This is a genomic window from Microbacterium sp. NPDC058389 (assembly GCF_042722305.1).
GTDB lineage: Bacteria > Actinomycetota > Actinomycetes > Actinomycetales > Microbacteriaceae > Microbacterium.
This window is the reverse complement of the sequence record NZ_JBHXJQ010000008.1, coordinates 126,499-184,169: the sequence shown is the minus strand read 5'-3', so window position 1 is coordinate 184,169 and position 57,671 is coordinate 126,499. Positions and strand designations below refer to the sequence as shown.

Below are 57,671 nucleotides of genomic sequence, written 5' to 3'. Positions count from 1 at the left end.
CGCCCTTCGCGGCCCACGCCCGCACGATGCCCGCCGAGAACACCGAGTCGGCGCCCAGCTGCACGACGGCTGCGTCGAATCCGCCGGGGACCGCCCCGACGTTGACGACGATGCACTCGCCGGCCGCCTGCGCGTCGGCGAGCACGCCGAGCTGCACGGCGCTGGGCCGATCGGCGACGACCGCGGTGAGGCCGTGGGCCGTGGCACTCCCGTTCCCGCCGCCGGCAAGGCCGCGCAGCGCATCGGCCACCGGCACGGCACGGGTCGCGGCGGCCTGCGTCGCCCCGCCGCGGGCGTCGACGACGCGCACGATGCGGGCGAGACCGGCGACGGCGGAGGGGTCGGATGCCGCGGCCAGAGCGATCTCGATCGCCCGGGCATCGGCGGGGTCGACCTCGACCGACACGTCGGCCGGCGCCGACGAACGGGCGGCTGAGGTCCCGGCGGCCAGGCGCGCGACGCGGTCGTGCGCCTCGCGCAGCCGCTCGGGCGCCAGATGTCCGTCATGCACGGCGGCGACGATCGCGTCGACGACCTCGGCGTACTGCGCGGCGGCGTCGATCCCGCCGAGCTCGGGGTTGCCGAGGCACACGAGGTCGGCGCCCGCGGCGAGCGCCCGGGCAGCACCCCCGCCGATGCCGTAGGTCGCGGCGATGGCGGCCATGTCGACGGCGTCCGTCACGACGACGCCGTCGAAGCCCGCTGCACGCAGCCGGGCGATCGCGTCGGGGTTGACGGTCACGGGCTCGGCACCCCATTCGGGCACCACGATGTGCGCCGTCATGACGGCGGGCACTCCGGCCGCGATCGCGGCCTCGAACGGCTCGGCGTGGCGCGCAGCCGTCGCCGCCGGGATCGTCGGCAGGCCGCGATGGGAGTCGACGTCGGTGTCGCCGTGCCCGGGCCAGTGCTTGACGCAGGCCGCGACGCCGCGACGGGAGCGGATGCCGCGCACGGTCGCCGCGACGCGGGTCGCGACCTCGTGCGGGTCCGCGCCGAACGAGCGCGCGCCGATGACGGGGTTGTCGGGGTTGTCGTTGACGTCGGCGCTCGGGGCGAGCACGAGGTCGATGCCGGCCCGGCGCACGCGCTCGGCGAGGACCACCCCGACGCGTTCGGCGACGTCGGGGGCGACGAGCCCGAGCTGTGCGGGCGACGGCAGCGTCGAGCCCTCGCGCCCCTCGAGCCGCGTCACCACACCGCCCTCCTCGTCGGCCGCCACGAGCGTGCTGGGGCGCACGGCCCTGATCGCCGCGGCCAGCACCGCCGTGCCGTCCGGATCGGCGGCATCCACGTTCCCGGCGAACAGGCAGACACCGCCGAGGCCGCGCTCCAGTTCTGCGCGCAGCCATTCCGGCACGACGGGGCCGGCGAACCCGGGCAGCAGCACCCCGGGCACGAGTTCTTCGAGATCCATGTCAGCCCTTCACAGCCCCCGCGACGATCCCGCTCGACAGGCGTCGCTGCACGATGATGAAGAAGATCATGACCGGGATCGTGATGATCGTCGACGCCGCCATGACCGAGCCCCAGTCGTTCGAGTGCACGCCGAAGAACTGGCGCAGGCCGATCGACACCGTGTAGTTCTCGGTTGCTCCGCCGAGGAGCGTCATGGCGAAGATGAACTCGTTCCACGCCGTGATGAACGCGAACACACTCGTCGCGACGAGCCCGGGCGCCACCAGCGGCAGCAGCACCGAGCGGAACATGCGCCACCACGAGGCGCCGTCGATGTAGGCGGCCTCTTCGAGCTCCACCGGCACGGCGGCGACGAAGCCGCGCAGCATCCAGATCCCGAACGGCAGCGCGAGCGCCGTGTAGACGATCATGAGGCCGAGGAGCGTCCCGAGCAGCTGCAGATCGCGCACCTGCACGAACAGCGGGATGACGAGGGCCTCCAGGGGCACCATCTGCACGACGAGGATCATCATGACGATCTGGGTGCGCAGCGTGAAGCGGAAGCGCGCGACAGCGACCGAGGCGAGCAGCCCCAGCAGCCCCGAGAACACCACGACGACGAGCGCCACGATGAGCGAGTTGCGCAGATAGGTCGCGAAGCCGCCGTCGGTCAGCACGAACACGAAGTGGTCGAGCGTGAACTGGCGGGGCACGAGCTCGGCGCCGCCCGACGGGTTCTCGTCGAAGGCGCTGACGAGCATCCAGTACGTCGGGAAGAGCGTGAAGACGAGCAGCAGGAAGACGAGGACGCCCTTGATGAGGCGGCGTCCGATCGAGGGCCGGGTCACAGCTGGTCCTCCTTGAGGAGCCGTCGCACGTACACGACGGTGATGGCGAGCAGCAGCAGGGTCAGCAGCACGGCGATCGCCGAGCCGAAGCCGTACCGGTTCTGCCCGAACGACTCGACGTACGACCAGACCCCGAGGTTCAGCACCTCGCGGTTGGAGCCCGCGCCGCCGGGCATGAGGTAGACCTGCGCGAAGACCTTGAAGTCCCAGATGGTCGACAGGATGATGACGACCGCGAACACCTGGTTGAGCTGCGGGAAGGTGATGCTCCAGAAGCGTCGCCACGCATTGGCGCCGTCGAGGGACGCCGCCTCCAGCGTCTCCTTCGGAACGCCGAGGAGCCCGGCGAGGATCGTGACCGCGACGAACGGGAAGCCGTGGTGGATCACGTTCAGCAGCACGATCGCGTAGAACGACCACCGGTTGGTGAACCAGTTGTAGGGCTGGTCCATGAGCCCCAGCTGCATCAGCAGCTGGTTGAAGATGCCGCGGTCGGCGTCGAAGATCCACACCCACACGTACGTGCCGGTGACCGCGGGCATCGCCCAGGCCGCCATGATGGCGCTCGCGACGACGGTGCGCCAGAAGGTGCCGAGCGACTGCAGCAGCAGGGCGACGAGCGTGCCGAAGGCGACGGTGCCGACGACGGAAAGGATCGCGAAGCCGACCGTGTTGGGCAGCACGACCGCCCATAGCGTCGGGCTCGTGAGGATCTCGACGAAGTTGTCGAGGCCGATGAAGTTGGGTTCGCCCGAGACGATCTCGCGCAGGCCGTAGTCCTGGAACGAGAACAGCACGACCCGGACGAGCGGCCACAGCAGGAGGCCTGCGAGGACGACGAGCGCGGGCGCGAGCAGCATCCACGGGCGCAGCCGGTCCATCGGGCGGCGGCGGGCTCCGGGGGCGACTGCCGCGCCGGCGGTGGAGGAGGCCTGCTCCTCCACCGCCGGCGCCTGGGGCATGAATGCCATGCGGGTCCTGCTTACTTGCCGTTGAGGGTCGCGGTCATCTCGGCCGCAGCGTCCTTGGCGGCCGTCTCGACGTCCTTCTGGCCCGACAGGATCGCCTGCATCATGGCGCTCGTCGTCTTCTTGGCCTGGACGGCGCCGAACGTCGGTGTCACGGGCACGGACGCCCCACCGTCGACCATCTGGGTCGCGAACGGCTGCACCAGCGGGTCGGCGTTCTCGATCGACTTCTCCAGCAGCGACTTCTGGCCCGGGAAGTACCCGCTCTGCTCGCCCCACTTCTCGGCGAACTCGCCCGTGGTCATCATCTTGATGAATGCGAACGCGAGGTCCTTGTCCTTGGCCGTCTCGAACATGCTCAGATGCGAGCCGCCGAGCACCGACGGCGCGATGCCGTCCTCCTCGCCGGGGATCGGCACGGCGGCGAACTTGCCCTCCATGTCGGGTCCCTTCTCGACGATCGCCGACGGCGTCCACGAGCCCATGACCGCCATGCCGACGGTGCCGGCGGCGAACGCGTCGAGCACGTCGGTCTCGCGCCACGTGGTGGCACCGGCCGACGACAGGTTGTCGTTCGTGGCGAGGCCCGTCCAGAACTCGAGGCCCTTCACCGACTCGGGCGAGTCGAGCTCGCTCGTCCAGGTGCCGTCCTTCTCGGTGGCGACCTCGCCGCCGGCGCCCCACACCCACGGGTAGACCGTGAACTCGGCGTCACCGGGGACGGCGACCGCCGTCATGTCGGGGTGGGCGGCCTTGATCGCCAGGGCGGCGTCGCGCAGCTCCTCCCAGTTGGTGGGGGCGTCCAGGCCCAGCTCCTCGAAGATGTCGGAGCGGTAGACGAGCGAGCGCACACCGGCGTACCAGGGCATGCCGTACTGCTCGCCGTCGTAGGTGCCCGACTTCACGAGGCCCTCGACCAGGTCGTCTTCGAGCCCGTCCTTCTTGATGTAGTCCGTGATGGGCGCGAGCGCGCCGGCGTCGGCGAACTCGGGCGTCCAGGTGGTGCCGGTCTCGGCGACGTCGGGGGTCGTGCCGCCGGCGATCGACGTGACGAACCGGTCGTGGGCGTCGGCCCACTGCACGAACTCGACGTTCAGCGTCGCGCCGGTCTCGTCCTTGAACGCGTCGGCCACCTCGTCGAAGAACGGCTCGGCGTCGGGGTTCGTGCCCTGCATGATCCAGACGTCGAGGGTCTTGCCCTCGCCCGAAGCCGAATCGTCTCCGTTGTCGCCACCGCCGCCGCTGCAGGCGGTGATGCCGAGTACTGCCACACCCAACACGGCGATGGGCAGGATGCGCTTCCTCATGTGAACTCCTCTTCTGCGACCACACTCTTGTGTCGACCTTCCGGCCGCGACTCACACTATGGAAGAAACCACCATGTGTCACGCATGTGTTGGAATTTTCTCCCAACCGTTATCGTCCGGAAACACGCGTCCGCCGTCCGCGAGGTCAGGTTCCGGCGTTCAGGAGCGGGGGGATGCCTCGGCCCGCCGTCGTCCCCACGGCAGCGCCAGCAGCACACCGGCGACGAGCAGCACGAGCGCGAAGGCGGCCGCGAACCACGGGGTCTCGGCGGGGATGTCGAGGTACGTCGTGATGCCCAGGATGCGGGCGAGCCCCCACGGCAGCAGGCCCATCTCGTCGTTCCAGACGGTGAGCGCGGCCTCCAGGCCGATGACGCCCACGACGACCGCCGGCACGAGCAGCCCGGCCCCGACCGCGGCCAGGACGTAGCCGGTGCCGCGGCGGGCGCCGACCTGGGCCGACAGCGCCCAGCCGGCCGCGACGAACACCCACACGAACAGCGCGAAGGCGACGGCGATGTACGCGGTGCGCAGCACCGGCTCAGTCCAGAACGCGTACCAGCAGCCGCCGGGCCCCGTGAACGACAGGGCGAAGAGGGTCAGGATGCAGCGCAGCACCACCACCCCGCCGACGGCCGCGATCACCGGCCACGGCGAGCGCCGACGCACGAACAGTCGCAGCACGAGCGCGAACACGACCCACGCGCCGATGACGATCGCCACGTGCGTCCACGACAGGAACGACGTCTGCACGGCGCGCGTCGCGACCAGCAGCGCCGCCGGGATGATGAGCAGCAGCCATCGGTCGAGCTCGAGCATGCCGAGCGTGGATTCCCGCGCCCGCCATGGCCGGGTCGAGGCGATCCACGTCGCGCGTGCGGCGGCGGCGCCGGGGCGGCGCACCAGGCGCGTGCGCGCCGCGATCATGCCGATCACGACCCATGCGGCGGCGAGCACGAGCAGCCCGCGCGCGAGCCACGCCATCGTGTCGTCGCGCTCCGAGCGCTCGATGCCGAGGCGCGCCGCGGTGAGGTTGAGAGCCGGGTGGTCGATGTTTCCGTCGTAGGCCTCGAGGTGCGCGGCGGCGAGCTTCTCGAACGTCGCGCGATCGGCATCCCATGCGGCGCGCGCGTCGGGCGACAGCGTGTCGTGCCACTCCCCCTGGTGGAGGATCAGCGACCGGTACGCCGAGAGCAGCCGCAGCGTGTCGACCTCGTAGTCCAGTGCCCCGGCGAACGCCTCGCGGATCTCGGGCGAGCGCCAGGTGGCGGCATCCGTCTCCGCGACCGTGTCGCGCATGGCCTCGGCGGTCTCGACGGCCTTCTCACCGTCGGCGATGGCGGCGTCGATGCCGCCGTCGGCATCCCGCACGATCGAGTACATGACGTCCAGCACGGCGGAGTCTCCGGTGAGGATGTCCCACTCGAAGATCCACATCATGGGCGGCGGTTCCAGCCCGATCGCGAACACCCGCTGCTGCGCGAACGGCGCGATGTAGAGGCCGTGCGCGATGGCGTCGCGCGAGCTCGTCATCGCCTTCGTGATGGCATCCACGGTGGCCGGGTCGTCCGAGAACCACTCACGTGCCCAGTCCTCCGTGACCGTCGCGACGTCGGTGTCCGGGTCGCGGGCGAGGGATGCCGCCACCTGCGTGTTCAGCTCGTACAGCTGCCAGAACCCGGCCTTGAGGTAGAGCGTCATGGGTCCGGCGCGCCACGGCCCGCCGTCCTGGGTCCACACCCAGATGCCCTCGATGTTCTCGTTCGCGGCGAGCAGCTGCTGCAGCGACCACTGGTACTCGGCCCCGAGGTCGTTCGCGAAGGCGCCGAAGTTCTCGAACTCCCGGCGGCTCTGGAACTCCACGATGCGCCGCTGCGAGCCCTGCTCGAGCGTGTCGTTGAGCGGCAGCCACGTGTAGAAGTCGCCGAGCGTGTACTTCGTCGACACGATGAGCGCGGGCGAGTCGATGCCGCCGAGCACCGCCTCATACGAGTCGCTGTCGGTGTGCATGTCGCCGACGGCGCCCACCCCGACGGACCACGTGCGGAAGATCACTTCGCGATCGGATGCCTCGGCCTGCCCCGTGAACGCTTCGAGCATCGCGCGCACGGCGTCGACGGTCGTGACCTTGAGGGCGGAGTAGTAGTCCCAGCCGCCCACGTCGTACACGGGCCCCGCCTCGCCGATGCGGATCAGCACACCGTCGAGCGCGGGCACGGCGTCGTAGAGCTCGTCGAGGCCGGCGGTGTAGACGTCCCACAGTTCGGGGTTCGCGGTGTCGAGCGTGCCGAACCGGTCCGTCAGGTACTGCTCGAGCGGCCCCGTGAGCGCCAGCATGTCGGTGCGGAGGAAGACCTTGACGCCGAGCTCGTCGGCGCGCTCCCAGAACGGCGCGAAGGCCTCGCGCAGCGCCAGGGCCTTGGCGCGGTGCTCGTCGCCCTCGGCGTAGACGGGACCGCCCGGTGCGTCGTCGAAGGTCACGAACTCCACGAACCCGGGGAACGCCACGGCGGTGAACCCGTTCGCAAGCGAGTGCCGCAGGAACGCGTCGAAATCGTCGTAGGCGGCAGCGAGCGCAGTCTGGTCGATGTACGGCGCATCGGACTGGAACACGTCGGCGAACGCCTTCGACGCGTGCGAGTAGTCGGTCCCCGACTCCCATTCGGCCGGGTCGGGCGTGACGCCGACCGCGCCGAGGTCGGTCATGCGCAGCGGAAGCCGCGATGCCTCGTGCGCGCCGATCAGGTCGGTCAGCGGCTTCGCGGCCCGTACGTGCGCCGCGAGGTCGTAGATCGCCCGGGTCGCGCCCGCCTCCGCGGTCGCCGTGACGGTGAGGGCGTGCGCGTCGCCGGCGAGCGTGTACGCGTCGTCGTCGCCCTCGGGTGCGTCCGCGACGGTGAGAGACAGCTGCGGTCGCTGAGCCTGTCGAAGCGTCTCGCCGGCGTCGGCGTCGGCGATCGCGTCACGCAGCTCGTCCATCGCGACGCCCACGCGCTCGGTGTCGGGCACGTCGACGGCGGTGAGCTCGGGCGGCGCGACGGCCTCCGTCGCGGCCGTCGCGACGGCCGGCTCGGGCTGCATCTGCGCGGCGGGCTCGGTGCGGATGCCGAGCGCATCGCCGACCGCGAGCGCGACGCCCGCGCCGAGCGCGACCAGCACGATGGCGGTGACGACGGCGAGGATGCCCCGCCGTCGCGCCGTCGTCATCCTCTGATCCTAGGACCGCCGTTCCGACGCACCCGTCCGTTCATCGAACCCGTTGCACACCTGTTGCCGAGCGAGCCGCTCCGTCACCGGGGGCAGAGGCTCCCGGTCGCTGAGCGAGCGAGGAACGAGCGAGACGAAGCGCACCCCGGGCCACCCCGTCGGCGCCGGCCGCCCTCGCCGTCGCACCCGGCCCGGCGGTCACCTCAGCTGGATCGCGCCGGCCACGGTGCCCGCGCTCGCGACCGCGTCGGCGGCCTGCTTGCGGCGCAGCTCGATGGAGGTGCTGATCTCGCCGGCCAGCCTCGGACGCGTGCGGACGAGCTCGTCGACGGTGTCGAGCGGCATCACGAGCACGGTCAGCACATCGGCGGCGACGACCGTGAGCGTCGCCTTCTCACGGGTGAGCGCGGTCTGCCCGACGTAGTCGCCGGGCTCGGCGGTGGCGACATCGAGGCGTCCGCCGCCGGCATCGGCCGTGAATCGAGCCCGGCCCTGCACGATGAACCGGATCTCGTCGGGCACGACGCCCGCGGGGATCACGATCTCGCCGATGCCGTACCGCTCCAGCCGGGAGGTGGACAGCACGCGCTCGCGGTCGTCCGGGCGCAGCTGCAGCGTCGGGCCGACGACGTCGAGCGCCTGTTCGAGCCGGCCGGGCTCGGCGATCGGGTCGGTCGCATCGCCGTCCAGCGCGAGACCGCGGCGCCGCGCGGCGTACCAGAGCCACGACAGGTAGAGGCTGAGCGCCCGCTGCTCGAGGTCGGGCCCCTGGATCGGCAGTGTCACGGTGTACGCGCCACCGCCCAGGTACTCGGCGCTCGCGGGTTGGTCGGCGATGCGCATCGGCAGCGACGTCGACACCTCGGCCAGCAGCGCCACGACTTCGTGCGGCGGGTCGTCGGTGGTGAACTTCACGGTCGTCGTCGCCGAGAACGGTCCCGCCGGCAGGCTCTTGTTCGTGAACGACGCGCCCGAGAGCGTCGAGTTCGGGACGATCTGGATGCCGGACCCGGTGTCGATGTGCACGGCGCGCCAGTTCACCTCGGTGACGCGTCCCTGGACACTGCCGGTGTCGAGCCAGTCGCCGATCTTGAACGGCTGCTCGAACAGCAGCAAGAGCCCCGAGATCACGCCGCCCACGGCGTTCTGCAGCGCGAGGCCGATCACGATGGAGGTGACGCCGAGGGCAGCGATGAGCCCGCCGACGTCGGCATCCCACACCCACTGGAACAGCAGGGCGACGCCCACGACGATGAGGATCAGCTGCGCGATCTGCACGAAGATCTGCGGGATGCGCTGCTGCCACGAGCCCTCGCGCGCGTTGCCGAAGACCCCGACGTTGAGCGCCGACAGCAGCAGCAGGATGAGGAGGAACCCGAAGACGGTGGCCACGATCCGCACCCAGACGTAGTCCGCGGGCGACAGCGACGCGAACGCGAGCACGGCCAGCAGCGCCCCGACCGGCACCACCCAGTTGCGCAGCAGCCGCACCGTCTTGGCTGCCGGGCTCCCCCGTCGTACGAGGGCACCGAGGATCTCGGTCAGCACCACCAGCAGGATCGGGACGCCCAGGCCGATCGCCAGCGCCCACCAGAGCCATCCGTCGCGCAGCGGGTCCATGACCTACTCCACCCGCCAGACCGTCTGCGTCTTGCCCTGCAGCTCGACCGTGCCCGCCTCCAGGAACGCGTAGGCCTCCCGCAGCCGGTCGCGCACGGCCTGGCTGACGAAGACGCCGGGCTGGTCGATCACCGCCCGCACGCGGTAGGCCAGGCTGACGGCATCCCCCCACAGGTCGTAGGCGAGGCTCGTCCGGGCGACCAGACCGCTCGTCACGGTGCCGGTGTCGACGCCCGCGCGCAGGTCGAGCTGGGTGTCGTTCTGCGCATTGAAGCGCTGCACGACCGCCCGCATCTCGCGGGCGAAATCGACGGCGCGTCGCACGTTGTCGACGCGCGGGACGATGAGTCCCGAGCTGGCCAGATAGCCGCCGCGGAGCGTGCGCACCTTCTCGACGCCCGCCCTTGTCGCGGCCTCGTCGAACCCGCGCATGAGCGCGTTCAGCTGCGTGATCTCTTCGGCGCCGGTGAGGTCGTTCGCGTAGTCGTCGAAGCCCACCAGCTCGGCGAAGACGACCGACACGTTGTCGTGCTCTTCGGCGATCGTCTCCTCGCCCTGCTTGTACCGTTCGGCGACCGTCTCGGGCATGAGGGTGTGCATCAGCTTGTCGTTCTCGACGCGCTGCTCGTCGATGAGGTCCTGCTTGATCCGCAGGCTGGCGGCCATGTCGTTGAACGCGTTGCCGAGGTCTCCGAACTCGTCGCGGGCGCCGGCGGGGACCTGCACCGCCAGATCGCCGCCCGCGAGCCGCCGCACCGCCTCGACGAGCCGGCGCACCGGCTTCGTGAACGCCTGGGCGAGCAGGAGCGACAGCAGCGACACGGCGACGATGATCGCCAGCAGCGACAGCACGAGATTGCGCGTGAAGTCGGCGACCGGGGCGAAGGCCTCGGCAGTCGTGATGTGCGCGACGGCGACCCAGTTGAGCCCGTTCACCTCGACCGGCGAGTAGGCGACGATGCTCTCCAATCCGAGGTACGAGTCGGCCACCGCTGTGCCGGTGCGTCCCATCAGCGCCTGGTTCACGGAGTAGGTGTCGACCGGCTGGATGAGGGTCGTGCCACCCACCTCCACCGCGCGGGCGGCGGTCGCCGGTGGAGTGCCCGCCGCGACGACGTCCTTCTCGTACTTCTCCGGGTCGTCGACGAGTTCGCGCGAGATGCTGCGCATGAGCTTGTCGTGGCCGGCGACGTACACCTCGCCGGTCTGCCCGAGGCCCTGCTCGGCCCATTGCTCGCCGCCGGTCAGGATGTCGTTGACGGTGTCGATCGACATCTGCACGGCCAGCACGCCGGTGATCTGCGAGTCGTTGCCGATCGGCGAGACCACCCAGTACGTCGGCACGTTGAGCGAGGGTATCCAGCGTTCGAAGTCGGTCGTGCGGACCGCGTTGACCGAGTTGCTCGCGACGACCTCGCGGTACGCGTCGGCCAGCATCGAGTCGCGGAACGGCCCGTCGTTGAGGTTGGTGCCGAGGTCGGTGCCCTTGTACGCCGAGTACACGACGTCGCCGTCGAGGTTGAGCATCAGCAGGTCTTCGTACCCCACCTGATCGACCAGACGCGACAGGTAGTCGCCGTACTGCGACGCCGCCGCAGAGAACGTCGTGCCGTCGTCGCCGTCATCATCGGCGAGCGCCTCGTCGAAGTCGTCGTGCTGCGCCGTGAAGTGGTACTGCACCCACTTGCCGGCATTGGACGACGGGATGAACGCGGTCTCGCTGTAGGTGTCATCCGAACGCTCCTGCAGTCGCGGGATGAAGGTGTCGGCGTAGTACGCCCGCAGTTCGTCGGCCTGCTCCGGCGTGAGCTCCTTGGACTGCAGTTCGTCCCACGCGGCGTTCAGCGCCTTCGACGCGGTCTGCGCGCTGAGGTTGCGCGAGTCCAGCTGCACGCCGCGCTGCAGTCCCGCCATCGACGTCTCGAGCTCGTGGACGCGCAGCTCGCGGATCGTGGTCAGCTGGTCGATCGCCGAGGCCCGCAGCGATTCCCGGCCGCTCACGTAGCCGATGATGCCGACGATCGTCGCCGACACGACGCTCACCGACAGCAGCATGATGAGCAGCTTCGACTGGATGCTCAGCCCGCCCCGTCGGCGCTTCTTCTCTCTCGGCGGGTCGGGCACCGCGGTCTGCCGCGGCGCGCGCGAGCGCGTCGAATCGGTCGCTGGAGCATCCGTCTCAGTGACAGTCACGGCCTTTTGTACCCCCCGGTAGGCTCGTGCGTCACTCTAGCCACACGCGTCTCGCGCGGGCAAGGATTTCGCTGATCGAGGCGGTAAACAGTGGATGCCGCGGCCCGGGGCCGCGGCATCCACTCGGTCCTCGTGCGAAGCTCAGCTGCTCTTGCGCATCGCCCGGATGCCGACGGCCAGCCCGATCACCGCGAGCACGACGGCGGCGATCCAGCCCCAGAGCACGGTGATGTCGCCGAGGTCGCCGGCGAACAGCGCGCGCTCGGCCTGCACGACCCAGTTGACGGGGTTCACGGTCGAGACGGCGCGCATCCACGCGGGCCCCTCGTCGAGCGGCAGCAGCATGCCCGACAGGATCAGGAGCGGGAAGATCAGCGTCTGCTGCACGCCCCAGAAGAGCCACTCGCGGTCCTTCGTCTTGAGCGCGAGAGTGTACGACAGCGCCCCGAGCCCGATGCCGAACACCGCGAGCAGCGCCAGTCCGATGACGAGCCCCGGCACGTGGATCGTGAACCCGAACGGCCACGCGATCAGCACGATGACGAGCGCCTGCACCACGATCGGCGCGATCTCCTTCAGCGCGCGGCCGACGAGCAGCGAGGACCGCCCGAGCGGCGCGACGAGCGTCCGCTCGTGCGAGCCCGTCATCATCTCGTACTGCAGATTCGACCCGGTCGCCCCGGTGCCGAACAGCACGATCATGACGAGCACGCCCGGCACGAACCACTGCAGCGTCTCCCCCACCGGCGCCCCCGACGAGCCGACCAGCAGCGGCGCGAACAGCCCCAGGAACACCAGCGGCTGCACCAGGCTGAAGATCAGCGTGAACGGGTCGCGCACCACGGGCTTCAGCTCCCGCGTGAGCACGTTCCAGGTGTCGCGCGCCGCGTTCGGGCGCACGGCGGTGTCGGTCTGCACGGTCATCGTTCCACTCCTGTCGTGAGCACTTCTTCGCTGGTGGATGCCGCGTCCCCGGCATCCTCGTCGCCCTCGCCCTCCTCGGACGCGCCTTCACCCGCCTCACGCAACGTCCGTCCGGTGAGTGCGAGGAACACGTCGTCGAGCGTCGGCGGCACACCCGTCGCGGTGCGCACCGTGAGCCCTTCGGCGTCGAGCGCCCGCACCGCTGCGGGCAGCAGGGTGTCTCCGTCGGACGCGGTGACGGTGAGGGATGCCGCCTCCCGGCCGACCTCGCGCGCCGCAAGCCGCTGCACCACGGGGACGGCGGCTGCGGCATCCGCCTCGCTCTCGAAGCCGAACGTGAGGACGTCGCCGGCGAGGTCGGCCTTGAGCCGTGCGGCGGTGTCGTCGGCGATCACGCGGCCTCGGTCCATGACCATGACCCGCTCCGCGTAGCGGTCGGCCTCCTCGAGGTAGTGCGTCGTGAGGAAGACCGTGGTGCCGTGGCTGCGGCGCAGTTCCAGGATGTGCTGCCACAGATTGGCGCGGCTCTGCGGGTCGAGACCCGTCGACGGCTCGTCGAGGAACAGCAGCGGCGGCGCGTGCATGAGGCCGAGCGCGATGTCGAGCCGGCGCTTCTGCCCGCCCGACAGCTGCTGCACCGTGCGGGTCGCGAAGCCCGAGAGGTCGAGCGACTCGATGAGCTCGTCGGCCCGCTGCTTCGCCGCGGACTTCGACATGCCGTAGAACGCGCCCTGGCTGAGCAGTTCGTCGTGGGCGCGCTGCGAGAAGCTGCCGCTCGTGAGCTGCCCGACGTAGCCGATGCGGGCGCGCACGTCGGCGGGCCGGTCCAGGATGTCGAATCCGACGACCTTCGCCGTGCCCGACGTCGGCGGGATGAGGGTGGTGAGCATGCGCAGGCTGGTGGACTTGCCCGCGCCGTTGGGTCCCAGGAATGCGACGAGCTCGCCGCGCGCCACCTGGAACGTGAGGTCTGTGACCGCCTCGACGGTCTTGCCCTTGACGGTGAAGCGCTTGGTGAGGCCCTGCGCTTCGATGATCGGTTCGTTCGCCATGCCGCCACGCTAGGAACCAATGCGGACGGATCCTGTCCTGGATGCATGAGATTCTTTTCGCATGTCCGACACGACCACCCGCGCCCTCTCGCTGCTGAATCTGCTGCAGACCCATCGGCATTGGCCGGGCACGGAGCTCGCCGGCCGGCTCGGCGTGACCGAGCGCACGGTGCGGCGCGACGTCGAGCGGCTTCGCGAGCTCGGCTACCGCATCGAGTCCACGCCGGGCGCCGCGGGCGGGTACAGACTCGAAGCCGGCAGCGCCGTGCCTCCGCTGCTGCTCACCGACGACGAGGCGGTCGCCATGGCGATCGGACTGCGGGTGGCGGCATCCGATCGGCTCTTGAGCGGCGCCGAGACCACCGTGACCGCGCTCGCGAAGCTGGAGCAGGTGCTGCCTGCGCCGCTGCGGCGTCGCGTCAACGCGCTGGCCGAGACCGTGCAGCCGACCGGGATCCGCGCGGGCGCCGCCGTGTCGAGCGAGCTGCTCGGCGAGCTGGCCCTGGCCACCCGCGACCACGAGCGCGTGCGCTTCACCTATACGAGCGCGTCGGGCGAGGTCATGAAGCGCCGCGTCGAGCCGCACGCCCTCGCGCCGGCCGAGCGGCACTGGTACCTGCTGTGTTGGGACCTCGAGCGCGACGACTGGCGCACCTTCCGCGTCGACCGCCTGTCGGAGGTCGAGCACACCCGCGTGCTGTTCACCCCGCGCGAGCTCACTCCCGCGCAGGTGGACGAGTTCATCGCGGTGGCCCGGTCGTGGAGCCCGCAGGCGATCGAGGGCGCCGCCGTCATGGACCTCGGCCTCGACGACATGCGCGCCTTCTTCGGCCAGTGGGGCCAGGGCGCGACCGCCATCGGCGAAGGCCGTACGCGCTGGCCGGTCGGCGGCAGCGACTTCCGCGAGGTCATGTACGCCCTCGCCTGGATCCCGCCGGAGGTGCCGTACACGGTGGAGCTGCCCGAGGAGGCGCGGGCCACGATGCGTGAGGCGCTGGAGCGGATGCTGGCGGCCCTGGACGCTCCCGCCGAGGATCCTCGCTGACGGAGGCGTTTCGCCCGCGCGCGCCAGAGCGCGCTCCGCTCAACGACCGAACCCCCGGCCGCGCCCCGGTCGTTGAGCGAGCGAGGAACGAGCGAGACGAAACGCCCCGGCCGCACGGTCGGCGGCCGCCCACCGGCATCCCATCCGATCCGGCGAGGGCGCCGAACCACTCTCACAGCCGCAGATCGCGGGCTGTCGAAAGAGAGGTCCCTCATGCGCACGTCACCGAACCGCCTCGTCGCCACGATCTTCGGCGCGGTGTATCTGCTCGTCGGCCTGCTCGGCTTCGCCGTGACGGGCGGCGTCGGCTTCCTGGCCACCGAAGGCGGTCTGCTGCTCGGGGTGTTCGCGGTGAACCCGCTCCACAACATCGCGCATCTGCTCATCGGCGGTTCTCTGCTGGCGGCAGGACTGGTCAGCGCGCGTGCCGCGAAGACGGTGAACATCGTCGTCGGGGCGGCCTACCTGCTGCTCGGCATCGCCGGCTTCTTCCTGGTGGGCACGGCCGCCAACATCCTCGCCCTGAACGTTCCGGACCACTTCCTGCACCTGGCCAGCGCGATCGTGCTGCTCGGTGTCGGACTGGCCGCCGAGCGGTCGCCGCAGCCGGCGACCGCGTGACGACGGCCATGGGGGCATCCCTGCCGGGGCGCGCGGTTCACCGCGCCCCGGCCTGGGTGGCGGTCGGCGCGTGGGGAGCCGGCCTCGTGGGTGCGGCGGTCGGCGCCGCGGCGATCGTGGGGGTGCAGGCCGATACGGTCTCGCGTTCGCTCGGCGCCGCCGCCGTGGCTCACGGACTGCTCGCCCTCGCGTGGGGCGCGGTGTGCCTCGCGCGGGGGCGCACGGTCGCTCCGCGCTCCGCGCTCGTGGGGGTGTTCGCAGGGATCACCCTGATCGTGGCGCTGCTCGCGACCGGGCCCGGCGCCACAAGCGTCGTGGCGGTCGGGGTGTTCGTGGCCCTGAGCGTGACAGTCGGGGCCGGCATCGGGTGGGGCATACGGCATCCCTCACGCGGCGGCGGAGTGGCCGGACTGATCGCGGCCGCGGCCGTCGTCGCAGTGCTGGTGACGCCGGCACTCGGATCTGCTCAGGATGCCGCCACCGCCGAGCCCGACGGCACGTTCGCGCCTGTCGTCGAGCACCACGGCCACTGACACGCGGCGCCGTGCGCGGCATCCGCTCCTCTTCGATTTGGTTGATCACGGTCCACAGTTGACGCAAGTCAACTATTTGTTATATAGTTGACCGTTATCAACTTTTCAATCGGAGGAACCACCTTGTCGACACTCTCCGACACGCATTCGCCGGCGACCGCCGAGCGCACCCCGCGCGAGGTGTTCGTCGCGCTCTCGGGACTCATCGTCACGATGTTCGTCGCCGTGCTCTCGGGCACCGTGATCTCGACCTCGATGCCGCTCATCGTCGCCGACCTCGGCGGCGACCAGTCGGCGTACACGTGGGTCATCACGTCGAGCCTGCTGGCCACAGCCGTCACCACCCCCATCTGGGGCAAGCTCGCCGACCTCGTCAACCGCAAGGTGCTGCTGCAGATCTCGATCGTGCTGTTCGTCCTGGGCAGCGCCATCTCGGGCTTCGCACAGGATGCCGGCACGCTGATCGCCGTCCGGGTGATCCAGGGCGTCGGCACGGGCGGCCTGATGTCGCTCGTCATGATCGTCGTGGCCCTCATCATCTCGCCGCGTGAGCGCGGCAAGTACATGGGCGTCGTCGGCGGCATCATGGCCGTCGCCACGATCGGCGGACCGCTCCTCGGCGGTGTCATCACCGACGCGTGGGGCTGGCGCGCCAACTTCTTCCTGCCCGTGCCGCTCGCGATCATCGCGCTCGTGCTGCTGCAGTTCACGCTGCACCTGCCCAAGATGCCCAAGCGTCCCGTGAAGATCGACTACATCGGCGCCATGCTCATGGCGGTCGGCGTCGCGCTGACCCTCGTGTGGATCACGCTGGGCGGCAAGCCCGACGCCGGCGGCTTCGAGTGGGACTCGGTCACGAGCTTCGTCATGATCGGCGTCGCCGCCGCGGCGATCGTCGCGTTCATCATCGTCGAGTTCTTCGTGCCCGAGCCCATCGTGCCGATGACGCTCTTCAAGAACCGCACGTTCACCCTCTCGGTGATCGCCTCGCTCGCCATCGGTGTCGCGATGTTCGCGACGAGTGTGTTCCTGGCGCAGTACTTCCAGCTCGCGCGTGGCGCCACACCGACCGAGTCGGGCCTCATGACGATCCCGATGATCATCGGCCAGATGGGCGCCTCGATCACCGTCGGTGCGCTGATCAGCAAGTTCGGCCGCTGGAAGGGCTTCATGCTCGTCGGCTCGGTGCTGACCATCGCCGGCACGTACCTGCTCACGACGCTGCACTACGACACCCCGTTCGTGTGGGTCGCCGTGTTCATCTTCGTGCTCGGCGCGGGTCTCGGCATGGTCATGCAGAACCTGACGCTCATCGTGCAGAACGACACCCCCGCCTCGCAGCTGGGCGCCGCGTCGTCGAACGTGAACTTCTTCCGTTCGATCGCCGGCACCATCGGCGTGACGATCATGGGTTCACTGCTGGCCACGCAGGTCACGACGAACATCACCGACGGCTTCAAGGGCTTCGTGCCCACGTCGCCTGACGAGGTCACGGCGCTGCAGACGCTGGCCGGCGGCACCGTGCCGAAGGTCGACGAGCTGCCCGAGACGATCCGCGTGATCATCGAGGCCGCCTACGCCGACGGCATCGCGCACGTGTTCTGGATCGCCGTGCCGCTGGCGGTGATGGCGCTCATCGCGATCGCCTTCCTTCCGAACAAGAAGTTGTCGACCAAGTCGGCGTCGCAGGAGCTGCAGGAGGAGGCCGAGAACGTCGCCATCGAGCTCGCCGAGGCCGAGGTGGGAGCCGCCCTGCCGATGGTCGCGGAGCAGATCGAGGAGGCCGATCGCGTGCTGACGGGTTCCGTTCCGGTCACGCGTGCGCAGGCCCGCCAGGATCGCTCGTAGCATGTCGGTCATGAGCCCGGACTCCGCCGTCGACGACGCGATCCTCGACGTGGAACAGCAGCTGTCGGTCCTCTTCAACCGGTCGCGTGCCGTGTGGAAAGAGGCGGCGGAGCAGGTGCACCCCGAGCTGCAGCCCGCGGGCTACAAGCTCTTCGGCACGATCGTCCGCCTCGGCGAGACGAACGCGCACGCCCTGGCCCTGCTGTTCGACATGGACAAGAGCGCCGTGAGCCGACAGGTGCGCACGCTCGAGGAGTTCGGGCTCGTGGAGAGCCTCCCGGATGCGTCGGACGGGCGGGCTCGGGTGCTCGTGCCCACCGCGGCCGGGCTGGAGCGGGCGCTGGCGGTTCGCGAGAACAACAAGTCCCGTCTGCGGGGCGCATTGAAGACCCGGTCGGCGGAGGACCTGCGTCTGTTCGCCGAGGTGCTGGCCGAGATCTCGGCCGCGTAGGACATCGGATGCCGGAAGGGCCGCCCTGAGGGGCGGCCCTTCTTGCGTCTCCCCCGCGCCGACCCCCGGCCGTTGAGCGAGCGAGGAACGAGCGAGACGAAACGCGCTGAGGGGACGGCCGGCGTGAGGTCCGGCATCCACTCCCCCGGTGGTAGCTTCGCGGCATGCCACGTGAGAACGCGCTGCCGGGCGACGACCCGCACCTCGGGCTGACGCTGAGCGGCGGCGGGGCGTTCGGCGCCGCGCACGTGGGGGTGCTGCAGGTGCTCGAGGAGCGCGGCATCCACCCAGGCATCGTGACGGGCACGAGCTCCGGAGCGCTCGTCGGGTGCGCGTACGCGGCCGGACTCGACGGCGAGGCGATCGAAGAGCTCGCACTGAGGTTCCGGTGGACACGGATCGGCAACTGGAGCTGGAAGCCGCGGTGGGGACTGCTCGACACGCATGTCGTCACCGACTCGATCCACCGTCTGCTGGGTGAGGACCCGCGCATCGAGGACCTGCCGCGGCGGTTCGGCGCCGTCGCGACCGATCTGCGCACGCGTCAGGCCGTGACGATCGACAAGGGCCCGCTGAGCGCTGCGCTGCGGGCGAGCATCGCCGTGCCGGGCATCCTCCCGCCCGTCCGCCTCGGCGGCAGGGTGCTCGCCGACGGAGGAATGGTCGACAACGTCCCGCACGCTGCGGCGCGCGAGCTCGGCGCCGAGCGCGTCATCGTCGTGCACCTGCACGCCAAGTGGGAGAACGTGCGCATGATGCGCTCGACCACCAAGATCGGTGCGCTGCTGGCCGACCCGACGGTGGTGCTGGTCCAGCCCGAGATGGAGCGCATGGCGCAGTGGACGATGCGGGATGTTCCCCGGCTGATCGCCGAGGGGCGCCGGGCTGCGGCGGAGGCGCTCGACGCCGCCGGTCAGTGAGCATCGCGGTACCGCGCGAAGTCTTCGACGGACGTGTGTTCGCCTCGCTGCACGCGTCGCCTCGCCGTCACACCGGGACGCACAGCGAAACCATGGTTCACGCTCATGGCGCAGACGGGCCGGCCGGGTTAGCGTATGTTCATCGCGGCGATCCGGGCGGTCCCGGGCACCGGCTCATACCCGGGAGCGTTGCAGGTTCGACTCCTGCCGTCGCGTCGACATTCGCCCGCTGCGGCTGCTGTCCCGACGCATGCCGGCACCGCGAAGCCCAGCTCGGAAGCTCGGCCGGCCACGGCGCGAAGGGATCCCCCTGCCGCAGCTGCCGCCTCCCCTGCTAGCATCGCCCTCGTCGCGCTCCCCAGGCCGTGTGAGTGCGGACGGGGAGCAACCGTGGCTGTGCTGCTGAGTTCCACTGTCGATGGCTGATCAGTCCATCGGCGTCGAAGGTGCGGTCGCCGCGCTGGTCGGGCGGGCGATCGACGCGATGACGCGCGCCCTGACTGATCGGGCGCGACTCGATCAGCTCGTGAGCACGGCGGGGTTGACGGGGGATGCGGCGTCCACCGCCATCGACGCGCTCGAGCAGGCCGCCGCCAGCGTGACCGATCTGCAGCAGGTCGTGGACCGTGTGATCGCGCTGCTCGCGTCGGGGCGTCCGGATCCCGTGCGACTGCTGGGCCCGGCGAAGGACGCGTGGGAGGGTTTCACCGACCTGCTCTCGACGCTGGGCGACATCGAGCTGCCGGACGTCCCCGCAGGAGCGCCGCCGGTCCCCGGCATCCCGAAGGTCGAGAGTGTCGGTGACGTGCTCGAACTCGCCCTCGCGCAAGCGCTCGACGATGTGGTGCGCGACCTCAACGGCGCATCGTGGGCGTTCCTGCGCACGCTCGGCGTGATCGATCCGCTGCGATCCCCGATCGCGACGCTCGAAGGTCTCGTCTCGAAGGGTCTGGGGTGGCTGCGGGAGCAATACGCGCAGGTGCGGCGCTCGACGGACATCCTCGTCGCAGGGGTGCTCACCGGCCCCCGTGTCACGAGCGTCGTGTCGGTGCCGCTCGACGACGCGGTCGTCGTTCCTGCGGACGTCCTCGCCAAGGTCGACGGGACGCCGATCGTCTGGCAGCGCTTCGTCGTGCGGATCGCCGCCGACACGTTCGACGACCCGCACCCGATCACGATCGACCTGCTCGGAACCCGGACCGCCCCGCCGACGTTCTCGGCCGTCGTCCTGCGCACGCCGGGCATCGCCGGCGGCCGGCTCGCGCTCGGGAGATCGGCAGGCATCCGCGTGACGGGCGCCGACGAGGTCGGCCTCGTGATCACGTCGAAGAGCGTCGAGCCGCTGTCGGGCGCTCCGACCGTGACCCTCGACGCGAAGCTGCCCGCGGGCTTCACGTTCGGAACCCAGGGATCGATGCGGCTGATCGTCGCCGACCCCGTGTTCGAGGTCGGTGTCGACGGGGCCAGCAGGACCTACTCGCTGCGTGCCGGGTATCGCACGTTCGAGGCATCCGTGCCGTCGACGGCCTTCGGCTCGGTGCTGGCCATGGTGCTGCCGTTGTCGGGCATCACGCTGCGCGGGTCGTTCGTGTTCGTCCTCGATGAGGGAGGCGTGCACCTGGAGGGCGGCGTGGGCCTCACCGTCACCTACCCCGACGTCGTGCGTCTCGCCGGTGCGGCGGTGCGGGATCTCACGACCGGCATCGAGATCGGAGGGACGGATGCCTCGTCCCTCGGGCTCTCAGCCTCGGGCACGGTGAGCGCGAAGCTGGGGCCACTGGCCGCGACCGTCGCCGGTCTCGGGGTCACCGTGCGGGCGAGGATCACCACCGACGGGTCCGGCAACCTCGGAGTGCTGAACCTCGAGCCCCTGGAGCTCGCGCCCATCACCGGGATCGGGCTGGCGATCGACACACCCCTGATCCGCGGCGGAGGGTTCCTCGAGCTGAAGGACGGCGAGGCGCGCGGCGCTCTCGAACTCGCACTGCGGCTCGGATCCGTCGAGCTGACCGTGCAGGCTTTCGGCGTGTTCACGACGGTCGACGGTGCGCTGTCGTTCGTCGTGGTCATCACGGCCCAGTTCACCCCCGCCATCGAACTGTTCCTCGGGCTGACGCTCAACGGCGTCGGCGGGGTGTTCGGCGTCAACCGCGGCATCGACCAGGAGCAGCTCAAGGAGCTGGTGCGCTCGGGCCGGATCGACGACATCCTGTTCCCGCGTGATCTGATCGCCCGCGCACCCGAGGTGATCCAGGCCGTGAAGGCCGTGTTCCCGGCACAGCGCGACCAGTTCGTGATCGGACCGATCCTCAAGCTCGGGTGGGGGCGGCCCGTCTCGTTCGTGACGGTCACAGTGGGGCTCGTCTTCTCGCTGCCACGACCGGCGGTCTTCGCCATCGTCGGCACGTTGCGCGTCTCGCTGCCGACGCCCGACGCGGCGGTCATCGACATCAACGCACAGTTCGCGGGCGCCATCGACTTCACCAACGGCGACGTGTTCTTCATGGCCTCGCTCGTGCGTTCGCGCATCGGATTCTTCGAGGTGAGCGGCGACCTCGCGCTGCAGGCCGGGTCGAAGGACTTCGTGTTCACGGCGGGCGGCTACCACCCCTCGTACACCGGTCCGAAGATCCCCGGCGAGATCCGCCGGCTCGCGATCCAGCTGTCCCCGTCACCGATCCTGACGATCCGCGCCGAGGCGTACTTCGCCCTCACCGCGTCGACGGTGCAGTTCGGCGGCGGTCTGTACGTGCGGGCGAAGCTCGGCCCTATCGGCGCGCGCGGGTCTCTCACCGCAGACGTGCTCATCCAGACGTCGCCGCGCTTCAGCTTCATCGCACAGCTGCACGGCTCCTTCGCGCTCACCTATTCGGGCGAAGACATCCTCACCGCCGAGCTCGACGTCCTGCTGGAGGGCCCCGACCGCTGGCACGCCCGAGCTCGGGCATCCATCACGTTCCTCTGCTTCTCGGTGTCGGGGACCCTCGAGCTCGAATGGGGATCGAAGGAGGCCGCACTCACCGCCGGGCCTCCCGTCGACGTCGCCGAAGCGGTGCGCACCGCGCTGCGCGGGCCCAAGCCGGAGGAGCCGAAGCCGTGGCCCATCGGCGCCCCGACCGTGACGTCAGGCGTTCTCATGCGTGACGGCGCACCCCAACTGCACCCGCTCGGCTTCGTGAGGATCAGTCAGACGGTCGCCCCGGTCAACACGGAGCTCGCCCGCTTCGGCACGAATCCCATCGCCGGGCCGACGAACATCTCGTTCGCGGCCGGCGCGACCCTCGCCCAGCGCCCGGTCGAGGAGCTGTTCGCCCCCGCCCAGTACTTCTCGCTGTCCGACGACGAGCGGCTGTCGCGGCCCGCGTTCGTTCCCATGAGCGCCGGAGTGATCGTCGAGGACCCCGCCTGGCGGGTGAAGGACGCCCGGCAGGTGACGGTGACGTACGAGGAGGACCTCGGCGCCGAGACCCCGGAGCCGGGTCGGCCGAAGCGCCTGTTCGAACTCGATGAGGAGATGCTGGTGTGGGCCAACGCCGGGTCCGTCGGCGCCGTGCACGAGGCGGCCGCGGCGGCCGCGGCATCCGTCGGCATCCACGTGCGGGAATCGGCATACACAGTCGCCACCGCCGATGCGGGGCCCGTCGGCGGTGCGCCCCTCGCGGCGGCGGACGTCGTCGGCGTCCGCTCGCTGCTCGGCGGCGGGCAGACGGTCTTCGCCGACTATGAGGCGGTTCTCATGGGACGGGCGGCCCCGGCATGACCTCCGCCCAGTACACCTTCGCCTCTCACGCCGTGCGGGGCTTCGCCCCCGTGGACGGCGCCCTGGCATCGATCGAGGTCGTCGTCGCGGGGCAGCCGCTCCAGCAGAAGGTCGAGATGCTCACCGCGGCCGAGGTCACCGGCATCGCCGAACGGGAGTTCATCCGCGACTGGCCGCGCGACGGCTCTCGCGACGCATCGCCGAACTATCTGGCGATCTCGGAACTCGACTCCCCCGAGATCCCGTGGCTGTTCAGCCCTCCCGCGATGGGCGACAGGATCGACCCCTGGATCATGCTCGTCGTGATCGACCTCGACGAGCACGGGACGACGCATCCGCTCGATCGCAGCACCCGCCCGCCCCGGCTGACCGTGCCGGCCTCCGAACTGCCGGATCCGACCACGGCGTGGATGTGGGCGCACGTGCAGCTGCTCGGGGCCGACACGAGCCCGGGCGACCCGGCACGTTCGCTGGCGCGACTGATCTGCCCCCGACGGCTCCTCCCCGACCGTCGCTGGCTCGCGTGCGTCGTGCCGACGCTGAAGGCCGCGAGCGTGTCGGCCCTGGGTGACGCCGAGGGCGCGAGGGCGCTGCGAGGTAGCCGCGAGCCGGCCTGGCAGGCAGGCGTCGCCGCCTCGGTCACGCTGCCCGTCTACCACTCGTTCGAGTTCGCGACCGGCCCTGCAGGCGACTTCGAGAAGCTGGTGCAGGCGCTGCGCGGCATCAGCCTGCCTCCGGGCATGGGCAGCCGCAGACTGCGGCTCTCGTCGCCCTCGAACGGGGTCGGGATGCCGCAGCCCGGCGGCGACGACGTGATCGTGCACGGCGCGCTGCGGCCCGTGGGAGAGAAGACCGCGCCGCTCGCCCCGATCGTCGGAGAGGACTACATCACCCGCCTCGTGGGACGTCTGACCGACGCCGGGTTCGACACGACGCTGGTCACCGCCCCTGAGCCCGGCGCAGCGCCACCCGACGCGCCGGACCCGCGCGACCTCGCGGACGAGCTTGTGCCGCCCGACGACCCGCCGCGCGTGGGTCCACCCGTCTACGGCCAGCTCGCGGTCGGGCCCGAGGCCACAGCGTCGGCGCTCAGGACCCCTGCGGTGCCCCCGTGGCTGGCCGAGGCCAACCTCGATCCCCGCCTGCGGGTGGCGGCAGGGCTCGGCGCACGCGTTGCTCGCGACCGCCAGGAGCACCTCATGGAGGAGGCTTGGCGTCAGGTGGGCGATGTGCTCGCCGCGAACCGGCTGCGCCGGCGGGGCGAGTACGCCGTGGGCACGAGCCTCAGCCTCTATCGGCGATGGCTGACGAAGCTCGACCCCAGCACCCTCATCATGACGGCCGCACCGGTGCTGACGAAGATCGCGGCGTCGGAATCGCTGACCGTGCGCGGAGCCCTCGACACGAGCGCCCTGACCTTCTCGGGGGCGTCCGTCGAACTGCGCCGCCACACACGTCGGCAGGGACTGCTCGGCGCGAAGGGACTGGGCGTGCACGTCACGGTGCCGGCCGTCGCCGCCGTGTCGGCAAGGTCGACCCCGTTCACCACGCGGCTTCCCGCCGACGGCATCGACGTCTTCGCCGCACCGAGCGGAGTGTGGGACGCGGGGCGCCTCCGAGGCATCCTCGACGCCCTCGTTCCGCAGTACGGCGGCGTGCAGCTCGACTCGGCCGCAGTGACCGAGCGATTGGATGCCTTCACCGCCGGCTTCACCGCGTTCGAGCCGCCGACGGGCGAGGAGGTCGCGGTCCTCGCCACGCAGGCGGTGATGGACCTCGATCGCACGATGACGCGGATCGGATTGCTGCCGCTCGCGGACGTGGCGGCAGCGGTGCTCCCGGCCGCTCCGCCCGAGCCACCGCCGGTCGAACGGCCGCCCGACAGGCCGCCGCGCCGGAGGGGCCGCGAGGGTCCGGTCGTGATCGGGCCGTTCGAGCACCTCGACCGCGGCGTCGAGCGAGTCGAAGGCATCGAAGGCATCGAAGGCATCGAGATCCGGCGGCAACCCGGCCGAATCGGCAGGGCGGTCGAGGGTGTCGAGGGGATCGAGATCGCCGGAGGTCTTCTCGATCAGATCCGGCTCCAGCAGGAGCGGGTCTCGCGCGCGGCCGTCCTCGTCCAGGGTGGCGGGGGCAGGCTCGAATGGCGACGCGCCGGCGAAGACACGCCGATCGACGTGGCGGCAGCGGGCGTGCTCATCGAGGCGCAGGCGACCTGGGCGTCGCGGCTCAACGCCGTGGGCGCAGCATCCGACGCCCTCTCGTATCTCGCGGCCGATCCGGGGCTCGTCACGGTGACAGACGGTCGGATGACGATCGACACGGCTGCCGTCTCGAGGCAGAAGTACCTGGGCGAAGCGGCGACGACGATCGAGCGCGGTCTGTTCGACGCGGTGGTCGAGGGCACTCACCTGACCGAGCCCGTGGTCCCGATCGCGTTCGGCATCGACGACGCCCGCGCAGGGGTCGTGCGCGACGAGATCATCGCCGCCGGACGGCGCGCGGCCGACAGCATCCTGCGTCCGGACCTCGTCGGCGACGACGTCAGACCGTCGCTGGCGGGCGGCATCGCAGCCCTGCACGCGAGTGTGCTCACCGCGCTCGACCCGCTGCGCACCCTGCCGATCGCGATCAACTCGCGGATCGCCGCCCTCGACGCCGTGCAGGCGGCCGCCTTCTCCGACATCCAGGCGGCCCCCGATCTGTCGGAGCCGACCTACGACGGTCTCGCAAAGATCTCGGACGACTGGATCCTCCCCGGCATCGACCGCATGGAATCCAACCGCACCACCCTGGTCGGCGCGAACCGGGAGTTCATCAGCGCGTTCCTCGTCGGAATGAACCACGAGATCGCCCGCGAGCTGCTGTGGCGGGAGTACCCCACCGACCAGCGCGGCACCTACGCGCGCCAGTTCTGGTCGCACCCCCTGCGCCGCCGGCCCGACGGCAGCATCGACCGCGCGGCGCTGCACGATCTGAAGAAGACGCTCGGCGCAGCATCCCGGTTCGACTCGCTCGCCTCGCTCGCGGTCGTGACGCCTGTCAGCACCCCGGAGCAGGCCGCGCAGGTCGCGGGTGAGGATCCGCTCGTGCTCGTCGTCAAGGGCGACCTCGTGCGGCGCTACCCCTCCGTGATTATCCAGGCCGGCCACACCACGGCCTCCGGGACGACCCGGACCATGGCCGGGGGCGCGATCGATCCCGACTTCCGGGGCCTGCTCGCCCCCGACGTGCTGCTGGTCGGATTCACCGGGCTGACCGAGACGCAGGTGCGGGCAGACGCAGCGAGAGGCCAGGACGCCGCGTGGTGGTTCTTCTTCTCGGAGCACTTCGGCGAGCCGCGGTTCGGGCTTGACGATTTCCGGGATCCGGCCGCTCCGCCACGCCTGCTCTCGACCTGGAACGACGCCTCGTGGAGCGACGCGGCGGGGGCGGATGCCGCGGGCGTCGTGCACCTCGGCGCGTCGAGCTTCGCCGGCCGAGACCTGTTGAAGGGCCGCGACGGCGCCGACCCGACCAGATGGGGGTGGGCGAAGGACGCCGGGCAGCAGGCGTGGATCATGCTGCAGTTCCCCTTCCGCCGGGGCCTTCCCGCGATCCAGCTGCTTCCGGAGAAGACGCCGTGAGCGGGTTGGATGCGGCTCGGCGCGCCCTCGCCGGCGCGCAGGCGGAGCTCACCGAGACGCGCTTCGCGCTCGACGCGGCGGCGGAGGCGATCGACGCTGCGCGGCTCATCGGCGATGACGCCGCGGCGGCGCGGGCCACGCGTCGCCGCACCGAACTGGTCAGACGGCACGCCGAGGCGGTCGAGACCCTGCGCGGCCGGGCGGCGGAGGTGATCGCCGGCATCGGGGCGGTGCTGCCTCCGATCGGGGTCGGAGGCGGCGATCCCGAACTCGAGGGGGTCTCAGAGGACGTGCCGATCGCGCTGCTGCCTGTGCGGCTCGAGACGCGCATCCTGGGCGGTCGCCTCAAGGTGCGCATCTACCCCGACGACGTGCACATCGACGACCACGAGCCGCTCCTGGACAAGACCGAGCTCGAGGCCGGCCGAACGTACTGGTCGTCGATCGCCGAGGGCGGCGCGGCGGCGGAAGGCGCCTGGAACGCGCTCGGCTCGACCGTCGGCGCCTACCGGGCGAAATGGGTCCGCGCCGAGACGGAGCCCGGAGCGGATGGCGCGGCCGCTGATCCGGTGCTGCGCATCGCGGGATCCCGCCCCGCGCGAGCGATGGCATTGCCGGACTTCTTCTTCGTCCGCGTGCGCACCGATCGCGGCGAGCAGGTCGTGCGCACGGGCCCGATCGCCGACACGCTCCAGGTCGGTGTCGACATGGCCGGCGAGGTCGAACAGCCCGCTGCGCCCGAAGGCGAGCCCGCCCCCGCGACCCCGACGGGGCTGCTCGACCTCGACGGGCGCATGCCCGAGGAGCTCGCGTGGCTCACCGACTTCGACGCCGCCGTGGCCGCCGGGATGGCCGTCGACGTCGATCTCAGCGGCGCGACCCGCGTCCGCGACGTCACGGTCGTCGGGACCACCATCACCACCGACGCGAAGGCCGATGCCGATACCCTCGCCGAGCTCATCCGGATCCACACGGTCACCGGCGGTGCCGCGCTCGTCCCACCGGGAACGCCGACCAACAACCTGTCGGATGTGCCCAGCGGACTGGTCTTCGCACCGGATCCCGCGCAGACGGCCCCGGCCGCGGTGGACGTGGATCCGACGACGGATGCCGCGATCCTGGCTCGCGCGCTGGGCCTGGATCCCGCCGCCCTGAGCGCCCTCCCCGGGGCCGACGGGCGTCACATCACCGCGCAGGAGGCCATGCAGCGGGCGCTCTTCCCGACGACCTGGGGTCCGTACCTGCGCGAGCTCGCGGCACCCGCGGTGGCGCCGGGCCACGTGCCGATCGTGCGCGCCCACGCCGTCGGATTCGTGCGCCCGGGCGGCCCGCTCCCGGTGCTGCGGCTGGGCCATCAGCCCTACGGCATCCTCCCGGTGCAGCCGCCGGACGCCGAGCCGCAACCCGGCGACGACGCCGTCGTGCGGTGGCTCCGGGGCTTCCTGAGACGCTCCCGCCGACTGTGGTCGTCGGGTGCGGGAGACGTGCCGGAAGGGGTCGATGTGCTCGGGCACGGTGCCTACTCCGATCGCGTGCAGCTCAGGACAGGCATCGCGATGTACAGCCAGGACCCGGCGATCTTCGGCCTCGACGACGACGACCTCGAGCGCGGCGCCATGCGGGAGAAGGACATCGTCGCCGAGCTCGGCCTGGGCGAGGCCCGCCCGATGGTGCTGCGGCAGCTGTGGGGCAAGCGGACCTCGCTGCGGCTGCCGATGTCGGCCGAGGGCGACACGACATTCACCCCCAGGACTCCCGACCCGAAGCAGGCCACGAGCGTCCTGGGTCTGCTGCTGCGCAACGCCGCGCGCCAGCTGCTCGACGATGCCGCAGACGACCTGATCGACCCTCACGTCATCGGCGGAGGCCCCGAGCTGACGGTGGAGTTCGAGAACGCGTCGCCGAGGCGGACGGTCCTGCCGGGGCTCGACGGCATCGCCGTCAGCACGAACTCGCTGATCTCGACGACCCCGTCGACACCTTTCAGCGCGAAGCTCGAGACATCCATCGACGTCGCGGGGGCCAGCCTCACCGTCGGCGAAGCGCTCGATCTCGTCATCGAGAGCCCCTTCGACGCCGCGGCGGCGGCGGTTCTCGAGAACTTCGCTGTGCCGCGCGTGTTGCGAGACCTCCTGTCGGCGATCGACGAGATCGCGCCCCTCACGGTGGAGGAGCGGGCACGGCTGACCGGGCAGGCGCTGGATGCGGCATCCCACCGCTACGACGCCTGGGTGACGTCGCTGGCGACGCGACGACTCCACGAGCTGCGCACCGACGCGCCGACCGGCGTGCAGCTCGGCGCCTGGGGCTACGTGTCGGGATTCACCGCACGGAACCTGCAGCCGGTCGCCGGCCGAGAAGACGTGTTCGAGGATCTCGACAACCGCGGCTGGCTGCTCGCGCCGACCCCGCGGCACGCCACGACCGCGGGGGTGCTGCGCGCGGCCTGGGCCGATCACGGCGGGCGCGCCGACGGCCCGTTCTCGGTGGACCTGCGCTCCGCGCGTGTGCGCGACGCCCTGGCGCTCGCGGAGGGGATGCGCGGCGGACAGCAGCTCGGCGCATTGCTCGGCTACCTCGTCGAGCGGGCACTGCACGAGGCCCATCGCACGCACGGCATCGAAGCGGACTGGGTCGTGTATCCGCTGCGGCGGGCGTTCCCGCTGCGGGTCACCTCGGCGGAGTTCCCCGACGCGTCCGTCGCCGACGAGCGATTCGTCGTCGACGGGTGGGCTCTCGTGCAGCGGGAAGCCGCATCTCCGGGCGCCGCGCGCGCCGCCGTCGACGCCGACACCGCCGCCCGCGGCGAACCGCCGGTCGACTGGGCAGAGCTGCTGCCCGTGCTGACCGCTGTGCTCGAAAGCGCCGCGGGCTCGCTCGACGCCCTCGCCGACCTCGGGGTCGCCGAGTCGATGTATCAGCTGTCGGGCGCGAACTTCGAACGTGCCGCCGCAGCCGCCGACGTCATCGGCCGCGCCGCCACCCCGCCCGATCGCTACGACGTGCCCGCGACGCCGCGCGGCGGCATCGGGATCGAGCAACGCATGCTCGTGCTGTTCGGCGCAGACGCGAGCCCCGCCGGATACGCGAGCGACACGCCCCGCGCACTCGTCGCCCCGCGCGCCGAGGCTTTCGTGGCCGCGCGCCTCGGTCCGCTCGGCGGCATCGCCGTCTGGCTCGTGGATGCTGCGGGCTTCGCGCTCGGCAGCGTCGAGGTCGCCGCGCTCGGCCTGTCGGCGCTGGACCTCGCCGCCGACGCCGCACGGCAGGACTCGCCCGTGCCGTTCCCGCTGCTCACGGCGCGCGCGGTCGCCGCCGGCCCGGCCGGGGCGACGGGCATCCGACGCGACCCGGAACAGGATGCCGCTCTCCTCAGCCTTCTGCGGCGCAGCGCGGCCTGGCACCGGGCGCTCGTCCCCGGCCGACCGCTGACCGCGTCGTCGTTCCTCGCCCGGGGCGCGCAGGAGAAGGCGCCGGTCCCCGTCCTCGCGGCCAGCGTGGAGGCACTCGCCGCCATGGTGGGCGCCGGCCCTGATCGCTGGGCCGCTTATCTCGGGATCTTCGGCGACGACGCGCCGGGCCGCATCACGGCGCGGATCGCCGCCGCTCGAGAGACGGCGGACCCCGCCGATGCCCTGCGGGCGCTGTTCGACGAACCGGTCATCGTGGAGGGCATCGTCGAGGCGGTCGATCCGGTGTGGGTCGACGCCGCGGCGGACCAGAGTTCGCTCGGACTCGCCCCGGGTGCCCTCGCCGGCTGGCTGCAGGACAGCGGGCGGGTCCGTGCGCCGCTGGCCGAGCTCGACGAGGCGATGCTGCTCGACGACCTCGCCGGGCGCGGTTCGCTGACGCTCGCCGCCGCACAGGTCCCGGTGCAGCCGTACGAGAACAGCGCCGCGCGGTCGTGGGTGAACGGCGTGCACCCCGCGCCGCTCGGCCGCATGCCCGTCACGACCGTCGTCACCGCCGGGTCAGCGCCGCTCGCGGCGGCGAGCACCGGCATCGAGCTCGACACCTGGACGGAGGTCGTGCCCGACGACACCTCGGTCGGTGCGGTCGCGGCGAACCTGCCCGCGCCGGACGCACGCGCGCCGAACACGATCCTGCTCGCCGTGCCCGGCACCGGGGCATGGACGCAGAGCCGCCTGTTCGGCGTCGTCGATGAGACCATCGCGCTGGCTGATGCGCGGCTGGTCGACCTCGATGCGGTCAAGCGCGTCCCGGCGCTGCTTCCCGCGGTGTACATCAGCGAGTTCGACGAGGACGAGGGGCACTGGGGCACGGTGGTGGGCGGACTCGACCACGACCGCGTCGCGTGGACGACCGATGCGACGAGGTGGCGGCCATGAGCGTCGGAGCACACCGTGTCGAACCCGTCAGCCGTGCGGTCGATCCCGGGCAGACGCTTGCCGCACTGGTCGCCGATCCCCTGTGGATGCTCGCCTCGCAGCGGCGGCTGGGCGAGCTCGACGGCGAAGATGCCGGCAGCCCGGTGCGCGTCTCGTTCTCCGTCGCCGCGGTGCCGATCGACGGATGGTCTGCGGGCCTCGACACCGCCGAGCGCTACGATCCCCGCTCGCAGGTGCTCGAAGCACTCGTCACAGGAGAGCCGTCCGGCCCGGCGGTGAGCGTGCGCGACCGGATCGACGCCGGACGCCGGCTCGCGGCATCCCTCCCCGCCGACGTCGTCGACGCACTGCGCGCGCACTTCCCGCTCGATGCATCCGGCGTCGGCGACCCGCTCCTGCGTACGGCGGGCACCCGATTCCCGGATGGCGTCGAGGTCGCGCGCGAGGCGGCGAAGCGATCCGCGGATGCCGCGTCCCTGGGACTCTCCGCGGCCCAGTGGACGACATCCCGCCCGGCTCTCGCGTCCTTCGCCCGCTGGTGCACCACGACCTTCGGACTCGGCGCCCCCACCTGGCACGCCGAGCGCCTCGAGCGGCGGTTCGAGCTGCTCTCGGGCGACACGCCGGTGCTGCGGGCGCCCGCGCACACGAGGGAGGAGATCGATGTCGCGGACCTCGAGCTCACCGCCGAAGGCGTGCAGCTCGCGGATGCCGCGGTCGCCGAGGGCGAGGCATCCGTTCTTCGCATCCCGACCGTGATCCGCTTCCCAGGGATGCCGAACGATCGGTACTGGGAGTTCGAGGACGCCCGCATCTCGCTCGCCAGGATCGACGCGGCGACCCACGACCTGGCCCGACTCGCCCTGGTGGAGTTCTCGACCGTGTACGGCAACGACTGGTTCACGTTCCCGGCCTCGATCCGCCCGGGCACGATCGCGCGCGTGGTCGACCTCGTGTCCGTCGACACGTTCGGCCAGCAGCAGCTCATCGCGCCGGCCGCCCTGGACGCGTGGGCGCTCTACACGCCAAGTGGACCGGGCACCACACGCGCTCGACTTGTCGTGCCCGCCACCACCCCGGCGACGGTCACCGGCCCGGTGGTGGAGGACGTCGCCTTCGTCCGCGACGAGAACGCGAACCTCGTCTGGGGGCTCGAACGCGTCGTCACCGATGCCGCAGGCGATGTCCACGACCTCGTCGGCGAGTACGCCGCGGCCGTCCGCGACGCCGCGGCCCTGCCCGCCGACGCTGAGCTCGTGTATCGGCTCATGACCGACGTCCCCGAGCACTGGATCCCGTTCCTCCCCGTGCAGCTGCGTGACCGTCGCTCGGTCGCGCTGGTCGAAGCCGTGCTGCCGCGATCGATCGACGGCGAGGAGGAGGTCGTGGTGGAGCCGCGCTCGAGCGTGCTCCAGGAGCTTCGACACCACGCCCTGCACGAAGAGGAGGTGCCGCGCGCCGGCGTGGTCGTGCGGCGACGGTGGCAGCTCGGCCGCTCGGCTGACGGAGGTCGCCACACGTGGACGGCGCGGTCCGTGTCCACGGGGCGCGGCGAGGGCGCGAGCGGCCTCGAGTTCGACATCGCCGTGGAGGTGGAGCGCTGATGGCGGCGATCGTGTTCCTCATCGGCACCGACGGAGCCTCACCCAACGCCTTCTACGCGAAGGCGAAGGCCTACTTCCGCTCGGTCGGCGTGCCCGAGTCCGATGTCCTTCCTCCTCCTGCGGGCCGCACGGTCTGGAGCATCGAGGGGATCCTGCTCGCACTCACCAAGCTCGCCACCGCGGGCAAGGTGTACTCCGAGATCGGGATCGTTTCGCACGCGAGCACCTTCGGGCTGTCGGCGCCGTTGCGCGAAGCCGATGACCAGGGCACAATGGCCCTCGCCGCCGATCTCCAGAGCACCCTCACGCAGCGCAAGGCGGGCACCGCCGGAGCTCTGGCCGCCGCGAGCGCGGCGGCCGTGGGCGCGCACAGCGACATCGTGATCTACGGCTGCGAGGTCGGGCGCGACCCGAACTACCTGAGCCTGCTCGCCGCGGTGTTCGGCTCACCGCACAGCATCGCCGCACCGCTGCGGATGGCGATCTTCGGCGAAGAGGCCGGGAAGCCGACCCACCGCCTTGCGCGGTCGTGGAGCATCCCCTGGAAGGGCGACATCCGCAAGACCACGGAATGGGCCGCCGCCCGCAAGAAGTTCACCGAGGACGCGAGCCCGAAGTACGAGCCCGACGTCGTGCCGGGGCTGGGGCGGGGCGACTACATCGCGGCCGCGGCCGCAGCCGAAGCAGACATCAAGAAGCCGATCTTCTTCTGGAACGACGCCATCCCCCTGCACTTCCGCGGGCGGAAGTCCGCGGCCCGGCCGGAGCTCGCCACCGGCGACGACGTGAGCGTGTCGACGACGCTCATCGACGGAGACTTCCGGGACACCGACGCCGGCGGTGCGCGCATCTGCAACCTCGCGCTGCTGATCAAGGTGCTGCCCGACGCGGTGTCGCCCACCAACCCCGCTCAGTACGCACGACAGGTGTTCGCCGCCACGGCGACCCCCGCGACCGGCCCGCAGCCCGCCGGTGGCGGCGGCGGAGGCGGCGGTGGCGGAGGCGGCGGCGGCGGTGCGCAGACCGGGCTCATCGAACGGGCGGTGGATGCCGTCGTCGCGGCCGGGGTGCCCCGTCAGGCGATCGACGATCTGCTCGCGGCGGCCGCACCCGACCCACCCGCCGACGCCGACCCCGCTGACGCCGAAGCGCTGGCGCAGGCGGAGGCCGACGAGCCCTCGGACGACGGCCCTGCCGCGCTGCTCGAGCTTCCGGTGGCCCCGGCATGAACGTCGTCGTGCTCACCGTCGTCAACCGGCACAGCGAACTGCTCACGGGAGGCTGGAGCACGTCCGTCGACGACGCGATCACCCTGCTGCCGCGCGAAGGCGCGCCGGCATTCCAGATCGCCGACGGCACGACGACGGTCGAGGTGGCGGTCACTCCCGACAGCGATCGATACTTCGGCGGCACCGTCACGCTGACGGTCGACCCCGACGGCACGCCGGAGATCACCGACGACGACGGTCTCCTCTGGGCGACCATCCGCACCGAGGGCACGGCCGACGCGCGGATCTCGTCGCTGATCGTCGCGGTCTCGCGACTGCGTCTGGCCACCCGGGACATGACCGCGGCGCTGCACCGCATCGTCACGGCCAAGCACGGTGACCGCGAGCCGACTCCGCAGTGGCTGGTCCCGTGGCTGCCGCCCGAGGCCGACACGATGACGCTCGCCCCGCGAGAGAACGTGCACTTCATCGACGCGGAGACTCCGATCGCCGATGGCCTCGTGAAGTTCTCCGCGCCGAAGACCGCTTCCGTCGCCGGGGACACGTTCATCGTCGAGGTCGCGGGGGTCCGCGCACCACGCGCGATCGCCGTGAGCTGGCCCACCGCCGTGCCGCGCGACGAGCCTGCGCCCATGCTCCTCTACTACCGCCCCGGATGCGGCCAGAACGTGCAGCACGGGTACTACGTCGCGCCGGGTCTCGAGCCCTACCCCTGGGCGTTCGACTACGCCTTCTTCGGGATGCTTCAGCAGCTCTGGTATCTGCAGGACCCGTTGGTCGGCTACTCGGACGTCGGCGTGCCCTATCAGCTCGCCGAGAGCGGCAGGAACGTGGTGACGGTGCTGCCGTGCAACTCCGTCGGCCCCGAGTTCGGCTCGTTCACCGATCCCGCGAGCGTGCTGGAGGTCCTCGGCGAGATCCAGGCGTTCGCGGCGGCCGCCCAAGGCCTCCAGCCGGCCGAGAAGATCGGGCGGGTCGCCCTCGGCGCCTTCAGCTCCGGCAACGGGTTCGTCTCTCGTCTGTTCTCCGGCGGGCGCGGGCAGCGGCATCCCCTCCTCACCGACCACATCCGCGAGGTCTACATGTTCGACCCGCCGAACGACGTGGCCGAGGGACTCCTCAACGGGGTGCTGGCATGGGCCCGGCCGCTCGGGGCGGATGCGAAGGTGCGCTGGTACAGTCGCGGGCTGTCGCCCCATCACGCGCGACTCATCGGCAAGGCGACGCCCGGCGCGGGACCGTATGTCGTGGACTCCTCGGACGGGGCGCGATCGGCGGGCTCCATCGATCCGTCGCAATGGCAGCGATCGATCGCGAAGGCCTCGGGCATTCCCAGCCCCCGTGCGCTCGAGTGGGACGACGCCCATGCCCTCATCGCCGCGTTCCTGCTGACACACGCGATGAAGCGCAGCGGATTCTGATCCGCGGTCGGGCCGTGGTCGAACGGACTCCGCGCCCGCCTAGCCCGCCGCCTTCCAAAGGATCTGGCGCACGGGCCCGTCCTGCGCCGCCCTCGCAACGAACTCGTACGAGTCCCGCACGATCTGCTCCAGCACTCCCAGATCCACCTCGTCGAGCCGCCGGATGTACACGCAGTACCCCGTCAAGGTGTGCCGCCCCAGGCGCTCCAGCAGCGCGGCGTGGCGCGCCGTGCCGTCCATCAGGTAGACCGTGAACTTGCCCTTGCGCGGGTAGAACCCGATCGTGTGGCCGTCGCCCTCTCGGCCGGTGTCGTACATGTAGTGGTACGTGCCGAAGCCGATGGTGCCCACATTCCACAGCGCCGGCTCCTGCCCGGTCACCCGCCGCATCATCGCGATCAAGGCCCGGCTGTCAGCGAGCGTGGACTCATCCAGCGTCGCCAGATAGTCGTCGACCGAGCGATCAGGCTCTTCGGTCATCGCACGCCCTCCAGAATCGGACGCTCCCACAGTAGGCCGACGCGCCCGATCCCGGAAGGGCCTCACGGGTACTGCGGCTTGCCGCCCTTCCACCCCACCGGGTACCGCACGCACGGGCCGCTCGTCGCATCGGTGATACCGGCGGCGTAGTTGCCGGGCGTCGAGTAGACGCCGTACGGGTCGTAGAAGTAGAACCGGCCGTCGGTGTCGCGGCGCGTCCAGAAGATGTGCAGGTGCGTGTTGGGTCCGCCGCTGCCCCGCTTGCCACCGGGGCCGGTGTTGCCGGCCCATGCGATCTGCTGACCGCGCGAGACCTGCTGCCCCACCGAGACCGGGATCGTCTCGGCGTTCGTGCCCCAGTGCGCGGCATCCAGGTTGCGGGTCGCGGGGTCCTTCGTGTTGCCGGTGTCGAGCAGGTGCGTCTGGTAGTCGGCGAGGTCGGATGCCGTGATCCAGGTCGCCGTCATCGTGTCGTTCCAGGCGGCATCCGCGTCGTGATCGGCGCCGTCGCGCAGGTGCATGTAGATCGTGCGGTACGCGTCGGATCGGCCGTTCACGTCGTGGCTGATGATGACGGTGTTGCCCGACCACTGGTCCCACCCGACGTGGATGACCTCGCCGGCGGCGGATGCCTTCACCTCGAAGGTCGCGTCGCCCTGCGAGTAGTCCCCGGCGTGGTGCCAGCCGCCGTCGCCGTAGCGCCAGATGCCGTTGCGGGTGACGTCGCTGTCGGTGAACGGGAGCGTCAGGAAAGGCTCGACGGCCTCCAGGTGACTCAGCCGCGCGAAGCGCGTCGCACCCGTCGTGTCCTGCACCGGCCAGTGGTACACGTCGGCGTGCCCCGTGACCGCGTAGTTGTATTCCCCGGTCGGCATGACCACCTGGTTGAGAGCGTCGGCGGAGCAGGGATGCTTCGCCCCGGCCGTGTCGACGAGCCGCAGGCCCTGCTGCGACCACTCGTGCCAGCGGGCGGTGAAGCTCTCCCAGTCCTGCCCGGCCCACAGGCCGTGACCGCCCTGCCCGGGACGATACGCGCCGACCCACATGCGGGTGCGACCCTGCGGGAAGGTGTCGATGCTGACGAGACGCAGCCCCTGCCGCGTGAGTTCCTTCCACTTCGCCTCGAAGCTCTGCCAGGGCGACGCCCACAGCGCGTGGCCACCGCTGCCGGCGCGGAACACCCCGGCATACTGCGGCGCACCGCCGATCATCGCGGCCGAGATGCTCACCAGTCGCAGGCCCTGGTTCGACAGCTCCTTCCACTTCGCCTCGAAGCTGTCCCAGCCGGCGACCCACAGCGCATGGCCATCGGTCCCGGGCAGGAAGGCACCGGCGTACATCGCCGTGCCACCGACCTCGTAGACCGCGATGCTCACGAGCCGCAGCCCCTGGTTCGACAGCTCCTTCCACTTCGCCTCGAAGCTGCCCCAGTTCGAGACCCACAGCGCGTGACCACCCGTTCCCGCCCGGTACGTGCCGATGAACTGCGGCACGTCACGTTCGACCGACACCGAGATGCTGTGGAGGCGGAGCCCGTTCCTCGCGAGCTCTTTCCACTTCGCCTCGAAGCTCTCCCACCCCGCTGCCCACAGCGCGTGTCCGTCTGTTCCGGGAAGGAAGATCCCGGTGTATTCGCGAGTCATCTCGCACCCCCGTTCGTGAGGCGGCGTCCTTGCGGGCCCCACGTCCAGGGAGAGGGTGGCCCCGCGTCGGGTGATACCCCGCGAGCGGCGTCGGCACGGACGACAGCGCGGGACCGGCATCCGCCGGCGAGCGCGCTCGTCAGCCCGCGTCGGGCCTCACCAGCGGCAGGAACACCTCATCCACGATCTCGACGATCGCCTCGTCCGACAACGGCACGGCGTTCATCAGCAGGTCATGCCGATACAGGTCGACCGCGACCGTCCGTACGCGCCGCGTGAGCTTCGCGGGATCCGCCTCGCCCCGCTCGACCGCCCGAGCCAGGATCGTATCCAACGACCCCGCAGCGCGCTGCCCCAGCGCCCGTTCCCGCACATCGGCGAAGGTGCGACCCGAGTCGGCGTAGTACGCGCCCATGAACACGCTCATGAGCGGCGCGAGCTCCGCACGCGCCAGGTTCGAGTGCTGCAGCGACGCGATCATGTCGCCGCGCAGACTGCCCGTGTCAGGCGGCTCCACGCGGTCGCGGTTCAGACCGTGGGTGAGGGTCGCATCCAGGAGTGAATCGCGGTCGGGCCAGCGGCGGTAGATCACCGAGCGGCTCGTCTCGGCCTTCTCGGCGACCGCGTCGATCGTGAACGCGTTGTACCCGCCGTCGATCAGCTGCGCCCAGCCTGCGGCCAGGATCGCGTCCTCGAGCTCCTGTCCGCGACGTCGCTTCGCCGGCTGCTCAAGATCCATTTGTGTATCTTATCTGCTCGGCGTACACTCTGTCACGGAGATACACACCTGTATCTTATTTTGAGGAGCGCACATGTCCACCACCACCGCACCGGCCGTGCCGCGCAGCGCCGTCATCTCGGCGCTCGTGCTCGTCGCCGGCGGCCTCGCCGTCATCTTCGACAGCACGATCATGAGCATCGCGCTGGCCACTCTCGCCACCGATCTCGACGTCCCCGTCAGCACGATCCAGTGGGTGACCACGGCGTATCTGCTCGCGCTCGGCGTCGCCATCCCGATCGTCGGCTGGGCACAGGCGCGCCTCGGCGGCAAGCGACTCTGGATGATCGCGCTCACGATCTTCCTCGTCGCGTCCATCGCGTGCAGCCTCGCGTGGGATGCCCCGAGCCTCATCGCCTTCCGCGTCGTCCAGGGCTTCGGCGGCGGCCTCATGATGCCGCTCATGGCGACCCTCGCCATCCAGCAGGTCCCCGCCGGCGCGAGCCTCGGCCGCCTCATGGCGATGGTGAGCCTCCCCGCCGCCCTCGGCCCGATCATCGGCCCGGTGCTCGGCGGCCTCATCCTCAACTGGCTCGACTGGCACTGGATCTTCTGGATCAACGTCCCCCTCTGCCTCATCGGTCTCGCCCTCGCGTGGCGCTTCCTCCCCTCCGACCCGCCCCGCGGCCGCCCAGTCCTCGACGGGGTCGGGCTCGCGCTCGTCTCCCCCGCACTCGTCGGCATCCTCTACGGCCTGTCGAACGTCAGCCACGACGGCGGCTTCACGCGCGCGGATGTGTGGATGCCGCTCGTCGCGGGTCTCGTGCTCATGACCGCGTTCGTGTTCAGCCAGGTGCGGCGCCCTTCCGGCGCCCTCATCGACGTCGGACTGCTGCGGCGACGGCCGGTCGCGGCATCCTCCGCTGTCTTGTTCCTCTCGGGCGCCTCGCTGTACGGGTCGATGCTGCTCCTGCCCCTCTACTTCCAGATCGTGCGCGGCACCGACGTGCTCACCGCCGCCCTGCTGCTGATCCCGCAGGGGGTCGGCGCACTGCTCAGCCGCACGCTGGCCGGCCGCCTCACCGACTCGCTCGGTGCGCGCACCGTCGCGATCGCCGGGTTCGTCGTCATGGGCCTCGCCACGATCCCCTTCGCCTTGTCGGACGGCACGACCAACGAGCTCTGGCTGACGATCACGCTGCTCGTCCGCGGCTTCGGCATGGGCGCCGTGATGATCCCGGTGATGTCGGTCGGATTCGTCGGCCTCGCACACGACGAAGTGCCGCACGCGAGCATCATCACGCGGCTGGCGCAGCAGATCGGCGGCGCGTTCGGCACCGCGATCCTCGCGGTCATCCTCGAAGCCACAACGAGCGGCGCGACCGGCATCGCCGATCTCGCCACCGGCTTCGACATCGCGTTCTGGTGGGCCGTCGGGTTCACCGTCGTCGCGATCGGCGTGTGCTTCGCGCTGCCGGCGCCGGCCAAGAAGGCGGGGGTGGCGGCATCCACAAGTGCTTAGTAGTACTCACTAAATGCTGCTGCTGCGCCTCGCCGACTCCTGAAAGCCGAATCCATGCACCCCATCGAAGCCCTGCTCGCGCCGATCGGCCGCGCGTTCCGCAACCGCCGCGCCGACGAGACGGCGAGCCTGTCGCTCACCCCCGAACTCGCGACGGACACACGTATCGAGGTCACCTCGCCGAGCTTCACGGACGGCGGTGAGATCCCCGCGGCGCACTGCGGCTGGCTCATCGGCGCGAACACCTCCCCCGCTCGCCTGGGGCGCCCTGCCCGAAGGCACCTCCGAACTGCTGCTCGTGTTCGAAGACCTCGACAGCCCGGGCACCGTGCCTCACCTCCACACCGTCGCCGCCCTGGCCGCGCGCGACGACGGCATCCCCGAAGGCGCCCTCGCCACGGGAGCATCGGGTGTCCGCTTCGTCTCGGTGCACGGCGGCAGGCCGGGCGCGTACCGAGGCCCGCGCCCGCTCCCCGGCCACGGCCCGCATCGCTACCGGTTCCACCTCTACGCGCTGGACGCTCCCCTCGACGACACCGGCCTCCGCAGCATCGAGAACCTCCTGAAGGCCGCCGACGGGCATGTGCGGGCATCGGGCGTTCTGCTCGGCACCCGCACGGCGTGACGGCATCCCCCTCCCTGAGGTAGCGCCCGAGCGACAGCCGACCCCGTAGACGCCGCCACCCCACGGGGATACTGTCGCGGTGTCGTCGACGTCCCACGGGAAGAGGCGGTGCCGCCATGTCGAGGAGCAACGCCGTGCGCTCGCTGCCGACGCCGCGCCGCGTGCAGGGCACCTACTACACGCTGATGCTCGGCAACACGGTCGCGGCGTCGTTCATCTGGGGCATCAACACGCTGTTCCTGCTCGACGCGGGCCTGTCGAACTTCGAGGCGTTCTCGGCGAACGCGTTCTTCACGGCCGGGATGCTGATCTTCGAGATCCCGACGGGCGTGGTCGCCGACACCGTCGGGCGCCGCGCGTCGTACCTGCTCGGCACGATCACGCTCGCGACGACGACGATCCTGTATTGGATGCTGTGGGTCTGGCACTCCCCGTTCTGGGCGTGGGCGGTGGTCTCGGTGCTGCTGGGGCTGGGGTTCACATTCTTCTCGGGCGCCGTGGACGCGTGGCTCGTCGACGCCCTCACGGCGACCGGGTACGAGGGGAGCCTGGAGACGGTGTTCGGCCGCGCGCAGATCGTCGGCGGCATCGCGATGCTCTCGGGCTCGGTGCTCGGGGGGATCGTTGCTCAAGCGACCAACCTGGGCGTGCCGTTCCTCATCCGGGGCGGCATCCTGCTCCTGATGCTCGTCGTCGCCGCCCTGCTGATGCACGACCTGGGCTTCCAGCCCGACCACAGCGAGCGGCCGCTCCGGGCCACCCGCACGGTCCTGCGCGCCTCCGTCACGTACGGGCTCGGCGATCCGCCGGTGCGGTGGCTCATGCTCACGAGCCCCTTCACCGCGGGCGTCGGCATCTACGTGTTCTACGCGCTGCAGCCGTACCTGCTGGAGCTGTGGGGCGACGAGGAGGCCTACACGATCGCCGGGCTCGCCGCCGCCCTGCTCTCGGGCGCGGCCATCGTCGGAGGCGCGCTCGCACCGAGGGTGCGCGCGCTGGTCCGCCGGCGCACGTCCGTGATCCTGCTCGCCACGGGAGCGAGCGCGGTCGTGCTCATCGGGCTCGGGTTCGTGCAGAACTTCTGGCTCGCCGTCGTGCTGGTCGCACTCTGGGGCATCGCGTCGGCGCTCGACGACCCGGTGCACCGCGCGTACCTCAACGACATGATCCCGTCGAAGCAGCGCGCGACCGTGCTCTCGTTCGACTCGCTGATGGGCTCCGCCGGCGGAGTCGTCTTCCAGCCCGCGCTCGGCCGCGCCGCGGATGTCGGCGGTTACGGCACGTCGATGATCTGGAGCGGCGTGATCACGGCCGTCGCCGTGCCGTTCGTGCTGCTGAGCCGAGCGCAGCGGTCGCCCGCCGACACCGCCCGGCAGGTCACCGGGGACGCCGACATCACTGCCGAGCCGGAGACCTGACGGCGGTCGCTCGAGACGGGCACGCGAGGGGCGTGACGGCATCCACTCCGCGGGAGTATGTTCGCGCCATGAAGCGAATGTGGCCGTGGCTCGCCCTGGGCATCGTCCTGGCGCTGGTCGGCGCGATCTGGACTCTGCAGGGCCTGAACGTGCTGGGTGGATCGGCGATGAGCGGGTCACCGCTGTGGGCGACGATCGGGCCGATCGTGCTCATCGCCGGCGTCGTGCTGATCGTCGTCGCGATCGTCGTCTCGCGGCGGCGCAAGGCCGGCTAGCCCACACGCGCCCCGACGTCAGCGGTTGTCGCCGGTGACGTCGATGAGCACCTTGCCCACGGCGCCCTGCTCGACGGCGTCGTGCGCGGCGGCGGTCTCTTCCAGCGAAAACCAGGTCAGCGGCAGCCCGGCCGCCTCGCCCACGGGGAGCGCACCGTCGCGCAATGCTGCCGTGATGTCTTCGGCGGCCGCCGACAGCGCAGCCTGGCCCACCGTGTACAGGAGCAGGCCCTGCAGGCGCGCGTTCTTCGCGAAGGTCGGACGCACCGGGATGGTCGCCTGGTCGCCGCCGTTGTCGGCGTAGTACGCGATCGAGCCGTGGTTGGCGACCACCTGTCCGTCGAGGGCGGCGTTCTGCGTGAGCGACACCTCGACGACGTGGTCGACCCCATGCGGCGCAAGCGCCGCGATCCGGTCGGCGACGTCAGCCTGCCGGTAGTTCACGACGTGGTGCGCACCGGCGGCCCTCGCGAGCGCGGCCTTCTCGTCGCCCGAGATCGTGGCGATCACGGTCGCTCCGGCCCAGACCGCGAGCTGGATCGCCGCGTGGCCGACGGCTCCCGCACCCCCGGCCACCAGCACGACGCGCCCCTCGAGCGCTCCCGGCGAGAGCCGCGCGGGTCCGGACTCATGGACGGTGAGCGCGCGGTGCGCCGTCATCGCGGGAACCCCGAGGCTCGCCGCGATCTCGAAGCCGACGCCCTCCGGCAGCTTCACCGCCCGCTCGGCGGGGACGACGGTGTACTCCTGCGCCGTGCCGGTCGGCCGCTGATGCTGAGCGAGATACAGCCACACGCGATCGCCGACAGCGAGCTGCGTCACGCCGTCGCCGACCGCGTCGATGACGCCGGCGCCGTCCTGGTTGGGCACGATCTCGTCGAACGCGGGCTTCGCCCCGCCGCCGGCGCGGGCCTTCCAGTCCGTCGGATTCACGCCCGACACCGTGACTCGGACGCGCACCTCCCCCGGGCCGGGGACCGCAGGCTCGCGGTCGGCGAGGGAGAGGACGGAAGACGTGCCGGTGCGGGAGTACACGATCGATCGCATGAGAAGAGGCAACGTCCGAACTGCAGCGAGCCTTCCCACCCAGGCCAGACGGTGACGGATGCGTTCGCGGCATCCGTCACCGTCCGCGCGCCCAGCGCACCACCACGCCCGCACACGCGCCTGAGCACTCAGCCCTTCACGGCCTCCAGCGCCTCCTCGGCCTCCTCGGCCGGCGCCGCGTGCTCGTCGACCGTGCGCGCGTTCGTCAGGGTGAGCGCGCCGACGCCCGAGATCAGCCCGACGGCGACGGCCAGCACGATGAACACGACCTGCTCGCCGTGGAAGAAGGATGCCGTGAGCTCCGGGCTCCACGTGCCGCCCGGCAGCACGGTCGTGACGAGCACGGCGATGAGCGTGCCGACCACCGCGGTGCCGATGCTCGTGCCGACCTCCTGCGCGGTGTCGTTCATGGCCGCGCCCATCGAGGTGCGGTTGTCGGGCATCGCGCCGACCAGCGCGACGGCGCAGATCGTCATGACGGTGCGCAGGCCCACGGTCATCACGACCATCGCGATGGCGATCGCGACATAGGTCTGCTCGACGCCCCATGCCATCAGTCCCAGGCCGGCCGCCAGCAGGCCCGCGCCGACGAGGCACGCGATGCGGTGTCCGAAGCGCCGCACCAGCCACTCGGTGATCGGGGTCGCGCCGATCATCGTGACGATGATCGGCAGGTTCGCGAGGCCCGCCTGCAGCGGCGACCAGCCCCACGCGTACTGGAAGTGCAGGATCAGCGCGAACATCACGCCCGCCATCGCGACCGACGTGCCGATCTGCGCGATCGCCGCGCCCCGCACGGTGCCGCGGCGGAACAGCGACAGGTCGAGCATGGGCGATGCCGCACGCCGTTCGCGGACGACGAAGAGGACGAGGGATGCCGCGGCCCCGAGCGCGACGGCGACCGTGATCGGCGACATCCACCCGTTCTCGATGCCGCTCGTGAGCGAGTAGCAGGCGAGACCGATGGTGAGGATGCTGAGGGCAGCGCCCGGCAGGTCGAGGCGGTCCTTCGTGAGGCCGTCGGCGGTGTCGGCCGGCACGCCGAAGTGGACGCCGAGGGCGGCGATGAGGGCGATCGGGGCGTTCACGAGCAGGAGCCACTGCCACGGCAGGTGCGCGAGCATCGTGCCGCCGAGGAGCGGGCCGAGGACGAAGCCCGACATGCCGACGACCATCATCAGGGTGATGGCGCGCATGCGCAGCTTCTCGTCGTCGAACAGCCGGAAGACGAGCGAGTTGGTGATGGGGGCCATCGCGGCGGCGGCGATGCCGAGCGCGGCCCGCAGCGCGATGAGCTCGCCCGTGGAGCTCACGCGCAGCACGGCGAGGCTGACGAGCCCGAACAGCGCGAGGCCGATCTGCAGCACGCGGCGTCGCCCGAAGCGGTCGGCGATCGAGCCTGCCGTCAGGAGCAGCCCGCCGAAGGTGAGCGAATAGGCGCCGGTGATCCACTGCAGCGATGTCGTGTCGCCGCCGAGCTCGCGGCCGATCGTCGGCAGCGCGATCGACAGCAGCGTGTTGTCGACCATCTCGACGAAGAATGCGAGGCACAGCGCGGCCAGGGGGATCCACGCGGCCTTCATGGACGTGTAGGTGCGGGAGGTGGTGGTGATGGGTGCGGTGCTCATGGCGACTCCTCGGATCGAGCAGGGAATCGAACAGTGTTCGTTGTTCGAACACCGTTCGATAGAATAGAACAATGTTCGATAACACGCAACCGCCTCCCCTGCCCGCGGTGCGTCCTGTGGTGGGATGGAGCCATGGCAACAGCCCCGCAGCCAGGTGAAGCGCCCGCGCGGCCGCCCCGAGGCCCGCGCACGCGCACCCGCGCCTCGCACTCCCTCGAGTCCGTGCTGGCCGGCGCCGTGGAGATCCTCGACGAGTCCGGCGCGCAGGGGCTCACGATCCGCGCCCTCGCCACGCGACTGGGCGGCGGCGTCGCGAGCGTGTACTGGTACGTGTCAGGGCGCGACGAGCTGCTCGACCTTGCCGCGGACTCGGTCCTCGGCGGCGTGCTGGACGCGACTGCCGACATCGGCGACGGCGACCCCATCGACAACCTCCGCACCATCGCGGTCACGATGTTCGACGCGATCGTCGACCGCCCGTGGCTCGGCGCCTACGTGCTGCGCGACACCGCGATCCAGACCCACTCCCTGCAGCTGTACGAGCGGATCGGCGAACAGGTGATGCGTCTCGACCTGACGCCGCGGCAGTCGTTCCACGCGACGTCCGCCGTCGTCGGCTACGTGATCGGCACGGCCGCCGACATGGGACAGGAGCCGCCCCAGGCCGTCGTCTCGGGCGAGCTGAGCAAGGAGCAGTACATGGCCGGTGCCACCGCGCAGTGGCGGGCGCTCGACCGGACCCAGTTCCCCTACATCCACCACATCATCGACGAGTTCGACGGCCACGACGACCGCGACCAGTTCGTCGGCGGCCTCGATCTGCTGCTGGCCGGCCTGCGGCTGCAAGCCGGCCGCTGACGCCGTGCGGGCCGGTGGTGGCGGACCGTAGCAATTCGCGGCATCCCGCGGGATAATCAGCCAGGACGCCCCGCGACACTCACCGCGGACCGTCACCCGACACCGATGATCGCGTGTGGTGAGCAGGAGGCAGTCACACACGCCGTCCGCACGAACCGCACTCGACGACGATGGCGCCGTCATCAACGAGCCCGAGCCGCCGAAGGCACCCTCAGGGGGTGACTTTGATGGACGAACCGGGAGTCGATCCCGACCTCGACGCTGAGTTGCGCGAATTGCGCCGACGCGCCTACGGCCCGCATCCCGACATCCAGAACGACGCTCGTGCGCTGGCCCGACTGATCGAGCTGGAGACCGCTCACCGGCAGACCGACATGGTCGTCGCGCCCCACGAGGCGCCGACGCAGGATTCGGCGATGGACGACGTGTCACCCTCCGACGCGATGCCCTCAGCCCCGGACGTCAGCGCGACGCCGACGAGCAGACAGGCCGCCCCGGAGGCCCGGGCGCTCAGGGGATCGACCCGGCGATCGGGGCTCATCGCGCTCGCGGCCGGTGCGTTCGTCGCTTCGGCAGGCGTCCTCGTGGCGGTCGTCGGGCCGCCCGGGCCACCCGCTGACACCGTGCTGCAGCCGAACGGCGCCGAACCCGACGACCGACTCCTCACCCTCCTCAGAGGCGAGGGCGGAACGTCGACCATCGACACACGGACCGCGTCCGAGATGGAGATCGATCTGTCGACCCTGCGAGGGTTCGGAACGTACCAGGAGGTCGAAGTGTGGTCGGGAGTGAACGCCTACGGATCCCCGTGCCTCATCGGCATCCACCGCCCGACCGACGACGTCGTGGCGCGGCGGTGCGTGCCGGCTGAGGCCGACCTGTTCATGGACGTGCCCTGGGACATCCAGCACGGCGAATCGATGCGACGCGCTCTTCCCGAAGGACAGGTGCTGCGCTTCTCTCTGCGCGCCGACGTGGTGGAGGTCCATGTGCTGGAGTCAGAGGGAGCCGGCTGATGACCGAGACCATGCCGGCGTCCGGGGACGACACCCATCCCTCGCGGCGACGTGCGACGCTCCCCCGGTGGGTCATGGTCGGGATCGCCGTGGGGCTCGGGCTCGTCGTCGCATACGGCGCCGCCTGGTTGCTCGGGCCGCGACCCGACGCGACGCTCACCCGGTTCCGCGGGGACGCCGTGACGACGATCAACGGCTTGTCGAATGCAGCGGTCGACGTCGACGTGACCACGCTCGAGCCGTACGAAGCCTTCATGGGGCTCGAGCCGTGGTACGCCACGGACTACCTCGGCAATCCGTGCCTCCTCATCATCGAGCCCGGTACGAGGTACCCGCTCGCAGGTGCATGCACGCCGCCCGAAGCGGACCTCATCGTCGACGTGGGTGTCTGGCCTGCAGAGGCCGACCAGTTCGCCGAGGGACTGCCCGATGGGACGGTCATCAGATTCCAGCTTCATCGGGATGCCATCGACGTCTATGTCCATCGTCCGGCGGAGCAGCCCGACCGATAGGCGCCGCGGCCGCCCCGCCGGCCACGCCACGTTCGGAGATCTCGCCTGGAGCGGATGCCTGCGGCCGAGGCATCCGAGATACGCGACATCTCCGACTCGGAGTCGCGGGAGCCCCGAACTGCACGGAGGGCCCGGCCGAAGCCGGACCCTCCGCCCGCCGCAACGAGGATCACCCCGCGGCGTTGATCGCCTCGTAGAGGTTCTTGAACGAGGTGAGCGTGGCCGCCGACGGGTTCGCCGACGTCCGCACGGCCTCGCCGGCCTGGATGACCGCGCCGATCGTCGAATCCGCGGTGCCGTCGCCGTTCGTGTCGACGGGATCGCCCAGGGCGATGGATCCGTCGGCCACGTTCAGCCACAGCGACAGCAGATGCGCGTCGAACTGGTCGGCCGGGTTCTTCGTGTTCTTCGGCCACAGCGCCGACACCGCCTGCGGCATCGTCGTGAGCGGCACCTTCTCGTCGAACACCGCGCTCAGCACCCGCACGACCGACAGCAGGCACAGCTTCTCGTCGGTCGTGTGACGGTTCGCCCGCTTGTCGCGGTAATCCGTCTGCCAGACGCCGAGGGTTCCGGCATCCGCACTGGTCCCGAGGATCACGACCTGGACCGCATCGGCCGCCTGGCCGCCGTCGTCATCCGACACCACCAGCCCGGTCGTCGCCGCACAGGCGATCGCGTAGGTGTGGGGTGCGGCATCCACGACGTCCCTCGGCTGGATGCTGGGGCTCGGGTCGCCGTCCGCGGCAGGCGGGTTCACCAGGCTGGTGTGACTCGTGGTCGCGCCGTCGCCGTAGTCCCAGCCGAACACGAGGTCGTCGCTGCCCGGGTCGGTGCCCCGGCCCTGGAACGCCACGGGGACGCCCTCGGTGCCGAACACGATGTCCTGCCCGTTCCACGAAGTCGTGGGCGGGCCGGTGATGTCGGCCGTCGGGGCGACGTTCGCCACGACCGCCGCACCGGCGTCGGAGCCCGCGCCGCCGTCCTTGTCGGTGACGGTGAGGGTCGCGGTGAACGCACCGTCGTCCCCATACACATGCGACGCGTCGACCGACGTGCCGTTAATGGTGGCCGCGGTGACGGTGCCGTCGCCCCAATCCACGCTCGCGGTGTGCGTATCGACGACGCCCGGGTCGGAGAAGTGCGCGGTGAGGGTCACCGGGCTGTTCTCGTCGGCCGGCGTGACGGCATCCACCACCACACTCGGAGCGACGTTGTCGACGTGCAGCGCGAATGTCGACTGCCCCGTCTCGCCCTTGTCATCGGTCGCGGTGATCGTGACGGTCGTGTCGGCCGGTCCGTCCGGTGGCGTGTACGACCACGTCCACGACGTGCCCGACGGGGCCACGGAGCCGATGCTCGCCGTCACGGAGGTGACCGTGCCGTCGGCATCCGTCGCCGAGCCCTCGTTGGTCGCAAGCGCACCTTCGCCGACCGTCACCGACGCGTCGTCGACGGTCACCGCGGGTGCGACGTTCGCCGACTGCAGGGCCGCCAGCAGGTCGAGACGCGGCGTGGTGTTCGTCGTCGTCCCGGCCGCGTTGGTCGTGTAGGTGATCGGCACACCGGTCGAGGTGATGTCGTTCATCAGGTTCGCGACCGACCGCGCCGGATACGCCGAGCGCAGCACGGCGAGCGCACCGGTGACGAACGGGGTCGACATCGAGGTGCCGCTCTTGGTGCCGTACACGTCGTCGTCGATCGACGAGACGATCGACGAGCCCGGTGCCATGATGTCCAGCAGCGGCCCACGGTTGCCCGAGTTCGTCGTGGTGTCGTCGTTGTTGGTGCGCCCGACGGTGAACGCCGTCGAGATGCATCCCGGCGCGCCCACGGCGTTCAGGAACGAGCTGTTGCCCGACGCGATCACGGTGGCGATGCCCGCCCCGAGGTTGCTGTCGATCGCGGCCTTGCGGGTGTCGCCGTCGCACGCCGAGGCGTTGTTGCCGCCGCCCAGGCTCATGTTGCTGGCCACGACGTTCCAGCCGGGGTTCGCCGCAGCCTGGCCGCGCACCCAGTCGAGCGCCTCGATCTGGTCGGACGCGTACGACAGCACGCACGGTGCCGGGTTCGGCGAGCAGCCGCTCGCCGTGTTCACGCGTGTGAACACCTGCACGGCGATGATCTGCGCACCCGGTGCCACGCCGTTGCCCGGAGGCGAGCCCGCGGTGTCATCGGCCGCACGGCCCGCCGCGATGCCCGCGACGTGCGTGCCGTGGTCGCAGATGTTGCTGCCCGCGTCGACGCAGCTCGCGTTGTTGGTGCTGTCGATGTCGGCCGACGTGTCCTCGGTCGTGCCGTCAGGGCACAGGCTCGCCTCGTCGCCGTCACCGTCGTCATCGGTCGGATCCGAGAAGCAGTGCTGCGCGACGATGCGGGACCCGAAGAACGGGTGATCGGCGTCGATGCCGGTGTCGAGGATCGCGACGGTCGCACCGGAGCCGGTGAACCCGAGCGTCTGCACATCGTCGCCGTTCACGACCGGCAGGGCGCTGGCCAGTGCCGGCGGATCGGCGAAGTCCTCCACCACTCCGACGACGTGCGGGTTGTGCTTCAGCCCCTTCAGCGCGGGCCGCGGCACCTCCATGATCACGTACGGCATCGTGGACGTCTTCTTGACCTTGGTCGCTCCCCCGGCCACGGCCTTGACGACGTCGTTCGCGGACGCCTTGTGGTCGAGCTGCACGATGACCCGCACCTTCTCCGGCGGGGCCGCGTACGCGGGCGGCGCGACGGCCACCATCCCCAGCGCCACCGCACACGCAGCGAGCACCGAGACGACTCTGGATCTCATGATGGTTCTCCCCCCATCACTCGGCGCGGCCCACTCCCGGGCGCACGCCCGGTGGTACTTCCACCACCCGCAAGGAGTGTCGTCGTCGCGAGGTGATACCCCCGATTCGGAGCCGAATGGATGCCGCCGCCCCGGCGTGACGGCATCCAGGATGTCGTTCTGACGGGCCATGATGGGCCCATGCGATCGACGAACCCCATCCCCGGCAACCCCTGGCCGCACGACATGGCCATCACCGTGGAGGATCGGCCGCACACGCTGCTGGAGCTGCTGTGGGTGCGCGAAGCGCATGGGCTGCGCGTCGAGGGCGACGACCTGCCGCCGGCGCTCGTCGACACACCCCGGCCGGCCGAACAGGTCGCCGCGGCGACACGGGCGGAGTGGGAGCAGGCGTGGCCGCGGGTGTGGCGCGGGGCGGTGGCGCACGCGGGGCGGAACGACACGTCGGAGCTGATGGAGCGGCTGCAGGCGACGGCGAACGGCTCACCGGAGCGGCTGGCCCTGCTGCAGGAGCTCTTCGGCCCCTCGTGGCGGGACGAGTTCGGCGACGACGTGTTCGACGACGAGTCCTACCGCGAGTGGAACGAACGGGGCACCGAGGCGCATCGCGCGTCACTGCCGACGCTGATGCGGATCGGCCCCGAGCACCGCGACCTCGACGACCTCATCGGCGCGTGGCGCGCCGGCCTCACGAAGATCGTGACGATCCCGTGCATGGGCGGGTTCCACCGGCGCATCTCGCCCACGGCACTGCTCACGACCGACGCGACCCGGGCCGACAGCGCCGCCTACCGCCGCGCCCTGACCGCCTTCGCCTGACCGGCCGAACGGTCCTGACGCGACGGGTCCCCGGGTCGCGGCGCCTCGGACCGCGGACCCGGGGATCCGAAACGGGTGTCAGCCGATCGATGCCGCGGCGGCGCGGATGGCCGCGAGGGCGGCCTCGGGCTGCGACACCATCGACACGTGCGACGCGTCGACCTCGCTGATCGTCGCGCCCGCGCGCTCGGCCATGCGGCGCTGCGTGTCGATCGGGATGACGAGGTCCTCGGTGCCGAGCACGGCCCAGCTCGGGATCGTCTTCCACGCCGGCGCGGCCGACGGCGTCACGTTCGCGACGAAGGATGCCGGGCGCTGCGTCGCGACGATCGTCCAGCGGTCTGCCTCGGGGAGGTCCTGGGCGAACGCGGTGTGCACCGTCTCAGGCTTGAGGAATGCTTCGGCGGCGCCCTCGGGAGCGCCCGGGTATCCGGCGACGTCGAGCACCGTCGTCGGGTCGGCGACGGCGAGCGCCGAGCCGGAGCCTTCGAGGATGCCCACGACGGTCTCGCCCTCGTCGGGGATGAACGCGTCGACGTAGACGAGCGCCCGGACGTCGCCGCCGTGCGCACCGGCGTTCGTGATGACCGCGCCCCCGTAGGAGTGGCCGACGAGCACGACCGGTCCGCTGGTCCGCTGCGCCAGGAACGACGCGATGTAGGCCGCGTCGGACTGGAGCCCGCGCAGTTCGTTCGGCGGCGCGAGGACCGTGTAGCCCTCGGCCTGCAGCGGCACGCTCACGGCGTTCCAGCTGGATGCATCCGCCCACGCGCCGTGCACGAGGACGATGGTCGGTTTCGTTTCTGACATACGACTTCCCATCGGTGTGGTCGCCTTCCGGCGACGGTGTGATGAATCAGTCACGTCACGTGCTGCCCCAGACGCGCTCACGCTCAACATAGGGGTCGGCATCGGGCCTGCGCCAGGTCTGGTGTCGAAACGCTTTCCGAACAGGTTCCGCATCAGTGGGCACCCTATTCTTGGATGCCGTCCATCAATCCCTCCCCTGCACCGAGGCCCCCATGCTGCGAACCCTGCTGAAGTCCAAGCTCCACCGAGCGACCGTGACCGGCGCCGACCTCAACTACGTCGGCTCGATCACGATCGACGAGGACCTGCTCGATCTCGCCGACATCCTCGAGAACGAGCAGGTGCACGTGGTCGACATCAACAACGGCGCCCGGTTCGAGACCTACACGATCGCCGGCGAGCGCGGCTCGGGCGTCGTGCAGATCAACGGCGCCGCCGCACGTCTCGTGCACACCGGTGACATCGTCATCGTCATGTCGTACGCGCAGTACGACCGCGACGAGGTCGCCGGTCACCAGCCCGTGGTCGTCGACCTCGGCGAGTCCGAGCCGGGCGTCGCCGCCAACCGCGCGATCCGGGTCCTCGCCCACGCCGGCTGACCCGGGGGACGCCGCGACCTGCCAGGCTGGCGGGGATGCACATCGACGCCGCACTCGTGTCCGCCCTCGTCGCGGAGCAGTTCCCCCACCTCGCAGACCTCCCCGTCCGCCCGGTTCCCCGCCAGGGCTGGGACAACCGCACATTCCGCCTCGGCGATGAGCTCACGGTGCGGCTCCCGAGCGCCGAGGGGTACGCGGCCGCGGTCGAGAAGGAGGAGCGCGCGCTCCGCTTCCTCGACGGACGCCTGCCCGTCTCCGTCCCGGGCGTGGTCGCGGTCGGCGCACCCGGGCCGGACTACCCGTTCCCGTGGTCGGTGCGGCGGTGGCTGCCGGGCGACACGGTGGCGGCGGCATCCTCTCTCGACCAGGTCGCCCTCGCGGAGGACGTCGGAGGGATGCTGGCGGCCCTGCGCGCCCTGCCCACCCATGCCGGGGCGGCCGCGGGCCGGCATTCGTTCTATCGCGGCAGCCATCCGAGCGCGTACAGCGACCAGGTGCAGACGGCGCTGGAGCGGCTCGACGTCGACGCCGAGGCGTGCGCCGGGATCTGGCTGACCGCGACCACGAGCGCGTGGGAGTGCGCGCCGGTGTGGTTTCATGGCGACGTCGCCGTAGGCAACCTGCTGACCCTCGAGGGGCGGCTGAGCGCGGTCATCGACTTCGGCACGTGCGGCGTCGGCGACCCGGCGTGCGACCTCGTCCTGGCGTGGACGCATTTCCGCGGCGAGGCGCGCACGGTGTTCCGAGAGGCCGCCGGCCTCGATGACGCGACGTGGCGGCGGGCGCGCGGCTGGGCGCTGTGGAAGTCGCTCGTCGTGCTGTCGGGCCAGTCGAGCCCGGACGAAGCCGACGAGCACCGCCGGATCCTCGCCGAGGTGCTCGCCGACCCCGTGGTCTGAGCGACCTCAGTTCAGCGAGATGCCGACGGGCACCCGGGCGGCGAGCTCGCGCGCCTCCGCGACGGCGCCCACGGCGCCGGCCCACTTGCCGAGGGTCGCCGGGACGATCGGCGGCACGCGGTGGAACGTCGCCCGCTCGTCCACGAGGGCCCTCGCGCGCACCACGATGCGATGCGGCGCGCTGGCCAGCCCGCCGCCGACGACGATGACACCCGGGTCCACGAGAGCCAGCAGGGTGAGGATGGCATCGGCGAGCGCTCCCGCACCCCGGTCGACCACGCGGTGCGCGCGCTCGTCGCCCGCCTCGTACGCCGCCAGCAGGTCCTTCGGAGAGCCGTCGCCGCCCGCCCGGTTCCAGGCCCGTCGCAGCGCCGGAGCGCCGATCACGGTCTCCAGGCACCCGCGCTGGCCGCACGCGCACACCGCGCCCGACGGCTCGACGACGACGTGGCCGAGCTCGCCCGCGATGCCGTGGGCGCCGTCGACGACCCGGCCGTCGACGATGTGCGATCCGGCGATGCCGGTGCCGAGCGCGAGGGTGAACACGTCGCGCTCCCCCGCGCCCGCGCCCCACCGGGCTTCGGCGACCGCTGCCGCGCGTCCGTCGTTGATGACCCCGACCGTCGCATCGAGCTCGGCCGAGAGCGCCGGACCGAGGGCGAGGCCGTCGAGCGCCGGAAGGTTCGCCGACCGCAGCACCGTGCCCGTCGTCTCGTCGACCAGTCCGGGGATCGCGACGACGACGGCGACCAGTCGGTGCGAGCCGGTCACGTCCCGCGCGATCGCGGCGAGGCCGGCGACCGGATCCTTCTTCGGCGTGGACACGGTCCCCTGCGCGAGGGCCTCGGGGATCCGCTCCGAGGGGGTCGCCGAGGCAAGCCGGTACTTCACGCTCGAGCCTCCGACATCGAGGCCGAGCACCACTGCAGCACTCATCGGACGGAATCGCCCCCGAACGCACGGACGGCCGCGGAGATGCCGCGCGCGAGGTCCGCGTCGACGGTGTCGTACGAGCCGACGCCGTCGGTCTCGGCGGAGCCCATGCTCACACCGGAGCCATCACGCACGGTGCGCTTGGCCGAGAAGTGGATCGCGGGCACGCCGGCACGCAGGATGCCCTCGACCGAGTCGGCTGTGACACCGCCGCCCGCCATCACATCGATCCGCCCGTCGGCGCGCGCCACCATGGCGGCGAGCGTCCCCGCTCCTTCGAGCGCGGTGGATGCCGCACCCGACGTCAGCACGCGGTCGACGTCCAGCGCGATCAGGTCGTCGATCGCGGCCAGCGGGTCCGCCGACACGTCGATCGCGCGGTGCGCGGCGAAACCGGCCTCGCCGGCGGCATCCCGCAATCGCCTCATCTGTTCGCGATCGAAGCGGCCGTCGTGGTCGAGGCAGCCGACGACCACGCCCGACGCACCCGCGGCGACCGCCGCACGCACGTCATCGGCCATGACCCACAGCTCGTCGTCGTCATAGCGGAAGCCGCCCGGCCGCACGCGGATCAGGGCGTGGACCTCGACGGCACCCGCCGCGGCGGCCACGGCGTGCTCGATCGTCGCGATGGACGGCGTCAGGCCGCCCAGCGCGAGCGCCTGGCACAGCTCGATGCGGGCGGCACCGATCTCGACCGCGACCTGCACCGCCGCGGCGTCCTGGGCGATCAGCTCCAGCGCGGGCACTGCACTCACGCGACGCTCCGCGTGGTCAGACGGGCGAGGCGGCGATCGGCCTGGACCACCGGGTCGGGCACCGGCACCGAGGCCAGCAGCCGCTTGCTGTACGGGTGCTGCGGACGCAGCAGCACGTCATCTGTGCGTCCGAGCTCCACGATCTGGCCGGCATACATCACGGCCACGCGATCCGAGAACTCGTGCACGACCGCGAGGTCGTGGCTGATGAACAGGCAGGCGAAGCGCATGCGTTCCTGCAGCTCGCGCAGCACCTTGAGCACCGCGGCCTGCACCGACACGTCGAGCGCGCTGGTCGGCTCATCGGCGATGATCAGCTCGGGCTCCAGCGCGATGGCGCGGGCGAGGCCGATGCGCTGACGCTGGCCACCCGACAGTTCGTGGGGGTAGCGGCTCGCGTACGAGGCGGGCAGCTCGACCGCCTCCAGCAGCTCGCGCACGCGCGCCGCCCGGGCGCGCCCCGACATCGGGTGCGTCGCGCGGTGCACGATGAGAGGCTCGGCGATCGCGTCGGCGACCGTCGCACGCGGGTCGAGGCTCGAACCCGGGTCCTGGAACACCGTGCCGACCCGGCCCCGCAGGCGCCGCTCGGCCCGGCCGCGCACGCCGCCGTGCCCGACCTTCTCGCCGAACAGGCGCAGCTCGCCGCCCGACATCGGCACGAGTCCGAGCGCGACCTTGCCGAGCGTCGACTTGCCCGAGCCGGACTCGCCCACGAGGCCCAGGATCTCGCCCGGGGCGATGTCGACCGACACCGCGTCGAGGGCCGTGAACTGCTGGCCGGCCTTGCGATACGTCACGCTCGCCTCGGTCAGCGACAGCACCGCCGCGGCCCCGGCGGCAGCCGGATCGAGCTCCGGCTCCACCTCGTCGGCCTCGGGCAGACGCGGGACCGCCGCGAGCAGTCGCTGCGTGTACGCCGCTTCGGGATGCCGCAGCACCTGCGCCGTCGAACCCACCTCGACCATGTCGCCGCGGTACATCACCGCGACCCGGTCGGCGATGTCGGCGACGACGCCCATGTTGTGGGTGACGAGGAGGAACGCCGTCCCCCGCTCGGTCGCGAGGTCGCGGATGAGGTCGAGGATCTCGGCCTGCACGGTCACGTCGAGGGCGGTCGTGGGCTCATCGGCGATGATGAGCTTCGGGCCGCAGGCCAGCGCGATCGCGATGACGACGCGCTGCCGCTGGCCGCCCGACATCTCGTGCGCGTACCCGGCGGCACGGCGCTCGGGCTCGGGGATGCCGACACGTCGCAGCAGCTCGACGGCCTCGGCGTGCGCCTGGGCCTTCGTGATGCTCTCGTGGTTGCGCAGCGCCTCGGCGATCTGGTCGCCGATCCGCATCGAGGGGTTGAGCGCGGTCATCGGCTCCTGGAAGATCATCGAGATCTCGCGGCCGCGCACGTCGTTCATCTGCGCCTCGCTGAGCGCGGTGAGCTCGCGGCCGTCCAGCGCGATCGACCCGGTCCGGGTCGCGGTCGACGGCAGCAGCTGCAGGATCGACATCGCCGTGACCGACTTGCCCGACCCCGACTCGCCGACGAGCGCCAGCACCTCGCCGGCGCGGATGTCGAGGTCGATGCCCTTCACGGCCTCGACGGGGCCGTCGTCGGTGCGGAAGGTGACCTGCAGATCACGGATGCTCAGCAGCGGTGCGTTCGCGCTCAACGGTCGCGTCCCTTCACGTCGAAGAAGTCGCGCAGGCCGTCGCCGATCGCGTTGAACGCGACCACGACCAGCACGATGCACAGGCCTGCGGGGAAGATCAGCCACCAGGCGCCGGCGTACGTGTACTGCATGCCGCCGGTGAGCATGGCGCCCCAGTCGGTCGCAGGCTTCTGCAGCCCCATCCCGAGGAACGAGACGTAGGCGACCAGGAGGATCGCGTCGGCCACCTGGAAGGTCGCGTTCACGACGATCGTCCCCACCGTGTTCGGCACGATGTGCTTCATCACCGCGCGCCCGTGGGTGCCGCCCATGGCGCGCAGGGCGAGGACGTACTCGCGCGACTTCAGCGAGATCGACTCGGCCCGCACGAGGCGGGCGGGCACGAGCCACGACACGAGGCCGATCACCACGATCATGAGCGGCACGGACGGCTTCATGATCGCCGAGAGGATCAGCAGCAGGAACGTGGCCGGGATCGCGATGCCGGCATCCACGATCCGCATCATGACGGCATCCACGGCGCCGCCGACGTAGCCCGAGACCGCACCCCACAGGGTCCCGATCACGGTGGCCAGCACGCCCGCCGCGAGGCCGATGACGATCGACACCTGACCGGCGATCATGAGGCGGCCGAGCACGTCGTAGCCGACGTCGTCGGTGCCGAGCGGGTGGCCGGCGGTGCCCGGCGGGAGCATCGTGCTCGTCAGGTCGGTGTGCACCTGGTCGGTCGGGTACACGAGCGGCCCGACGAAGCAGAACAGCAGGAAGAAGCCCAGGATGACGAGGCCGAACACGGCCAGCTTGTTGTGCGTGAAGCGTCGCAGTCCCCGACGGAACGGCGAGCCGGAGCCCCTGCGCACGGGGGTGGCGGCGGTCTTGCCGGACGCCGGGTCTGCGGTCTTGTCCGCGGCGGGCACGGTGACGGTCGTCATGACAGTTCCCCTCGGGTACGGGGGTCCAGCAGAGCCTGCACCAGGTCGGCCAGCAGCGAGCCGACGACCGTGGCAACCGCGATGACCATCACGCAGCCGAGCAGAACCGGGTAGTCACCGGTCTGGGCGCTCGTCCAGAAGAGCAGCCCCATCCCGGGGTAGTTGAAGAGCGACTCGACCACGATCATGCCGCCGAACATGACGGGCAGGTAGTAGCCCAGCATGGCGATGACCGGGGTGAGCGAGTTGCGCACGACGTGACGCCGCACGACGACGGCCTTCGGCGTGCCCTTGGCGCGCGCGGTGCGCACGTAGTCCTCGGACAGGTTGTCGATCGTCGCCGAGCGCATGTAGCGCGAGATCGTGGCGATGATGCCGAGTGCCGCGGTGGCCACCGGCAGTACGAGCCCGGCGGGGTTGGCCAGCACGTCGGCCACGGTGTCGCCCTGCGGCGCGAGGGCCGGGAACCATCCCAGCCACTGCGAGAAGACGATCACCAGGATGAGGCCCAGGAAGAACGAGGGCGTCGAGTAGATGACGAAGTTCCAGGTCGTGAAGGCGTAGTCGCCGGCCTTGCCGCGACGCACCGCCTGGTAGATGCCCATCGGGATCGCGACGATCAGCGCCACGATCATCGAAAGGGATGCCAGCAGCAGCGTCTTCGGAAGACGCTGGCCGATCGCGTCGGGGGCCCGGCGCGTGAGTGTGGGAGAATCGCCCAGGGGGCCGCCCGGGGGGTGGGGCCGGGAGGGGTGGTACTGCGGGCCCCCCCGCGGGGGGGTGGCGTGGGC

The 57,671-nt window shown here is 71.1% G+C and carries 43 protein-coding genes and 1 tRNA gene (1 of these 44 running past the window's edge); 23 read left to right on the top strand and 21 right to left on the bottom strand.

The features are described from left to right. The 9 genes from ACFWJ8_RS13080 to ACFWJ8_RS13040 form a co-directional block, all read right to left on the bottom strand. Positions 1-1,417, bottom strand: the 5' portion of a protein-coding gene (locus ACFWJ8_RS13080; protein WP_378812002.1) for a glycoside hydrolase family 3 N-terminal domain-containing protein. Its footprint begins 8 nt before the window's first position; 1,417 of the gene's 1,425 nt are visible here — the first part of the coding sequence; the start codon lies at positions 1,415-1,417; its stop codon lies beyond the left edge, outside the window. Between the two features lies 1 nt (position 1,418). After that, positions 1,419-2,246 carry a carbohydrate ABC transporter permease gene (locus tag ACFWJ8_RS13075; protein WP_378811999.1) on the bottom strand — a complete coding sequence of 276 codons (828 nt, stop codon included), beginning with the start codon at positions 2,244-2,246 and terminating at the stop codon, positions 1,419-1,421. Next, a complete protein-coding gene (locus ACFWJ8_RS13070) occupies positions 2,243-3,217 on the bottom strand; it encodes a carbohydrate ABC transporter permease (protein ID WP_378811997.1) in 975 nt (324 codons plus the stop codon). Before ACFWJ8_RS13070 ends, ACFWJ8_RS13075 begins: the two co-directional genes overlap by 4 nt. 11 nt (positions 3,218-3,228) lie before the next feature. Further along, positions 3,229-4,521: a sugar ABC transporter substrate-binding protein gene (locus ACFWJ8_RS13065; protein WP_378811994.1), complete on the bottom strand. Its 1,293-nt coding sequence runs from the start codon at positions 4,519-4,521 to the stop codon at positions 3,229-3,231. 159 nt (positions 4,522-4,680) lie between these two features. Then, positions 4,681-7,728 (bottom strand): hypothetical protein, encoded by a 3,048-nt coding sequence (locus tag ACFWJ8_RS13060; protein WP_378811992.1) that lies wholly within the window; start codon positions 7,726-7,728, stop codon positions 4,681-4,683. A gap of 198 nt (positions 7,729-7,926) precedes the next feature. Then, positions 7,927-9,348: a mechanosensitive ion channel domain-containing protein gene (locus ACFWJ8_RS13055; protein WP_378811989.1), complete on the bottom strand. Its 1,422-nt coding sequence runs from the start codon at positions 9,346-9,348 to the stop codon at positions 7,927-7,929. Positions 9,349-9,351: 3 nt separating this feature from the next. Continuing rightward, positions 9,352-11,541 carry an adenylate/guanylate cyclase domain-containing protein gene (locus tag ACFWJ8_RS13050; RefSeq protein WP_378811986.1) on the bottom strand — a complete coding sequence of 730 codons (2,190 nt, stop codon included), beginning with the start codon at positions 11,539-11,541 and terminating at the stop codon, positions 9,352-9,354. Positions 11,542-11,682: 141 nt separating this feature from the next. Further along, positions 11,683-12,465 carry an ABC transporter permease gene (locus tag ACFWJ8_RS13045; protein ID WP_378811983.1) on the bottom strand — a complete coding sequence of 261 codons (783 nt, stop codon included), beginning with the start codon at positions 12,463-12,465 and terminating at the stop codon, positions 11,683-11,685. Continuing rightward, complete coding sequence (locus tag ACFWJ8_RS13040) at positions 12,462-13,517, bottom strand: ABC transporter ATP-binding protein (protein ID WP_378811980.1); 1,056 nt, start codon at positions 13,515-13,517, stop codon at positions 12,462-12,464. Before ACFWJ8_RS13040 ends, ACFWJ8_RS13045 begins: the two co-directional genes overlap by 4 nt. Before the next feature lie 61 nt (positions 13,518-13,578). Here ACFWJ8_RS13040 and ACFWJ8_RS13035 point away from each other — a divergent pair, with 61 nt between their 5' ends. The 13 genes from ACFWJ8_RS13035 (at position 13,579) to ACFWJ8_RS12975 (ending at position 34,924) form a co-directional block, all read left to right on the top strand. After that, positions 13,579-14,562 (top strand): helix-turn-helix transcriptional regulator, encoded by a 984-nt coding sequence (locus ACFWJ8_RS13035; protein WP_378811977.1) that lies wholly within the window; start codon positions 13,579-13,581, stop codon positions 14,560-14,562. 213 nt (positions 14,563-14,775) lie between these two features. Further along, positions 14,776-15,183 carry a DUF4383 domain-containing protein gene (locus tag ACFWJ8_RS13030; protein WP_378811974.1) on the top strand — a complete coding sequence of 136 codons (408 nt, stop codon included), beginning with the start codon at positions 14,776-14,778 and terminating at the stop codon, positions 15,181-15,183. Then, entirely contained in the window at positions 15,180-15,716 is a 537-nt protein-coding gene (locus tag ACFWJ8_RS13025; RefSeq protein WP_378811971.1) for a hypothetical protein, read from the top strand. The genes ACFWJ8_RS13030 and ACFWJ8_RS13025 overlap by 4 nt, the downstream gene beginning before the upstream one ends. 123 nt (positions 15,717-15,839) lie before the next feature. Continuing rightward, complete coding sequence (locus tag ACFWJ8_RS13020) at positions 15,840-17,564, top strand: MDR family MFS transporter (RefSeq protein ID WP_378811969.1); 1,725 nt, start codon at positions 15,840-15,842, stop codon at positions 17,562-17,564. A gap of 10 nt (positions 17,565-17,574) precedes the next feature. Next, positions 17,575-18,015 (top strand): MarR family winged helix-turn-helix transcriptional regulator, encoded by a 441-nt coding sequence (locus tag ACFWJ8_RS13015; protein ID WP_378811967.1) that lies wholly within the window; start codon positions 17,575-17,577, stop codon positions 18,013-18,015. 164 nt (positions 18,016-18,179) lie between these two features. Then, complete coding sequence (locus tag ACFWJ8_RS13010) at positions 18,180-18,935, top strand: patatin-like phospholipase family protein (protein ID WP_378811965.1); 756 nt, start codon at positions 18,180-18,182, stop codon at positions 18,933-18,935. A gap of 143 nt (positions 18,936-19,078) precedes the next feature. After that, a tRNA-Met gene (locus ACFWJ8_RS13005) sits at positions 19,079-19,151 on the top strand. Between the two features lie 202 nt (positions 19,152-19,353). Further along, on the top strand, positions 19,354-22,695 hold the full coding sequence (locus ACFWJ8_RS13000) for a DUF6603 domain-containing protein (RefSeq protein WP_378811962.1): 3,342 nt from the start codon (positions 19,354-19,356) through the stop codon (positions 22,693-22,695). After that, complete coding sequence (locus ACFWJ8_RS12995) at positions 22,692-26,321, top strand: hypothetical protein (RefSeq protein WP_378811959.1); 3,630 nt, start codon at positions 22,692-22,694, stop codon at positions 26,319-26,321. The genes ACFWJ8_RS13000 and ACFWJ8_RS12995 overlap by 4 nt, the downstream gene beginning before the upstream one ends. After that, on the top strand, positions 26,318-30,670 hold the full coding sequence (locus ACFWJ8_RS12990) for a hypothetical protein (protein WP_378811956.1): 4,353 nt from the start codon (positions 26,318-26,320) through the stop codon (positions 30,668-30,670). Before ACFWJ8_RS12995 ends, ACFWJ8_RS12990 begins: the two co-directional genes overlap by 4 nt. Beyond that, positions 30,667-32,274 carry a hypothetical protein gene (locus ACFWJ8_RS12985; RefSeq protein WP_378811953.1) on the top strand — a complete coding sequence of 536 codons (1,608 nt, stop codon included), beginning with the start codon at positions 30,667-30,669 and terminating at the stop codon, positions 32,272-32,274. Before ACFWJ8_RS12990 ends, ACFWJ8_RS12985 begins: the two co-directional genes overlap by 4 nt. Then, entirely contained in the window at positions 32,274-33,503 is a 1,230-nt protein-coding gene (locus ACFWJ8_RS12980) for a hypothetical protein (RefSeq protein ID WP_378811950.1), read from the top strand. The genes ACFWJ8_RS12985 and ACFWJ8_RS12980 overlap by 1 nt, the downstream gene beginning before the upstream one ends. After that, positions 33,500-34,924, top strand: coding sequence for a hypothetical protein (locus ACFWJ8_RS12975; protein WP_378811947.1), 1,425 nt, complete (start codon positions 33,500-33,502; stop codon positions 34,922-34,924). Before ACFWJ8_RS12980 ends, ACFWJ8_RS12975 begins: the two co-directional genes overlap by 4 nt. Before the next feature lie 39 nt (positions 34,925-34,963). Here ACFWJ8_RS12975 and ACFWJ8_RS12970 read toward each other — a convergent pair whose 3' ends face one another. The 3 genes from ACFWJ8_RS12970 to ACFWJ8_RS12960 all read right to left on the bottom strand — a co-directional run bounded on the left by ACFWJ8_RS12970 (position 34,964) and on the right by ACFWJ8_RS12960 (position 37,786). Further along, a complete protein-coding gene (locus ACFWJ8_RS12970; RefSeq protein WP_378811945.1) occupies positions 34,964-35,404 on the bottom strand; it encodes a DUF1801 domain-containing protein in 441 nt (146 codons plus the stop codon). Between the two features lie 62 nt (positions 35,405-35,466). Then, positions 35,467-37,047 carry a hypothetical protein gene (locus ACFWJ8_RS12965; protein WP_378811943.1) on the bottom strand — a complete coding sequence of 527 codons (1,581 nt, stop codon included), beginning with the start codon at positions 37,045-37,047 and terminating at the stop codon, positions 35,467-35,469. A 139-nt stretch (positions 37,048-37,186) separates the two neighbouring features. Beyond that, positions 37,187-37,786 (bottom strand): TetR/AcrR family transcriptional regulator, encoded by a 600-nt coding sequence (locus ACFWJ8_RS12960; protein ID WP_378811940.1) that lies wholly within the window; start codon positions 37,784-37,786, stop codon positions 37,187-37,189. Between the two features lie 73 nt (positions 37,787-37,859). On the opposite strand from ACFWJ8_RS12960, the gene ACFWJ8_RS12955 reads away from it, so the two are divergent. From ACFWJ8_RS12955 to ACFWJ8_RS12940, 4 genes are all read left to right on the top strand, one after another. Then, positions 37,860-39,287, top strand: a complete 1,428-nt coding sequence (locus ACFWJ8_RS12955; protein ID WP_378811937.1) for an MDR family MFS transporter — start codon at positions 37,860-37,862, stop codon at positions 39,285-39,287. A gap of 199 nt (positions 39,288-39,486) precedes the next feature. Next, a complete protein-coding gene (locus tag ACFWJ8_RS12950) occupies positions 39,487-39,912 on the top strand; it encodes a YbhB/YbcL family Raf kinase inhibitor-like protein (RefSeq protein ID WP_378811935.1) in 426 nt (141 codons plus the stop codon). A gap of 116 nt (positions 39,913-40,028) precedes the next feature. Next, positions 40,029-41,330, top strand: coding sequence for an MFS transporter (locus ACFWJ8_RS12945; protein WP_378811933.1), 1,302 nt, complete (start codon positions 40,029-40,031; stop codon positions 41,328-41,330). Between the two features lie 68 nt (positions 41,331-41,398). Continuing rightward, positions 41,399-41,605 (top strand): hypothetical protein, encoded by a 207-nt coding sequence (locus tag ACFWJ8_RS12940; protein ID WP_378811931.1) that lies wholly within the window; start codon positions 41,399-41,401, stop codon positions 41,603-41,605. A gap of 18 nt (positions 41,606-41,623) precedes the next feature. On the opposite strand, the gene ACFWJ8_RS12935 is transcribed toward ACFWJ8_RS12940, so the two are convergent. Then, positions 41,624-42,652, bottom strand: a complete 1,029-nt coding sequence (locus tag ACFWJ8_RS12935) for an NADPH:quinone reductase (protein WP_378811928.1) — start codon at positions 42,650-42,652, stop codon at positions 41,624-41,626. 128 nt (positions 42,653-42,780) lie between these two features. After that, positions 42,781-44,280, bottom strand: a complete 1,500-nt coding sequence (locus tag ACFWJ8_RS12930; RefSeq protein ID WP_378811926.1) for an MFS transporter — start codon at positions 44,278-44,280, stop codon at positions 42,781-42,783. A 132-nt stretch (positions 44,281-44,412) separates the two neighbouring features. Here ACFWJ8_RS12930 and ACFWJ8_RS12925 point away from each other — a divergent pair, with 132 nt between their 5' ends. The 3 genes from ACFWJ8_RS12925 (at position 44,413) to ACFWJ8_RS12915 (ending at position 46,666) form a co-directional block, all read left to right on the top strand. Then, positions 44,413-45,138, top strand: a complete 726-nt coding sequence (locus ACFWJ8_RS12925) for a TetR/AcrR family transcriptional regulator (RefSeq protein WP_378811923.1) — start codon at positions 44,413-44,415, stop codon at positions 45,136-45,138. Between the two features lie 227 nt (positions 45,139-45,365). Beyond that, entirely contained in the window at positions 45,366-46,154 is a 789-nt protein-coding gene (locus ACFWJ8_RS12920) for a hypothetical protein (protein ID WP_378811920.1), read from the top strand. After that, positions 46,154-46,666, top strand: a complete 513-nt coding sequence (locus ACFWJ8_RS12915) for a hypothetical protein (protein ID WP_378811918.1) — start codon at positions 46,154-46,156, stop codon at positions 46,664-46,666. Before ACFWJ8_RS12920 ends, ACFWJ8_RS12915 begins: the two co-directional genes overlap by 1 nt. A gap of 169 nt (positions 46,667-46,835) precedes the next feature. On the opposite strand, the gene ACFWJ8_RS12910 is transcribed toward ACFWJ8_RS12915, so the two are convergent. Next, complete coding sequence (locus ACFWJ8_RS12910; RefSeq protein WP_378811916.1) at positions 46,836-49,460, bottom strand: S8 family serine peptidase; 2,625 nt, start codon at positions 49,458-49,460, stop codon at positions 46,836-46,838. 180 nt (positions 49,461-49,640) lie between these two features. Here ACFWJ8_RS12910 and ACFWJ8_RS12905 point away from each other — a divergent pair, with 180 nt between their 5' ends. Continuing rightward, on the top strand, positions 49,641-50,279 hold the full coding sequence (locus ACFWJ8_RS12905; protein ID WP_378811914.1) for a hypothetical protein: 639 nt from the start codon (positions 49,641-49,643) through the stop codon (positions 50,277-50,279). Positions 50,280-50,357: 78 nt separating this feature from the next. On the opposite strand, the gene ACFWJ8_RS12900 is transcribed toward ACFWJ8_RS12905, so the two are convergent. Next, entirely contained in the window at positions 50,358-51,089 is a 732-nt protein-coding gene (locus ACFWJ8_RS12900; RefSeq protein WP_378811911.1) for an alpha/beta fold hydrolase, read from the bottom strand. A 212-nt stretch (positions 51,090-51,301) separates the two neighbouring features. Here ACFWJ8_RS12900 and panD point away from each other — a divergent pair, with 212 nt between their 5' ends. After that, on the top strand, positions 51,302-51,688 hold the full coding sequence (gene panD / locus ACFWJ8_RS12895) for an aspartate 1-decarboxylase (RefSeq protein WP_378811908.1): 387 nt from the start codon (positions 51,302-51,304) through the stop codon (positions 51,686-51,688). A 35-nt stretch (positions 51,689-51,723) separates the two neighbouring features. Continuing rightward, the gene (locus tag ACFWJ8_RS12890) at positions 51,724-52,587 is read left to right on the top strand and encodes an aminoglycoside phosphotransferase family protein (protein WP_378811906.1); all 864 of its coding nucleotides are present in this window, start codon (positions 51,724-51,726) and stop codon (positions 52,585-52,587) included. Between the two features lie 6 nt (positions 52,588-52,593). On the opposite strand, the gene ACFWJ8_RS12885 is transcribed toward ACFWJ8_RS12890, so the two are convergent. The 5 genes from ACFWJ8_RS12885 to ACFWJ8_RS12865 form a co-directional block, all read right to left on the bottom strand. Then, positions 52,594-53,523, bottom strand: a complete 930-nt coding sequence (locus tag ACFWJ8_RS12885) for an ROK family protein (protein ID WP_378811903.1) — start codon at positions 53,521-53,523, stop codon at positions 52,594-52,596. Continuing rightward, positions 53,520-54,278, bottom strand: a complete 759-nt coding sequence (locus tag ACFWJ8_RS12880; protein ID WP_378811901.1) for a copper homeostasis protein CutC — start codon at positions 54,276-54,278, stop codon at positions 53,520-53,522. Before ACFWJ8_RS12880 ends, ACFWJ8_RS12885 begins: the two co-directional genes overlap by 4 nt. Beyond that, on the bottom strand, positions 54,275-55,948 hold the full coding sequence (locus ACFWJ8_RS12875; RefSeq protein WP_378811898.1) for an ABC transporter ATP-binding protein: 1,674 nt from the start codon (positions 55,946-55,948) through the stop codon (positions 54,275-54,277). The genes ACFWJ8_RS12880 and ACFWJ8_RS12875 overlap by 4 nt, the downstream gene beginning before the upstream one ends. Continuing rightward, on the bottom strand, positions 55,945-56,880 hold the full coding sequence (locus ACFWJ8_RS12870; protein WP_378811896.1) for an ABC transporter permease: 936 nt from the start codon (positions 56,878-56,880) through the stop codon (positions 55,945-55,947). The genes ACFWJ8_RS12875 and ACFWJ8_RS12870 overlap by 4 nt, the downstream gene beginning before the upstream one ends. Continuing rightward, positions 56,877-57,671: ABC transporter permease (locus tag ACFWJ8_RS12865; RefSeq protein WP_378811893.1), on the bottom strand; the 795-nt coding region annotated here is incomplete at its 5' end. The genes ACFWJ8_RS12865 and ACFWJ8_RS12870, both read right to left, overlap by 4 nt.

Bases quoted from the DNA above. Each gene is read 5' to 3' on its own strand.
- ACFWJ8_RS13070 (WP_378811997.1), bottom strand. From the start codon at position 3,217: ATGGCATTCATGCCCCAGGCGCCGGCGGTGGAGGAGCAGGCCTCCTCC.
- ACFWJ8_RS13065 (WP_378811994.1), bottom strand. From the start codon at position 4,521: ATGAGGAAGCGCATCCTGCCCATCGCCGTGTTGGGTGTGGCAGTACTC.
- ACFWJ8_RS13060 (WP_378811992.1), bottom strand. From the start codon at position 7,728: ATGACGACGGCGCGACGGCGGGGCATCCTCGCCGTCGTCACCGCCATC.
- ACFWJ8_RS13055 (WP_378811989.1), bottom strand. From the start codon at position 9,348: ATGGACCCGCTGCGCGACGGATGGCTCTGGTGGGCGCTGGCGATCGGC.
- ACFWJ8_RS13045 (WP_378811983.1), bottom strand. From the start codon at position 12,465: ATGACCGTGCAGACCGACACCGCCGTGCGCCCGAACGCGGCGCGCGAC.
- ACFWJ8_RS13040 (WP_378811980.1), bottom strand. From the start codon at position 13,517: ATGGCGAACGAACCGATCATCGAAGCGCAGGGCCTCACCAAGCGCTTC.
- ACFWJ8_RS13035 (WP_378811977.1), top strand. From the start codon at position 13,579: ATGTCCGACACGACCACCCGCGCCCTCTCGCTGCTGAATCTGCTGCAG.
- ACFWJ8_RS13030 (WP_378811974.1), top strand. From the start codon at position 14,776: ATGCGCACGTCACCGAACCGCCTCGTCGCCACGATCTTCGGCGCGGTG.
- ACFWJ8_RS13015 (WP_378811967.1), top strand. From the start codon at position 17,575: ATGAGCCCGGACTCCGCCGTCGACGACGCGATCCTCGACGTGGAACAG.
- ACFWJ8_RS13010 (WP_378811965.1), top strand. From the start codon at position 18,180: ATGCCACGTGAGAACGCGCTGCCGGGCGACGACCCGCACCTCGGGCTG.
- ACFWJ8_RS13000 (WP_378811962.1), top strand. From the start codon at position 19,354: ATGGCTGATCAGTCCATCGGCGTCGAAGGTGCGGTCGCCGCGCTGGTC.
- ACFWJ8_RS12995 (WP_378811959.1), top strand. From the start codon at position 22,692: ATGACCTCCGCCCAGTACACCTTCGCCTCTCACGCCGTGCGGGGCTTC.
- ACFWJ8_RS12985 (WP_378811953.1), top strand. From the start codon at position 30,667: ATGAGCGTCGGAGCACACCGTGTCGAACCCGTCAGCCGTGCGGTCGAT.
- ACFWJ8_RS12980 (WP_378811950.1), top strand. From the start codon at position 32,274: ATGGCGGCGATCGTGTTCCTCATCGGCACCGACGGAGCCTCACCCAAC.
- ACFWJ8_RS12975 (WP_378811947.1), top strand. From the start codon at position 33,500: ATGAACGTCGTCGTGCTCACCGTCGTCAACCGGCACAGCGAACTGCTC.
- ACFWJ8_RS12970 (WP_378811945.1), bottom strand. From the start codon at position 35,404: ATGACCGAAGAGCCTGATCGCTCGGTCGACGACTATCTGGCGACGCTG.
- ACFWJ8_RS12965 (WP_378811943.1), bottom strand. From the start codon at position 37,047: ATGACTCGCGAATACACCGGGATCTTCCTTCCCGGAACAGACGGACAC.
- ACFWJ8_RS12960 (WP_378811940.1), bottom strand. From the start codon at position 37,786: ATGGATCTTGAGCAGCCGGCGAAGCGACGTCGCGGACAGGAGCTCGAG.
- ACFWJ8_RS12955 (WP_378811937.1), top strand. From the start codon at position 37,860: ATGTCCACCACCACCGCACCGGCCGTGCCGCGCAGCGCCGTCATCTCG.
- ACFWJ8_RS12945 (WP_378811933.1), top strand. From the start codon at position 40,029: ATGTCGAGGAGCAACGCCGTGCGCTCGCTGCCGACGCCGCGCCGCGTG.
- ACFWJ8_RS12940 (WP_378811931.1), top strand. From the start codon at position 41,399: ATGAAGCGAATGTGGCCGTGGCTCGCCCTGGGCATCGTCCTGGCGCTG.
- ACFWJ8_RS12935 (WP_378811928.1), bottom strand. From the start codon at position 42,652: ATGCGATCGATCGTGTACTCCCGCACCGGCACGTCTTCCGTCCTCTCC.
- ACFWJ8_RS12930 (WP_378811926.1), bottom strand. From the start codon at position 44,280: ATGAGCACCGCACCCATCACCACCACCTCCCGCACCTACACGTCCATG.
- ACFWJ8_RS12925 (WP_378811923.1), top strand. From the start codon at position 44,413: ATGGCAACAGCCCCGCAGCCAGGTGAAGCGCCCGCGCGGCCGCCCCGA.
- ACFWJ8_RS12920 (WP_378811920.1), top strand. From the start codon at position 45,366: ATGGACGAACCGGGAGTCGATCCCGACCTCGACGCTGAGTTGCGCGAA.
- ACFWJ8_RS12915 (WP_378811918.1), top strand. From the start codon at position 46,154: ATGACCGAGACCATGCCGGCGTCCGGGGACGACACCCATCCCTCGCGG.
- ACFWJ8_RS12910 (WP_378811916.1), bottom strand. From the start codon at position 49,460: ATGAGATCCAGAGTCGTCTCGGTGCTCGCTGCGTGTGCGGTGGCGCTG.
- ACFWJ8_RS12905 (WP_378811914.1), top strand. From the start codon at position 49,641: ATGCGATCGACGAACCCCATCCCCGGCAACCCCTGGCCGCACGACATG.
- ACFWJ8_RS12900 (WP_378811911.1), bottom strand. From the start codon at position 51,089: ATGTCAGAAACGAAACCGACCATCGTCCTCGTGCACGGCGCGTGGGCG.
- panD (WP_378811908.1), top strand. From the start codon at position 51,302: ATGCTGCGAACCCTGCTGAAGTCCAAGCTCCACCGAGCGACCGTGACC.
- ACFWJ8_RS12890 (WP_378811906.1), top strand. From the start codon at position 51,724: ATGCACATCGACGCCGCACTCGTGTCCGCCCTCGTCGCGGAGCAGTTC.
- ACFWJ8_RS12885 (WP_378811903.1), bottom strand. From the start codon at position 53,523: ATGAGTGCTGCAGTGGTGCTCGGCCTCGATGTCGGAGGCTCGAGCGTG.
- ACFWJ8_RS12870 (WP_378811896.1), bottom strand. From the start codon at position 56,880: ATGACGACCGTCACCGTGCCCGCCGCGGACAAGACCGCAGACCCGGCG.